The sequence below is a fragment of the Alistipes sp. genome (assembly GCF_020026455.1).
Lineage (GTDB): Bacteria > Bacteroidota > Bacteroidia > Bacteroidales > Rikenellaceae > Alistipes.
The window spans coordinates 115,343-173,013 of sequence record NZ_JAHHQJ010000005.1 but is presented as its reverse complement, the minus strand read 5'-3'; the positions used below and the strand labels follow the sequence as shown (position 1 = coordinate 173,013).

50 protein-coding genes (2 of these 50 running past the window's edge) are annotated in these 57,671 nt (G+C 60.2%); 17 read left to right on the top strand and 33 right to left on the bottom strand.

Annotated elements, in window-relative coordinates; genetic code table 11:
* The 6 genes from murC to QZ460_RS04610 all read left to right on the top strand — a co-directional run.
* Positions 1 to 1,078, top strand: partial view of a UDP-N-acetylmuramate--L-alanine ligase gene (gene murC, locus QZ460_RS04635; RefSeq protein ID WP_290540417.1) — the 3' portion only. It extends 305 nt beyond the left edge of the window; the window shows 1,078 of its 1,383 coding nt (coding positions 306-1,383); its start codon lies off the left edge, out of view; the stop codon is at positions 1,076 to 1,078.
* Positions 1,079 to 1,158: 80 nt separating this feature from the next.
* On the top strand, positions 1,159 to 2,259 hold the full coding sequence (locus tag QZ460_RS04630) for a hypothetical protein (protein ID WP_290540416.1): 1,101 nt from the start codon (positions 1,159 to 1,161) through the stop codon (positions 2,257 to 2,259).
* Positions 2,260 to 2,271: 12 nt separating this feature from the next.
* The gene (gene ftsA, locus QZ460_RS04625; RefSeq protein ID WP_290540415.1) at positions 2,272 to 3,747 is read left to right on the top strand and encodes a cell division protein FtsA; all 1,476 of its coding nucleotides are present in this window, start codon (positions 2,272 to 2,274) and stop codon (positions 3,745 to 3,747) included.
* A 282-nt stretch (positions 3,748 to 4,029) separates the two neighbouring features.
* Entirely contained in the window at positions 4,030 to 5,361 is a 1,332-nt protein-coding gene (ftsZ, locus tag QZ460_RS04620) for a cell division protein FtsZ (RefSeq protein ID WP_290540414.1), read from the top strand.
* A gap of 16 nt (positions 5,362 to 5,377) precedes the next feature.
* Positions 5,378 to 6,658 (top strand): gliding motility-associated protein GldE, encoded by a 1,281-nt coding sequence (gene gldE, locus QZ460_RS04615; RefSeq protein WP_290540413.1) that lies wholly within the window; start codon positions 5,378 to 5,380, stop codon positions 6,656 to 6,658.
* Positions 6,655 to 7,221 carry a 4'-phosphopantetheinyl transferase superfamily protein gene (locus tag QZ460_RS04610; RefSeq protein WP_290540412.1) on the top strand — a complete coding sequence of 189 codons (567 nt, stop codon included), beginning with the start codon at positions 6,655 to 6,657 and terminating at the stop codon, positions 7,219 to 7,221. The genes gldE and QZ460_RS04610 overlap by 4 nt, the downstream gene beginning before the upstream one ends.
* Here the strand turns inward: QZ460_RS04610 and QZ460_RS04605 are convergent.
* The 11 genes from QZ460_RS04605 to QZ460_RS04555 all read right to left on the bottom strand — a co-directional run bounded on the left by QZ460_RS04605 (position 7,218) and on the right by QZ460_RS04555 (position 22,247).
* Positions 7,218 to 8,636, bottom strand: a complete 1,419-nt coding sequence (locus QZ460_RS04605) for a hypothetical protein (protein ID WP_290540411.1) — start codon at positions 8,634 to 8,636, stop codon at positions 7,218 to 7,220. The two genes, QZ460_RS04610 and QZ460_RS04605, sit on opposite strands and share 4 nt — an antisense overlap.
* 760 nt (positions 8,637 to 9,396) lie before the next feature.
* On the bottom strand, positions 9,397 to 10,605 hold the full coding sequence (locus tag QZ460_RS04600; protein WP_290540410.1) for a C1 family peptidase: 1,209 nt from the start codon (positions 10,603 to 10,605) through the stop codon (positions 9,397 to 9,399).
* 173 nt (positions 10,606 to 10,778) lie between these two features.
* Positions 10,779 to 13,076: a type I DNA topoisomerase gene (gene topA, locus QZ460_RS04595; RefSeq protein WP_290540409.1), complete on the bottom strand. Its 2,298-nt coding sequence runs from the start codon at positions 13,074 to 13,076 to the stop codon at positions 10,779 to 10,781.
* Between the two features lie 79 nt (positions 13,077 to 13,155).
* The gene (locus QZ460_RS04590) at positions 13,156 to 14,826 is read right to left on the bottom strand and encodes a DUF4270 family protein (RefSeq protein ID WP_290540408.1); all 1,671 of its coding nucleotides are present in this window, start codon (positions 14,824 to 14,826) and stop codon (positions 13,156 to 13,158) included.
* Entirely contained in the window at positions 14,810 to 15,616 is an 807-nt protein-coding gene (locus tag QZ460_RS04585; RefSeq protein ID WP_290540407.1) for a glycogen/starch synthase, read from the bottom strand. The genes QZ460_RS04590 and QZ460_RS04585 overlap by 17 nt, the downstream gene beginning before the upstream one ends.
* A 39-nt stretch (positions 15,617 to 15,655) precedes the next feature.
* Positions 15,656 to 16,705, bottom strand: a complete 1,050-nt coding sequence (gene queA, locus QZ460_RS04580; protein WP_290540406.1) for a tRNA preQ1(34) S-adenosylmethionine ribosyltransferase-isomerase QueA — start codon at positions 16,703 to 16,705, stop codon at positions 15,656 to 15,658.
* Between the two features lie 140 nt (positions 16,706 to 16,845).
* Entirely contained in the window at positions 16,846 to 17,562 is a 717-nt protein-coding gene (gene truB, locus QZ460_RS04575) for a tRNA pseudouridine(55) synthase TruB (RefSeq protein ID WP_290540405.1), read from the bottom strand.
* Positions 17,562 to 18,353 carry an undecaprenyl-diphosphate phosphatase gene (locus tag QZ460_RS04570; RefSeq protein ID WP_290540404.1) on the bottom strand — a complete coding sequence of 264 codons (792 nt, stop codon included), beginning with the start codon at positions 18,351 to 18,353 and terminating at the stop codon, positions 17,562 to 17,564. Before QZ460_RS04570 ends, truB begins: the two co-directional genes overlap by 1 nt.
* Positions 18,354 to 18,454: 101 nt before the next feature.
* Positions 18,455 to 18,715 (bottom strand): DUF3098 domain-containing protein, encoded by a 261-nt coding sequence (locus QZ460_RS04565; RefSeq protein ID WP_290540403.1) that lies wholly within the window; start codon positions 18,713 to 18,715, stop codon positions 18,455 to 18,457.
* Positions 18,716 to 19,597, bottom strand: coding sequence for a permease-like cell division protein FtsX (locus tag QZ460_RS04560; protein ID WP_290540402.1), 882 nt, complete (start codon positions 19,595 to 19,597; stop codon positions 18,716 to 18,718).
* Positions 19,598 to 19,754: 157 nt separating this feature from the next.
* Entirely contained in the window at positions 19,755 to 22,247 is a 2,493-nt protein-coding gene (locus QZ460_RS04555; protein WP_290540401.1) for a YfhO family protein, read from the bottom strand.
* Between the two features lie 87 nt (positions 22,248 to 22,334).
* On the opposite strand from QZ460_RS04555, the gene QZ460_RS04550 reads away from it, so the two are divergent.
* Together QZ460_RS04550 and QZ460_RS04545 are read left to right on the top strand one after the other, a co-directional pair.
* A complete protein-coding gene (locus QZ460_RS04550) occupies positions 22,335 to 23,324 on the top strand; it encodes a polyprenyl synthetase family protein (RefSeq protein WP_290540400.1) in 990 nt (329 codons plus the stop codon).
* Between the two features lie 38 nt (positions 23,325 to 23,362).
* Positions 23,363 to 24,649, top strand: coding sequence for an MFS transporter (locus QZ460_RS04545; RefSeq protein WP_290540399.1), 1,287 nt, complete (start codon positions 23,363 to 23,365; stop codon positions 24,647 to 24,649).
* 295 nt (positions 24,650 to 24,944) lie between these two features.
* On the opposite strand, the gene rplS is transcribed toward QZ460_RS04545, so the two are convergent.
* Positions 24,945 to 25,325, bottom strand: a complete 381-nt coding sequence (gene rplS, locus QZ460_RS04540; RefSeq protein WP_290540398.1) for a 50S ribosomal protein L19 — start codon at positions 25,323 to 25,325, stop codon at positions 24,945 to 24,947.
* Positions 25,326 to 25,580: 255 nt separating this feature from the next.
* Here rplS and surE point away from each other — a divergent pair, with 255 nt between their 5' ends.
* The 3 genes from surE to QZ460_RS04525 are packed head-to-tail and all read left to right on the top strand — an operon-like array spanning position 25,581 to position 28,009.
* A complete protein-coding gene (gene surE / locus QZ460_RS04535) occupies positions 25,581 to 26,351 on the top strand; it encodes a 5'/3'-nucleotidase SurE (RefSeq protein WP_290540397.1) in 771 nt (256 codons plus the stop codon).
* 42 nt (positions 26,352 to 26,393) lie between these two features.
* The gene (locus QZ460_RS04530; RefSeq protein ID WP_290540396.1) at positions 26,394 to 27,371 is read left to right on the top strand and encodes a sensor histidine kinase; all 978 of its coding nucleotides are present in this window, start codon (positions 26,394 to 26,396) and stop codon (positions 27,369 to 27,371) included.
* Positions 27,371 to 28,009, top strand: a complete 639-nt coding sequence (locus QZ460_RS04525; protein WP_290540395.1) for a response regulator transcription factor — start codon at positions 27,371 to 27,373, stop codon at positions 28,007 to 28,009. The genes QZ460_RS04530 and QZ460_RS04525 overlap by 1 nt, the downstream gene beginning before the upstream one ends.
* Positions 28,010 to 28,208: 199 nt before the next feature.
* Here the strand turns inward: QZ460_RS04525 and cls are convergent, their stop codons facing one another.
* Positions 28,209 to 29,624 carry a cardiolipin synthase gene (gene cls / locus QZ460_RS04520; RefSeq protein ID WP_290540394.1) on the bottom strand — a complete coding sequence of 472 codons (1,416 nt, stop codon included), beginning with the start codon at positions 29,622 to 29,624 and terminating at the stop codon, positions 28,209 to 28,211.
* Between the two features lie 54 nt (positions 29,625 to 29,678).
* Positions 29,679 to 30,683, bottom strand: a complete 1,005-nt coding sequence (locus tag QZ460_RS04515; RefSeq protein ID WP_290540393.1) for a DUF4837 family protein — start codon at positions 30,681 to 30,683, stop codon at positions 29,679 to 29,681.
* Positions 30,684 to 30,802: 119 nt separating this feature from the next.
* On the opposite strand from QZ460_RS04515, the gene QZ460_RS04510 reads away from it, so the two are divergent.
* The gene (locus QZ460_RS04510) at positions 30,803 to 31,375 is read left to right on the top strand and encodes a polysaccharide deacetylase family protein (RefSeq protein ID WP_290540392.1); all 573 of its coding nucleotides are present in this window, start codon (positions 30,803 to 30,805) and stop codon (positions 31,373 to 31,375) included.
* 109 nt (positions 31,376 to 31,484) lie between these two features.
* The gene (gene efp / locus QZ460_RS04505; protein ID WP_290540391.1) at positions 31,485 to 32,072 is read left to right on the top strand and encodes an elongation factor P; all 588 of its coding nucleotides are present in this window, start codon (positions 31,485 to 31,487) and stop codon (positions 32,070 to 32,072) included.
* Between the two features lie 340 nt (positions 32,073 to 32,412).
* Here efp and QZ460_RS04500 read toward each other — a convergent pair whose 3' ends face one another.
* From QZ460_RS04500 to QZ460_RS04455, 10 genes are all read right to left on the bottom strand, one after another.
* Positions 32,413 to 33,282 (bottom strand): hypothetical protein, encoded by an 870-nt coding sequence (locus tag QZ460_RS04500; RefSeq protein WP_290540390.1) that lies wholly within the window; start codon positions 33,280 to 33,282, stop codon positions 32,413 to 32,415.
* 231 nt (positions 33,283 to 33,513) lie between these two features.
* Positions 33,514 to 34,815 (bottom strand): argininosuccinate lyase, encoded by a 1,302-nt coding sequence (gene argH / locus QZ460_RS04495; RefSeq protein ID WP_290540389.1) that lies wholly within the window; start codon positions 34,813 to 34,815, stop codon positions 33,514 to 33,516.
* A complete protein-coding gene (locus QZ460_RS04490; protein WP_290540388.1) occupies positions 34,802 to 35,887 on the bottom strand; it encodes a M20 family metallo-hydrolase in 1,086 nt (361 codons plus the stop codon). Before QZ460_RS04490 ends, argH begins: the two co-directional genes overlap by 14 nt.
* A 7-nt stretch (positions 35,888 to 35,894) precedes the next feature.
* Complete coding sequence (argB, locus tag QZ460_RS04485) at positions 35,895 to 36,668, bottom strand: acetylglutamate kinase (RefSeq protein WP_290540387.1); 774 nt, start codon at positions 36,666 to 36,668, stop codon at positions 35,895 to 35,897.
* A complete protein-coding gene (locus tag QZ460_RS04480) occupies positions 36,668 to 37,624 on the bottom strand; it encodes an acetylornithine carbamoyltransferase (protein WP_290540386.1) in 957 nt (318 codons plus the stop codon). Before QZ460_RS04480 ends, argB begins: the two co-directional genes overlap by 1 nt.
* Positions 37,625 to 37,723: 99 nt before the next feature.
* The gene (locus QZ460_RS04475; protein ID WP_290540385.1) at positions 37,724 to 38,848 is read right to left on the bottom strand and encodes an aminotransferase class III-fold pyridoxal phosphate-dependent enzyme; all 1,125 of its coding nucleotides are present in this window, start codon (positions 38,846 to 38,848) and stop codon (positions 37,724 to 37,726) included.
* A gap of 217 nt (positions 38,849 to 39,065) precedes the next feature.
* Entirely contained in the window at positions 39,066 to 40,028 is a 963-nt protein-coding gene (gene argC / locus QZ460_RS04470; RefSeq protein ID WP_290540384.1) for an N-acetyl-gamma-glutamyl-phosphate reductase, read from the bottom strand.
* Positions 40,025 to 41,230: an argininosuccinate synthase gene (gene argG, locus QZ460_RS04465; RefSeq protein ID WP_290540383.1), complete on the bottom strand. Its 1,206-nt coding sequence runs from the start codon at positions 41,228 to 41,230 to the stop codon at positions 40,025 to 40,027. The genes argC and argG overlap by 4 nt, the downstream gene beginning before the upstream one ends.
* A gap of 197 nt (positions 41,231 to 41,427) precedes the next feature.
* A complete protein-coding gene (locus QZ460_RS04460; protein WP_290540382.1) occupies positions 41,428 to 42,048 on the bottom strand; it encodes a GNAT family N-acetyltransferase in 621 nt (206 codons plus the stop codon).
* Between the two features lie 38 nt (positions 42,049 to 42,086).
* Positions 42,087 to 44,288 (bottom strand): RelA/SpoT family protein, encoded by a 2,202-nt coding sequence (locus QZ460_RS04455; RefSeq protein WP_290540381.1) that lies wholly within the window; start codon positions 44,286 to 44,288, stop codon positions 42,087 to 42,089.
* A gap of 162 nt (positions 44,289 to 44,450) precedes the next feature.
* Here QZ460_RS04455 and QZ460_RS04450 point away from each other — a divergent pair, with 162 nt between their 5' ends.
* Positions 44,451 to 45,107, top strand: a complete 657-nt coding sequence (locus QZ460_RS04450; RefSeq protein ID WP_290540380.1) for a hemolysin III family protein — start codon at positions 44,451 to 44,453, stop codon at positions 45,105 to 45,107.
* Between the two features lie 313 nt (positions 45,108 to 45,420).
* Here the strand turns inward: QZ460_RS04450 and QZ460_RS04445 are convergent, their stop codons facing one another.
* The 9 genes from QZ460_RS04445 to QZ460_RS04405 form a co-directional block, all read right to left on the bottom strand.
* Complete coding sequence (locus QZ460_RS04445; RefSeq protein ID WP_290540379.1) at positions 45,421 to 46,203, bottom strand: class I SAM-dependent methyltransferase; 783 nt, start codon at positions 46,201 to 46,203, stop codon at positions 45,421 to 45,423.
* Position 46,204: 1 nt separating this feature from the next.
* Positions 46,205 to 46,393, bottom strand: a complete 189-nt coding sequence (xseB, locus tag QZ460_RS04440; RefSeq protein ID WP_290540378.1) for an exodeoxyribonuclease VII small subunit — start codon at positions 46,391 to 46,393, stop codon at positions 46,205 to 46,207.
* On the bottom strand, positions 46,375 to 47,634 hold the full coding sequence (gene xseA / locus QZ460_RS04435; protein ID WP_290540377.1) for an exodeoxyribonuclease VII large subunit: 1,260 nt from the start codon (positions 47,632 to 47,634) through the stop codon (positions 46,375 to 46,377). The genes xseB and xseA overlap by 19 nt, the downstream gene beginning before the upstream one ends.
* Positions 47,631 to 48,545, bottom strand: coding sequence for a 1,4-dihydroxy-2-naphthoate octaprenyltransferase (gene menA, locus QZ460_RS04430; protein ID WP_290540376.1), 915 nt, complete (start codon positions 48,543 to 48,545; stop codon positions 47,631 to 47,633). The genes xseA and menA overlap by 4 nt, the downstream gene beginning before the upstream one ends.
* Before the next feature lie 219 nt (positions 48,546 to 48,764).
* Positions 48,765 to 49,313: an energy transducer TonB gene (locus tag QZ460_RS04425; RefSeq protein WP_290540375.1), complete on the bottom strand. Its 549-nt coding sequence runs from the start codon at positions 49,311 to 49,313 to the stop codon at positions 48,765 to 48,767.
* A 53-nt stretch (positions 49,314 to 49,366) separates the two neighbouring features.
* Positions 49,367 to 49,669, bottom strand: a complete 303-nt coding sequence (locus tag QZ460_RS04420) for an MGMT family protein (RefSeq protein ID WP_290540374.1) — start codon at positions 49,667 to 49,669, stop codon at positions 49,367 to 49,369.
* Between the two features lie 198 nt (positions 49,670 to 49,867).
* Complete coding sequence (gene prfA / locus QZ460_RS04415) at positions 49,868 to 50,953, bottom strand: peptide chain release factor 1 (protein WP_290540373.1); 1,086 nt, start codon at positions 50,951 to 50,953, stop codon at positions 49,868 to 49,870.
* Between the two features lie 327 nt (positions 50,954 to 51,280).
* Positions 51,281 to 54,037 (bottom strand): leucine--tRNA ligase, encoded by a 2,757-nt coding sequence (gene leuS / locus QZ460_RS04410; protein ID WP_290540372.1) that lies wholly within the window; start codon positions 54,035 to 54,037, stop codon positions 51,281 to 51,283.
* Positions 54,038 to 54,300: 263 nt separating this feature from the next.
* A complete protein-coding gene (locus QZ460_RS04405) occupies positions 54,301 to 55,011 on the bottom strand; it encodes a hypothetical protein (protein WP_290540371.1) in 711 nt (236 codons plus the stop codon).
* A gap of 332 nt (positions 55,012 to 55,343) precedes the next feature.
* Between QZ460_RS04405 and rpsL the strand changes: the two genes are divergently transcribed.
* The 3 genes in view from rpsL to fusA are tightly spaced (at most 42 nt apart) and all read left to right on the top strand, a layout consistent with a single transcriptional unit that may run on beyond the window.
* Positions 55,344 to 55,724, top strand: a complete 381-nt coding sequence (gene rpsL, locus QZ460_RS04400; RefSeq protein WP_022061192.1) for a 30S ribosomal protein S12 — start codon at positions 55,344 to 55,346, stop codon at positions 55,722 to 55,724.
* 42 nt (positions 55,725 to 55,766) lie between these two features.
* The gene (rpsG, locus tag QZ460_RS04395; protein ID WP_290540370.1) at positions 55,767 to 56,243 is read left to right on the top strand and encodes a 30S ribosomal protein S7; all 477 of its coding nucleotides are present in this window, start codon (positions 55,767 to 55,769) and stop codon (positions 56,241 to 56,243) included.
* 15 nt (positions 56,244 to 56,258) lie between these two features.
* Positions 56,259 to 57,671: the 5' portion of an elongation factor G gene (fusA, locus tag QZ460_RS04390; RefSeq protein ID WP_290540369.1), read on the top strand. It continues 702 nt past the right edge of the window; the window shows 1,413 of its 2,115 coding nt (coding positions 1-1,413); it begins with the start codon at positions 56,259 to 56,261; the stop codon falls past the right edge of the window.

Sequence of the window (57,671 nt, the reverse complement as noted above, 5' to 3'; positions counted from 1 at the left end):
GGGCCATCTTGCGGAGGGTAAATACGTGATGGCCGTGGCGGGCACACACGGCAAGACCACCACTTCGACAATGGTGGCCTGGCTCAACCGTGCCCTCACGGGCGGCGGCTCGGCTTTTCTGGGGGGCATTTCGAAGAATTTCGGCGGCAACCTAGTTCTGGGCGACGGTCGGAGGCTGGCTGTCGAGGCCGACGAGTTCGACCGGTCGTTCCTGCAGTTGTATCCCGATGTGGCGGTGGTCACCTCGGCCGATGCCGACCACCTCGATATCTATGGGACGCACGAGGCGGTGAAGGAGGCCTTCTCGCAGTTCGTGCGGCAGATCCGGCCGGGCGGCTCGCTGATTGTCAAACAGGGGGTCGACATCGTGATCGACAACCCTGAGATCAGCCTCTGGCGCTATTCGTTCGACGAGCCGTGCGATTTCTACGCCCGCAACGTGCAGCTGCTCGAAGGGGGTCATTACCGCTACGACCTGGTGACCCCCTCGGGTACGTTCGAGGGGTGTACGCTGGGCATTCCGGGGTGGGTCAACATCGAAAATGCGGTCGCGGCCGTCGCTTCGGTGTGGTGCGCGGCCCGGGCCGAGGGTGGCAGCCTTGACGGCGACAGCCTGCGCGGGGCGCTGGCCTCGTTTTCGGGGGTGAAACGGCGCTTCGAGTTCTACATCAACACCCCGAAGCAGGTCTATATGGACGACTATGCCCACCATCCGCGCGAGCTGGCCGCGACGCTCACCTCCGTGCGGAAGATGTTCCCCGGGCGGCGGATCACGGCGCTCTTCCAGCCCCACCTCTATACCCGTACGCGCGACCTCCATGCGGAGTTCGCCGAGGCGCTTTCGCTTGCCGACGAAGTGGTGCTGCTGCCGATCTACCCGGCCCGCGAGGAGCCGATTCCGGGTGTCACCTCGGAGATCATCGCCCGACGGGTCGCCGTGCCGTGCCGCATCGTCGACCGCGACCGGCTTGCCGACGAAGTGGCCGCAATGGACTCCGAGGTGGTGATCAGCTTCGGCGCAGGCAATATCGACGCCTGCTGCGGGGCGATCGCCGAGAGGCTCCGGGCAAAAAGCTGACGCTCCGGCGGCTGCCGGGCATCCGGACGCCGCCCGGCGCCGCTGCATGAATTCGCTGAAATGACTGATACCCCGATTCGTTGAACAAATACCTCCGATACACGCTTCTGTCCCTGCTGTGGGGTTCCGTGGCCGCATACATCGTCTTTGCGGCCTCGGCGGTGCGGCGTGTGCGCAATGCGGGCACGGTCGGAAGGGTGGAGATCGAGGTTGTGGACAGCTCTTCGCAGGGGCACCTGGTCTCGGCGGCGATGGTCCGCCAGTGGATTTCGCATGCCGGAATCAAGACTCTCGGCACGGCTGTTGATGCGGTGGACCTGACGGGCATCGAACAACTGATCGCCCGCAACGGATTTGTGGATGAAACCGCCGCCTATGTCTCCTACGGGGGGACGCTGCACATTGAGATCAGTCAGCGCAAGCCTCTGGTGCGCCTGCTGACCGACGGCATGAACGGCTACGTGACGGCCGAAGGCTATGTCTTCGCCGCGCCGCGAGCCTCGTCGCTCTACGTGCCGGTGGTCACCGGCTCGTACCGCCCGCCCTTTCCCGCATCGTACGTGGGGAGCGTGCGCGAGCATATCGACCTGCGCCTCCGGGAGATCGACGGCCGCATCGCCGAACTCGAGCGCGAGAAATACCCTCTCTACCGGCGTGAGCTGGAGAACGACCGCAACATCCTGGCCCTGCGCCGCATGCGCATCAAGCGGCAGTGGTGGCGCCTGGAGGGCTCCGGGGAGTTCGATGCGCGGGTCGACGCGCTGCGGGAGAAGAAGGCCGGACTGCGCCGCACCTACCGCTACCGTGCGGGTGTGATCCGCGCGGAGATCGAGCGTATCACCGAGCTGCAGGAGGCCGAGCGTCGGAAGCAAAAAAAGTTGGAGAAAAGCTACGAAGATTTCATGAAACTCCTTACCTTTGTAGAAACTGTCGAAGACGATGATTTCTGGAGGTCGGAAGTGGTGCAGATCACCGCGAAAACGCCCCCCAGCGGAGCATTGGAGGTCGAACTTACGCCTCGCAGCGGCCGTTTCACCGTGCTTTTCGGCCGGCTGGACGACGTGGAGCGCAAGTTCGACAAACTGTTGCGGTTCTACCGCAGCGGGCTTTCGTCGATCGGTTGGAGCGAATACCGTACTATTGACATCAGATATAACGACCAGGTGGTCTGCAAGAAGTAAAAGGATTATACCGTGGAAAAAAAGAATTATACCGTTGCCGTCGATTTGGGATGTTCGTCGGTCGTGGTGGCCGTTGGAGAGAAGATGCCCGAAGGCCTGCTTGACGTGGCGTGTGTCGTCACGAAGCCCGTCGAGGGAGTCAATGCGGGCCGGATCGAGAATATCGAACTGGTGAGCTGCGCCATCCGCGAGGCCGTGGCGGAGGCCGAGCAGCAGCTCGGAATCCGCATCACGGAGGCGTATGCCGGTATCTCGGGCGATTTCGTGCGCTGTGCGCGCCATACCGACCATGTCTTCGTCTACGATCCCCAGAACGGCGTCAACCAGAAGGACGTCGATGCGCTGTTCGACCGCATGCGCAACGTGCAGGCCCCCGACGACGAGACCATCATGGAGCGAGTGCCCCAGAACTACATGGTCGACGACAGCCAGGAGGTGCGCAATCCCGTGGGTTCGTTCGGCAAGAAACTTTCGTCGACGTTCAACTTCATCCTTTGCCTCAAAACGCCGATGCAGCGGCTCGATATGGCCTTGAAACGCCTCGGCATCAGGATGCTGGGCGTCATGTCCGACGCGCTGGCGACGGCTGAAGCGGTGCTGCTGCCCGATGAGAAGGAGGAGGGTGTGGCCGTGGTCGACGTCGGCGGCGGCGTTACCGACGTGACGGTCTATTACCGCAATGTGGTGCGTTACGTGGCTTCGATCCCGATGGGAGCTTCGGCCATCAACCGCGACATCCGCACGATGAGCGTTCCCGAGAAACACGTCGAGAGCCTCAAGCAGAAATACGGTTCGGCAGTGGCCGAACTGGCCCCCGAGGACAAACTGATCCGCGTCAACGGCCGTACGGCCCGCGAGGCGAAGGATATTTTGCTGCGCAACCTGGCCACGGTGATCGAGGCCCGCGCCACGGACATTGCGGAGTTCGTGCAGCAGGAGATCAAGGATTCGGGATACGCCGGAAAACTGGCCTACGGCATTGTGCTGACGGGCGGTTCGTCCAAACTCAAGGACCTCGACGAGTTGTTCCGCCGCGTGACGGGCATGGACGTGCGTGTCGCCCTCCCCGAGGCGGGAATCACCGAAGAGGCGAAGGAGAAGGTTGCCGATGCCGCTTTCTCGACCGCCGTGGGCATCCTGCTCAAGGGGGCCGAACTGGGCGGCTGCGCAGTCATCGAGCGTTCGACGACTCCGCGTCCCGAGATGCACCGTCCTTTCACGCCGACGCAGCCTGCAGCCGGCGGGTTCAAGGCTCCGCAGCCGCGTGCAGCCCGGCCCTATACGCCTCCCGTCGCGGCTCCGGAACCCGATCCCGGGGTGCAGTCCGGGGCCGAAGCGGCCGAAGCGGCCGGTCAACCGACCGAAGAGCGTGTCGACGAAACTCTGGTGAGCGAGCCCAAGCGCAGCCGCAACTGGGGTGCGATCTTCCAGAAGACCTTCGACAAGATCAACAAGAGTTTCTCGGCCGCCGAGGACGAAGAGATTTAGCCCCGGTCGCCTTGTCGGCCTTCCGGCCGTAACCCCTCCCGGGCGCCGGTTGTGTCGCGACAAAGCGGCTTCGGAACGAGACGGAGGTTTCGGGACGAGACGGAGGCTTCGGAACGAGGAAGCCTTGGAACGAAGGGTCCTGGAAAGAGAAGGGTCCTGGAAAGAGAAGGGGAACTTCTGGAAAAGGTCGGATCCGTCAATGCGGCGGAGAGCCGCGAAAGTACCGCTCTCCCGCGGGAAAAGAGTAATTTTGAGTTGTTTGGATAATTAGGAAATAACGATATGACAGACGAATTGATGTCGGAAATCAAAGTCCCGCGCACGAACGGTTCGATCATCACGGTGGTCGGCGTCGGCGGCGCAGGAGGCAATGCCGTAAACCACATGTGGAACCTCGGGATCAGGGGAGTTACGTTCATGGTCTGCAACACCGACCAGCAGGCGCTCGACAAGAGCCCCGTGGAGCGGAAGATCCGCCTTGGCTCCGAGGGGCTCGGTGCCGGGAACGATCCGGAGAATGGCCGCCGTGCGGCTGTCGAGTCGCTGCCCGAAATCCGCCAGGTGCTCGAGGAGGCCGGCACGAAGATGCTCTTCATCACCGCCGGCATGGGCGGCGGAACCGGCACGGGCGCATCGCCCGTCATTGCCAAGCTGGCCAAGGAGATGGGGCTGCTGACCGTGGCCATCGTCACCTCGCCGCTGGCCGTCGAGGGCAAGATCCGCTACGAACAGGCATTCCGCGGTATCGAGGAGCTGCGGCAGAATACCGATTCGCTGCTGATCATCAACAACGAAAACATCCTGGAGATCTACGGCCGGCTCTCGCTGAAACAGGCTTTCGGCAAGGCCGACGACATCCTGGCCTCCGCGGCCAAGGGCATCGCGGAGATCATCACCGTGGAGAGCGACCTGGTGAACGTCGACTTCGCCGATGTCTCGAAGGTGATGCGCAACAGCGGCCGGGCACATATGGCCGTGGCTACGGCTGACGGCGACAAGCGTGCCGAGGCGGTTGCCGAAGCATCGCTGCGCTCCCCGCTGCTGGACCACAACCTGATTTCGGGAGCCAAGAACATCCTGCTGAATATTTCGGTGTCGGACGCCGATGCCCTGATGTACGAGGAGGTGGTGCAGATTCTGGAGTATATTCAGTCCCACGCCAGCGTGCAGGACGAAAACGGGGTGATCCACAACGCCAACATCATCTGGGGTACGAGCGAGAAGCCGCAGTTGGGCAATTTCATCGAACTGGTGGTCGTTGCCACGGGCTTCGAAGGCGACGTGCAGCAGCCCGGCGCGATGAAGCAGGTCGTCTCCCCGGCCCGCAGTGCCGAGCCGGCCGTCAAGGAGAGCCCCGCCGCAGCTCCCGTGCTGGAGCCGATCAAGCCTCTGCCCCCCAAACCCGCCCAGCGCCAGCCCGAACTGGTGATGCTCGGGGCCAAGCCGACCCGTTACAGCAACATCGACAGCCTGTTGGCCAAACCCGCCTACCAGTCGCGTAACTCGAAGTTCATCGTGCGCGTCCCCGGGAGCCGCAAGGAGGTGCTGAAGGACGATGCGCCCGAAGTTCAGGGGCAGAAGGAGGAGTCGCAGAGCGGCTCGCTATTCGATTAACTAACCGATTTTCAATTTGGAAGACGTCTATTCCTGGATCGCTTTCAACGGGTTTTCTCCGCATATCGCCGTGCTTTGTGCGGTGACGCTTTGCCTGTTGTGTGTTTCGGCGCTCGTTTCGGGGGCCGAGACTTCTTTTTTCTCCCTTTCGCACAACGACATCCGCCAGCTGCAGAGCAGCAGAAGCTCGTCGGCTGCCGCCATGCTGCGGCTGCTGGCCGATGTCGATCTGCTGCTGGCCACGATTCTGGTAATCAACAATCTGGTGAATATCTGCATCGTCATCCTCACGGCCGGGATTATCGACTCGCTCTTCACGTTCCTGCGCTTCGAGTTCCTGTTCAAGACCGTGCTGGTGACTTTCCTGCTGCTGCTTTTCGGTGAGATCCTGCCCAAAGTGCTTGCGCAGACCATCCCCCTGCGCTTCGCCTCGATGGTGGCCCGTCCGCTGCTGGTGCTGCGGTGGGTTTTCTATCCGCTCTCCTACGCACTGGTCCGCACAAGCAGTCGCATCAGCGAAAAGGCCGCACACAAGAGCGAGATTTCGCTCGACGAACTGGCCGATGCCGTCGACATGACACAGGGCTCCAGCCCCGAGGAGCACGTGATGCTTTCGGGGATTGTCAACTTCGTCAATACCGAGGTGCAGGAGATCATGAAGCCCCGTGTGGACATTACGGCGCTCTCCATGACGGCCGGTTACGAGACGGTCAAGAGGACGATCATCGAATCGGGCTTCTCGCGCATCCCGGTCTACGAGGAGGATGTGGACAATATCCGCGGAACGCTCTATGTCAAGGACCTGCTGCCCTACATCAACAACGGCGGTGATTTCGCCTGGCAGCAGCTGATCCGCAAACCCTATTTCGTCCCCGAGCACAAAAAGATCAACGACCTGCTGGCTGACTTCCAGTCGAACAAGGTCCACATGGCCATCGTCGTCGACGAATACGGGTCGACCCTGGGTCTGGTGTCGCTCGAAGACATCATCGAAGAGATCGTCGGCGAGATTTCCGACGAGAGCGACAACGACGAGTGCTTCTACACGCGTCTCGACGCCAAGAGCTATATTTTCGAGGGTAAGACCCACCTCGGGGATTTCGAGCGCATCCTCGACATCGGCGAGGAGGTTTTCGCCGATGTCCGGGGCGAGGCCGAAACCCTTGGCGGGCTGATGCTCGAACTCAAGCGCGACTTCCCGCGCAAAGGGGATGTCTTCACGTCGCACGACCTGCGCTTCACGGTGCAGGAGATGGATGGCCACCGGGTCGATAAAATCCGCGTCGACCTCCAATGATTCCGGCCCTGTGGACATCGCCGCTGCTCCCGGCCGAGGAGTCGGACCGGTGGACGACTCCCGCGGAACGTGCCGTGGCCGCCGGGTTTGCTTCGGAACGCCGCCGGGCCGAGTTCCTCACCTGGCGGGCCGTGGTGCGCCGTGAATTGGGTGCCGACGTCGCAATCGCCTACGATCCGCTGGGCGCTCCGGTGCTGACGAACCGCGCCGTCCATATCTCCGTCTCCCATTGTGCCGGCCGTGTCGCGGTCTGCGCCTCCGCGGAGCGCTGCGCCGTGGACATCGAACCCGCTGCGCGCGACTTCAGACGCACCGCGGACCGCTTCCTGACACCTGACGAGGCGTCCCTTTCCGACGATCCGCTTCTGCCGGGGATCGTCTGGTGTGCCAAGGAGGCTCTCTACAAGTATGCCGGGCGCCGGGGGCTGAATTTCCGGAGGGATCTGCGCGTCGTGCGGCTCGATCTTGCCGCCGGGACGCTCGCGGGGCAGATCGAAAACGGAGAGCCGATCGGGCTCTCCGTATCTTTGGACGACGGTTTTATCCTTGTCTCGATCCTTTAGAATGCTTCCGAAGCAGTGAACAGGAATGCCGAGGATCGTTTGCGGTCCCACGGCAGGTTCCGGTTGCCGAACGCTCCCCAGCCGTAGTCGAGGCGGATGTTCATGCGGTTCTTGAATTCGAAGCGGTAGCCGCAGCCAAAACTGCAGAGCGTGTTTCCCCAGCGGAATTTATCCGTTCCCCAGACCTGTCCGCCGCCGATCCATCCCACGATTCCGTGGCGGCGGTAGATTTTCTGCCGCAGTTCGATCTGTGTTTCGATCAGTTTTTCATCCCGATAACGTCCCTCGTAGTAGCCGCGCATGCGTTCCATGCCGCCCATTTTGGCGTACATGTGCCACGAAGGGGTTCCGGCCGTGGCATCGGCATAGAGGTCGTAGGCCAGCACGGCTCCTTTCCAGAGCTTCTGGTAGAAGTCGAAGGTCAGCGTGAAGCGTCCGAACGTGCGGCGCGTGTTGCCCAGCCATTTGGGATACCACTTGGCCTCGGCCTTGATGAAGATGCCTTTCGAGGCGTTGAACGTCACGTCGCGCGTGTCGTATTGGGCGAAGAGCCCGACGTTGGCGTTGAACGGGTTGGGCTTGTCGCCCGTCAAGGCGATGTAGTTTGAGAAGGGATCCTGTTTTTCGGGATCGTAGCGGTTGCCGTCCTTCCACAGGTCGTACAACTCGCCGATCTGTCCTTCGGGTTTTTCTATCTCGCCCCGGTCGATGCGGTTCATGTAGTCGACCATTCCCGTGCTTTTGTATCTGGCTCCCGTGTAGTCTATGCCACCGCTTACACCGATGTAGAAGCGGCCGATGAGCGATGTGCAGTAGGAGATGCGGAAGAGTCCCATCGTGGTGGTCAGATCCTGTGCATATCCCTCCTTTCCGGCGTTGTAACCCACGCCGTAGAAGGCTCCCGGGAAATAGACGAATGCCCCCGAGTAGCTCAGACGCTGTTTGTTGTGGTTGTAGATATTGTCGCCCGAGAAGCGCAGAAGCACGAATTTCTCGGTCGTGAAGTTGCCGTAAATCGAAATGTTCGACGGTGCGGTTACCGAGTCGGTGCGGTCGAGCCGGTAGAGGCCCGCCAGCAGGAATCCGATGCCGAAGCCTACGTCCGAGGAGTAGTTGGGTCCCGGGGCGATGCTCCAGTCGATTTTCTTTTCGAAGGTGCGGTCCACGTTCGAGCGGCTGTAATAGTCGATGATGCGGCGGATCAGCCCCGGACGTTTCACCGGGGCGGTGAGGGCCGAAGTGTCGGCCATCCGGACGTGCTTGGCGTTCGGATGCGCTTCGGCGTCTCTGATTTGCGAAAGCGTAGCTTCAGTCGATGGAAAATTCTCCTTCGAGGTATCCGTGTTCTGGGCCGACGTGCGCAGTGCGGCCATCGTCAGCAGAGCGGTGAGGAGAAGATAACAGGTCTTTTTCATGTATTTGGAGCTCGGATTCGTCAGCAAAGATAACCAATATTTCCGGTTGCACAAAATGAACAATTCCAACCTCCGGAAGTGGCAACAAAACGGGTACAAAATTCTACTTTTGCGGCAATTCGGACAATTGCCTCGCGTTAAGCCCGTAGCGCCGCAACGACGTTCCCCGAGTGCGGGCCTGCCTGGATGCGTTTTTTCGCCCCATGCTGCCCGGCGGCGGCCCATCTCTACCGGGTCTGTTGTTTCTGCCGGAGCGGACGGGGCAGGCTGGTGTGGGCGTTTGGACCCTGACCGGATTCCCCACCACACGTTTTTGCAGACTTTTTACCGTCGGTTCGGATCTTTGCCCCGTCTGTCCTCGCAAAATCGCCCTGTATGAATTTAATGTGTGTAAATTAATATGTTGTATGCTGTTTGAGCCCTCCTTCAGCCGGGCGGGAAGAGCGAAATTTCAGATGTTATTCAAAAAATTTACATATTTTGTAAAAAATCTTAATAAAATATTTGGAAGTTTGGTTTTCGCGTACTACTTTTGTCACGTCTTAAATGATAAAATATTTTAAGAATTATTTAAAATTATTTAGTATGAAAGCAAGGATTAACGAGTGGTTCCGTACCGCCCTGATCATGTTGGGAGAGAGCATCAAACTGCGCGAGATGTAAAATCTCCCTTTCGGTAGACTTAAAAACTTAAACTTCGATAAACGGACAGCCCGGCTTGCAAAAGCCGGGCTGTCTTGTCGTTGAGGGGGTCGTGCCCCTATTTGACGTCGATTTTTCGGAGAATCTCCTTGGGTACGGCGTTTCTGTTGACCAGCACGGTCATCGTCTTGTAGGCGACGAACGGGCGCGAGAAATACCAGTATCCCTCATAGGGGCCCGAGGTATTCCACGAATTCTTGACTTTGTAGTAGGGCGTTCCGTTCTGGTCGGTCGCCGTGCCCACGATTTGCATGCCGTGGTCGTCGGTGGTCTCGTAGTTGTCGTATCCCTCCTGGCGGAGCTCCTGCGTGATGGTGCGCTCCTTGCCGGGTTTGTCGAACTTGTAGAGCGCCTCGTCCTTCTCCTTCTGGGTGAGTTTGCCCCACTTCTCGGCTTCGGTTCCTTGCATGCCTTCGAGGTTGGCCTCAGGGATGATGCCCAGACCTTTGGTGCGGCTGAATCCCTTCTCGCTCACGTCGGTTCCCCACGAAACCGTGTATCCCTCCTTCAGCGAGTTGTCGATGATCTGCATGAACTCGTCCAGAGGCACGTTCCAGACCTTGTCCCAATTCCAGTTGTCGGGGACCTCCATGGCGAACTTCGTGTAGAAGGGGTGGTGTGTGAACGACGAGAACTCGATGTATTCGTCGAGGTCGATCTGCAGCGACGCGGCGAACGACGCCGGGGTGTATTCCTTGCCCTGATAGGTGAACTTTTCGGGTCTCGGGCCGAAGTAGGCGTCGAGGATGCCGTTCAACCCGGCCTGCCAGGCCGTTGTAAGGCGGCTTTCGCTGCGCTTCTGGCCGGCCTGGATCACCGCGTCGGCATAGGACTTGATCACCGCGTCGATCTCGTCGAAATTGGGCTTGTCATAGCCGTAGTTCAGTCCCGGATAGGCCTCCTCGGGGACAATGCCGTAGGCCTCGATGCCGTGCAGCACGTCGTGGGCCTGTCCGCCGACGGCGAGGTTCAGAAATCCGTGCAGACGGACGTATTTCACGGCCTTCTCAAAGTAGATGTTGCGCACGATCCACATCTCCGAAAGGTCCAGTTCGGGACCTCCGGCGCGGAGGATTTCGCTTTCGAGGAACGAGAGGGTCGAGTAGCACCAGCAGGTTCCGCTGCGGCTCTGATCCTTGACCGGGGTGACGGGCAGGATATTGACATCGGTGAAACGGTAGCCTTCGCGGGCTGCCGTGTCGGGCGTTTGTGCCGCGGCTCCGAATGCGTAGCAGAGCGCGAATGCGGCGAGAATCATTTTCTTCATCAATTGTTTGGTTTTAGGTGTTTGCTTTTTTCTGCGGGCCGTTTGGCTGTCCCGGAGTGTTTTCCCGTTTTGCCGTCAGACCCTTGTATCTCGGGACGGACTCCCGTCCCTTTGTTTCGGGGTGCCCTCCTCCGTTTGTTTTGCAACGGACCCTCCCCGGCTGTCCGGGGCGGTTACTTCTTCGATCCCGCGACGATCTTCAGACACTCGTCGAGGGTGAGCTCCTCGGGCTTCGCCCCCTTCGGCAGACGGTAGTTCTTGCCCTTGTAGGCGATGTAGGGCCCGTAGCGGCCGTTCTTGACGAGCATGTCGACATCCTCGGGGAAGCTTTTCAGCGGCGTGTTGGCTGCAACTGCAGCTGCCTGATGTGCGCGGACGATCTCCACGGCGCGGTCGTAACCGATCGTGTAGGGGTCGTCGGTCTTGGCCAGCGACGCGAACGACTTTCCGTAGCGCACGTAGGGGCCGTATTTGCCGATGCCGACGGTCAGTATGTCTCCGTCCAGCTGTCCCAGATCGCGGGGTAGGGCAAAAAGCTCCAGAGCCTCTTCGAGCGTGATCGACTCGATCAGCTGTCCCTTCTTGAGCGACGCGAAGCGTCCCTTCTCGCCTTCGTTCCCTTCGATCTCAACCATCGGGCCGTAACGGCCGATGCGCGCCTTCACGATGTGCCCTGTCTTGGGGTCGTTGCCCAGAATGCGGACTTCGCGAGTTTTGGCGGTCTGTGTCGTGATGGCCGAATCGACCATCTTGTGGAAGGGGCCGTAGAACTCGTCGATCATCTTGTCCCAGGTGATGTCACCCTCGGCGATGCGGTCGAACTCCTTCTCCACGCTGGCCGTGAAGTTGTAGTCGATGATCGGTCCGAACTGCTCCTCCAGGTAGTCGTTGACCACCATGCCGATGTCGGTCGGCGAAAGGCGGTTTTTCTCCTTGCCGTAGTTTTCCGAGAGACTCTTCGAGGCGATTTTTTCGCCCGTGAGCGTCAGTTGTGTGTAGTTGCGTTTCTGCCCGTCCCTGTTCTGCTTGACGACATAGCCGCGGTTGATGATCGTGGTGATCGTCGGGGCATAGGTCGAAGGACGGCCGATGCCCAGCTCCTCGAGGCGTTTGACGAGCGAGGCCTCGTTATAGCGTGCCGGAGCCGATGTGAAGCGCTCCGTGGCGGTGATCTGCGACGGGAGGACCTGATCGCCTGCCGTGAGTTTGGGCAGCAGTCCCTCGCCGCTCTCGGTGGCCTGGTCGTCGTCCGTGGATTCGGAGTAGAGGCGCAGGAATCCGTCGAACCGGACTACTTCGCCCTGTGCGACGAACTGGTTCGAACTTCCCGACATGTCGATGGTGATGGTCGTGCGGTCCAATTCGGCGCAGACCATCTGCGAGGCGACCGTGCGTTTCCAGATCAGGTCGTAGAGCTTTTTCTCGGCGGGCGTGCCTTCGATCTCCTGGCGCTCAATGTACGACGGACGGATGGCCTCGTGAGCCTCCTGTGCGCCTTTGGTCTTGGTCTTGTAGTTGAACCAGCGCGAATATTTCTCGCCGTAGAGTTTCGTGATCTCCTCCTTGCACTGGGCCAGCGCCTGCTGCGAGAGGTTCACCGAGTCGGTACGCATGTAGGTGATCAGACCCTGCTCGTAGAGGTGCTGCGCGACGGACATCGTCTGCGATACGGACATGCCCAGCTTGCGGCCGGCCTCCTGCTGGAGCGTCGAGGTTGTGAACGGCGGTGCGGGGTAGCGCTGTGCGGGTTTCTCCTCGGCCTTGGCCACCGTGAATGTGGCGCCGATGCAGCTTTGCAGGAAGTTTTCCGCCTGCGCCCGGGTCTCGAAGCGCGACGAGAGTTCGGCCTTGAAGAGCGTCTTCTCCGGATCTCCGGCGGCGTAGAACTGTGCCACGACGCGGAAATAGGCTGCCGAGCGGAAGGCGATGATCTCGCGCTCGCGCTCCACGATCAGTCGTACGGCGACCGACTGCACGCGGCCAGCCGACAGCGCCGGACGTACCTTCTTCCACAGTACCGGCGACAGCTCGAAGCCGACCAGCCGGTCGAGGATGCGTCGTGCCTGCTGTGCATTGACCAGATCCATGTTCACCGTGCGCGGCTTCTCGATGGCTTCCAGAATCGCCCGCTTGGTGATTTCGTGGAAGACGATGCGCTTGGTCTGGTCGACGGGGAGACCCAACACTTCGGTCAGGTGCCATGCGATGGCTTCTCCTTCGCGGTCCTCATCGGATGCGAGCCATACGGTTTTCGACTTGGCCAGCTTGGTGAGTTCGTCGACCACTTTCTTCTTGTCGCTCGGGATTTCGTATACGGGCTTGTAGCCTTCGCCGATATTGATGCCGAGATCCTTCTTGGCAAGGTCGCGGATGTGTCCGAAGCTTGATTTTACGATAAAGTCCTTGCCGAGAAACTTCTCTATGGTCTTGGCCTTGGCGGGGGACTCTACGATCACTAAATTTTCCTGCATAGCTGTTTTTGATGGCTTTTTCAGAAAAGCGAAAACCTAAGCATTACACTTAGGTTCCGCAAGAGGTTTTATCTGTTGTTTACTTGATCAGGTTGTATGCCATACTGAAGCGTATCGGGGCGTTGTTCTGTTCGTCCGCCCCGGGCTCTGTCGACATGCCCTGCAACACGCCGAACGAGGTCGTGTAGAGGCTGTATGCTTCGGGACCGATGTATATCGAGCGGTTTTCGACTTTGTCCCAGTCGATCTTGGCAACCTCTCCGCCCGCATCCGCCTTGGCTTCCATATAACTGTTCCAGAGCTGCTGCATGTATCCCGTGATGTCCATTACGTAGCAGCCGCGGCTGCGGTTGATCCGGCCGTTGTAGGCGAGCGTCATCGAAGAGCCGTAGTTCTGCTCGTAGGTATAGGCGTAATCCGAAATCGGGGTCAGCATCTTGTAGTTGGTGTACATACCCAGCCGGCTCGGTGCGGCGCTCATCTCCACGGTCAGCCTCTTGATGTCCTCGATGCTTCCGTCCGCCACGTTTTCCCATTTATAGTCACTGCCGTTGAAGTAGATCGACATGCGAACTTGGCTGAAGGCAAGGGTTTTGAAGTCCTTGTTGTCGGCATTTCCCTTGGCGATCTCTTCCTCCAGTGCCGCGAAGAACTCCGGGCTGAAGGTCATCTCGGTCACCACGCCGCCCATACCCTCGACATAGACGAAGGGATTTTCGGGTCTGTTCTCGGCCGTCTCGCGGGCTTCGTCAATGTTTATCTTCCTGGCGCTCGTAGCCTCCTCGTAGTTGTGCTTGATGCAGTTCACCGAGACATTGCCGAATGCCGCACGCTCCTCGTAGAAGTAGTAGATCATGCGGATCGTATCCTTGATCAGCGAGGGATCTTCCTTCACGCGGGTGCGTCCGTAGACCGACAGGCCCGAATAGGTGAGGTCCGTTGCGAAGATCGTCCCGTTATCGGACTTGGCGAGTGGCTTCTGGGGGTTCGGGGCGATGTAGAGACCCCGGAACTCCTCGACCCAGGATTCCAGCTTTTCGGCGCTGTAGATCGAATAGTCGCCGGCATACTTGCCCTCCTGAAGCATCAGGCGGCGGATGTATTTCTTGCCCGCTTCGGTCGGCTCCAGCGTCACGGCCGGTGTGGTCGAGGGATATTTCCCATCGCCGCCGAGCGTAAAGGTGAAGAGCGGCTCGTCGGGATTGTAAACACCTGCCGCCACGGGGTCGAAATTGAGGTAGAAAGTCGAGTCGCGCTGCGATTTTTTGGGCGCTATGGGCTTCTCGGTGAGGTATTTGTTGCTGATGACCTCGTAGACCGCGAAGGATTGGGGGGTAAGCGTGTCGCGGCCGAAACTGGTCACCTTGAGCAGGATCTGCGCCGAGTCGAAGATCGGCTTGTCGGCGAAATACCCCTCGTCGACCTTGTAGTAGCTGATCATCTGCGACAGGAATCCCGCGGAGCGGCGTCCCAGCGTGTCGTTGAACATCGAACCCATGTAGCCGTAGGAGATGTTCGAACTGATGATCGAATCGGTCTGAAACAGCCGGGTTTCGACATATTTCCTGGGGTTGAGTTCTCCGTCCCGGGGGAGCTGAACGTATCCTGCCCTCATCTGCTGGTTGTCGGGGACGAGGTTTCCGCCCAGCGTGTCGTCCACCTTGGTACAACCCCCGAGGGTCAGTCCTGTCGTGGCGGCCAGGGCTGCAACGGGGAGCAGCATGCGGCGGAAATTATTGAATCGCTTCATAGAATCGGTTGTAATTATCGAAAAAGTCCTCAGCCTCGGGCGATTGGTATTCGAGCATCCGCTTTCCGCTTGCGCGGGCGATGTCCAACACTTTGGGGTCGACGTCCGGGGAAGCCGCAACCACTCCGTCGGCATATTCCATAACGAACCGGCAGAGGTTTTCGTATGACGGAGCGTCGAGAATCGCAAGATTTTTGTCCTTGACGCCTTCGCCGGCGATCTTGGCGCCGAATCCGGGGTCGAGTTCCCCGGAGAATCCGTCGCCGTAGAGCGACACGACGACCTTCACGTCGCGGAAGATCGGGTCGTCGGCGAATACCCGTTTCAGGTATACGGGGATCACGGCCGTGAACCAGCCGTGGCAGTGGACGATCGTCGGGGTCCAGCGCAGTTTCTTGACCGTTTCCAATACGCCCCGGGCGAAAAATATGGCCCGTTCGTCGTTGTCCTGGAAGTAGTTGTCCGCGCCGTCGGTCAGCACCGCCTTGCGCGAGAAGTAGTCGTCGTTGTCGATGAAATAAATCTGTACGCGTGCTGCGGGTATCGATGCCACCTTGATGATCAGCTGGTGGTCGTTGTCGTCGATGATGAGGTTCATGCCCGAGAGTCGGATCACCTCATGCAACTGGTGCCTGCGCTCGTTGATACAGCCGTAGCGGGGCATGAACGTACGGATCTCGTTCCCGCGTTCCTGCATTGCCTGCGTCAGTGCACGGCAAAGCCGGGAACCCTCCGTTTCTGGAAGATAGGGGGTGATCTCCTGACACACGTACAGAATCTTGCTTGCCATGGTTTTGAGGGTTTATGTCTGCAAAGGTAGTGAAAAAAATTAAAGAATGAGCATCGCGTCTCCGTAAGTACCGAACCGATACCCCTCTTCCCGGGCCACCTTGTAGGCGTTCATCACGGTTTCGTAACCGCCGAAGGCGGCCACCATCATCAGCTGCGTCGAGTAGGGCAGATGGAGGTTGGTGACCATGGCGTTGGCCACTGTGAACTCGTAGGGGGCGAAAATGAACTTGTTGGTCCAGCCCTCCATGGGTTTGATCATTCCGTTGGTCGAAACGGCGGTTTCGATCGTGCGCATCACGGTCGTACCGATGGCCACGACCTTGTGTCCCTGCCGCTTGGCGTTGTTGACCGCTTCGGCGGCCGTTTCCTCGACGAAGAACTGCTCGGAGTCCATCTTGTGCTTCGAGAGATCCTCGACATCCACCGTGCGGAAATTACCCAGTCCGACGTGCAGCGTCACGAACGCCTTGTCGATGCCCTTGATCTCCATGCGCTTCATCAGGTGCTTCGAGAAGTGCATGCCGGCCGTCGGGGCCGCCACAGCCCCCTCCTTCTCGGCGAAGATGGTCTGGTAGCGCTCGGCATCCTCGGGCTCGACCTTCTCGCGCACCCACTTCGGCAGGGGCGTTTCGCCCAGCGAGAAGAGAGCCTGCTTGAACTCCTCGTAGGATCCGTCGAACAGGAAGCGCAGCGTTCGTCCGCGCGAGGTGGTGTTGTCGATGACCTCGGCCACCAGCAGGTCGTCGTCTCCGAAGTAGAGTTTGTTGCCGATCCGGATTTTGCGGGCCGGATCCACCAGCACGTCCCACAGCCGCAGTTCGCGGTTGAGTTCCCGCAGCAGGAAGATTTCGATTTCGGCGCCGGTTTTCTCCTTGTTGCCGTAGAGTCGTGCCGGGAAGACCTTCGTGTCGTTGAAGACGAACAGGTCCTTTTCGTCGAAATACTCGATGATGTCCTTGAAGATCCGGTGCTCGATCGTGCCTTTGGCGCGGTTGATGACCATCAGACGCGACTCGTCGCGATTGTCGGCCGGGTATTTGGCCAGCATTTCGGGAGAAAACTCATACCCGTACTGCGATAATTTCATAGATGAACGCTCTTTTTTACCTGTATGTGGTTCGACATTTACTGCGTCCGGCGGGGCCTGAAACGCGGTTTTGCCTCTGTCCCGCCTGCCGGGAAGGTCCCGGAAAACAAAGACAGATTATTTTTTATACGCAAAAAGGCCTATTTTGTTTCAAGTTTTTGTAGATTTTCAAGAAATTCGTCCAATTCGCAGGATTTTTCGAGTGTGAATCCGCCGCTGCGCGTGCGGCGCAGCGAGGTGAGGTGCGCCCCGCTGTGAAGTGCCTGCCCGATCTCGTGGGCCAGCGAACGGATGTAGGTTCCCTTGCTGCAGCGCACGCGGATCCGCACCCGCGGCAGGTCGTATTCCACGATCTCCATTTCGTAGATGTTGATCAGCGCCTGGCGCACGGCCACCTGTTCGCCGGCGCGGGCCAGCTCGTAGGCCCGAGTGCCGTCGATCTTCTTGGCCGAGTAGACGGGCGGGGTTTGCAGCCGCTCTCCGGTGAGCGAGGCGAGGGCTTCGGCGACCGCTTCCCGCGTGATGTGCTTCCACGGATAGGTTTGGTCGATTTCGTGTTCCAGGTCATGGCTCGGGGTCGTGGCACCCAGCATCACGTCGGCCACATACTCCTTCTCCTCGGCCTGCAGGGAGTCGACGAGTTTAGTGGCGCGGCCGATGCAGACCAGCAGGATGCCTGTGGCCAGCGGGTCGAGCGTCCCGGCATGTCCGACCTTGATTTTGCGATAGCCCAGCTTGCGGAGCGTGAATTTGATTTTGCGCACCACGTCGGTCGAGGTCCAGCGCAGGGGCTTGTCCAGAACGGCGATGTATCCGTCCTCGAAATTCAGGCCGCGGAGGTCCAGCGTCTCTTTCATCAGCAGAAATAGCTTATGATCGAGACTGTTCCCGCAACGGTGCAGTAGACGGCGAACCAGATGAGTTTGCCCCGCTTCACGACTTCGATCATGAATTTGCAGGCCAGACAACCCGTGATGAACGAAGCGAGGAATCCGGCGATGAGCGGACCTGTGGCAATTCCGGCCGTCAGATCGCCGCTTGTTGCCTGGAGCAGGGTCTCGCCCAGAATCGGGGCCAGCACCATCAGGAACGAGAACTGTGCCACGGCGGCTTTTTTGTTGCCCAGCAGCAGTCCCGTGGCGATGGTCGATCCCGAGCGGGAGAGTCCCGGCATGGCGGCGCATGCCTGCGCCAGTCCGATGATCAGGGCGTCGCGGTAGGAGATGGTCTCCTTCTGCCGCGGCTTGGCATAGTAGGCGAAGGCCAGCAGTGCGGCCGTCAGGAGGAGCATTGCGCCCACGACGACCAGAATGTAGGGGGCATTGAGCAGGTCGTTGATCCGGTCCTTGAGCAGGAGCCCGACGATGCCGATGGGGATCATCGAGAGGACGAGTTTCAGAACATAGGCCTGTTCGTCGTTGAACCGGCGCGAGAATACTCCCTTCAGGAGGCGCCATATTTCGCTCCACAGCACGACGATCGTGCTCAGTACCGTGGCGGCATGGAGGGCCACGTCGAACGTGAGGTTTTCTTCGAGCTGTACGCCCAGCACTTCCTTGGCGATCTGGAGATGCCCGCTGCTTGATACGGGCAGAAATTCGGTGATTCCCTGCACGATACCGAGCAGGATGGCTTGCAGTGTGTCCATTTATTTTTTAGAAAGGGTCTTGAGTTTTCGGACGTTCCGGTTCGCCGGCCGTTGTCGGGCGGATTGTTCCTCCGGGGCGGCGTTCCGCAACGGGCCGGGAATTACTTGTAACGTTTCATGATCGCATAGATCTCGATGACGAAGCCTCCGATCACGAGAATCGGGGCCAGCGTGATGCGCCTCCACGAGAACATCGCGTAGTTGAATTCGTTGGGCGAGTCGCTGCCTCCGCCGGCCATCAGTACGAAGCCCAGGATGACGACCGCGAAGCCGATCGCCAGCAGGACGTAGTTGCGTCGTGTGAGGGGCATGCGGGGATCTTCCGGCGTGGAGGCCTGCGTGTTCTTCTGTTCGTTTTTCATTTAATAAAGGTGTATGTTGTTCGACTTCATGTTGATGAATTTGTTGAGGGCCGCGAAGGTGAAAAAAACCGAGATGATGATGCCGCCCGCAATCATTGCGCCGAGGATGATGGCTATTTTGCCGATTTCGGCAATGGTCATCAGTTCGGGGACCGCCTCGTTGAGCCCGTATACGGCCAGTCCGAACAGCGCCGAGGCGGCCATACCGGCCAGGATCCCCTGTGTGATGCTGCTTCCGAGGAAGGGTTTCATGATGAACCACTTGGTGGCCCCGACCAGCTTCATCGTGTTGATCAGGTATCTTTTCGAAAAGATCGCCAGCCGGATGGTGTTGCTCAGCAGGATCAGCGAGATGACCAGCAGTGCCCCGCCGAAGAGCAGCAGCACGAGGCGTATCTTGTTCACCGTGGCGTGCAGCCGTTCGGCCATCAGTGCCGGATACGACACGCGGTCGACGCCTTCGATGCGCCCGACGGCGGCGATGAACGAGTCGAGCAACTCCTTGTCGGAGGATGCCGCCGAGAGTGTGAGTTCGAACGAATCCAGCAGCGGGTTCTCCGGCAGGATCTCCTCGAACGAACTGCCGAACATCTTGCGGAACTCCTCCTCCTCGATCTTCTCCTCCTTGGCCGAGTAGGCGATCGTCGCGACCATGTCTTCGGCGGTCAGGCGTTTGTTGATGGCCTCCTTCTGCTGATCCGAAAGCCCGTTCTTCAACTCCACGGTGACGGCGATGCTCTCCTGGAGCGTGTCGGCGACCTTCAGCGCCGCGACCATCAGATAGCCCACCGATCCCAGCAGGAACAACACGAGCGTGATGCTCACCGTCGATACGATGTAGGAGTTGCGTACCTTACGCTTTAATCGTTTGTCGTCCTTCATTTTCGCATTTCTGTTTTTCGTTTTGGGAGGGGCTGCCGATCCGGAAACGAACCGGACGGACCTCCCGCTCAATCATCCTTGGATCAGGGACGGCTTCGAGGATCGGTCACCTCCCGTCCGACCGCCTGATTTGCGCGGTGCTCCCCCTGCTTCCTTTCTATTCCTCTCTTTTCTCTCCTTTCCTGAACCAATAGACCAGAGCGGCGAGGGCTCCCAGCAGGATTGCGAGCGACGCCGCGAGCGTCACACCCTCGGCAGCCGTCCATCCCGGTGCGCGGAACCTCCATTCGACGGTGTGCGTGCCGGCGGGCAGCACCATCGCCCGCAGGACGTAGTCGGCCCGGAAGTAGGGGCTCTCCTTGCCGTCGATCCAGGCCTTCCAGCCCTGGTCGTAAAAAATCTCCGAGAACACCGCCACTGCTTCTTCGGGGAGGGTGTATTCGTATTTGAGGTAATTCGGACGGTACTCCGTGAGTTCGATCCGGTCGGATGCGGGGTTGTCGAGAGAGATGCCCCGCGGTGCGATCTTCACGGGATTCTGCTCCGCGACCACCGCTGTCGTGCGGAGGTTCGTCTCTCCCAGCAGGTCGATTTCGGCCTGCGCCGAGGGGGCGTAGACGATGCTGTCGACGAACCACGCCGCGCCGAAGGCCGTCGTGCGTCGTTGTGCTTCGGGCTGCCCCTCCTTGCTCGGAACGATCAGATAGCGTGTGTTGAGCATGTCGAGCACTCCGTCGTCGACGTTGGAAAGGTAGCGGTCGATCAGATCCTGATAGCGGGCCAGCTTCGCCCCGTGATACCCGCCCACCGACCTGTGGAAGTAGGAGGTCGTGGCGTCGTTGAAGGGGCTTACCGTGAGGTTCAGCACCCGGTATCCCGAGTCCTTGTCCTGCATGATCGCCCTGTCGGCCGCTGAGGCCGTCACCTGTTTGTGGCGCGGCGATACGAAATCCTCCGACGAGAGGAAGCGCAGGTTGACCGGCACGAGGTCCAGCAGCATCACGCCTGCGAGCAGTCCCGTCAGGACGTATCGGTTGATCCGGCGCAGGGCGAAGAGCGCCACGCCGCCCGCCGCCAGCAGAATCATCGCGAACGAACGCCATGCGTCGGCCTGCATCATCTCCGCGCGGTCGGCGGCCATCGCTCCGGCCGTCGCTTCGGCCCATTCGATGTCCATTCCGCGGTCGATGTACGACTGCATGTTGTTGCTTTCGAAGAGGTGACGGAACGTATCGGTCATGTAGTCCGTGCTTTCTGCGCGCCCGAAGTCGAAGAGCGAACTCCCGGCAACGGCCAGCAGCAGACAGGCTCCCCCGGTGATTCCCGCGGCCCATGCCAGGGCCCGCAGCAGCTGCTTGCGGGGAATCTCCCCCTTCCAGAGTCGCATCAGGGCCAACGCTCCCAGCAGAGGCACGGCCCACTGCACGACGACGAGCGTCATCGATACGGTGCGGAATTTGTTGTATCCGGGCAGGTATTTGAAAGCAAATTCGGTGAATCCCATCAGGTTGCGTCCCCAGGCCAGCAGAATCATCACGACACATGCGGCGATGATCCACCATTTGTTGCGTCCCCGGACCAGCGCGATGCCCAGCGCTGCGAGGAACACCGCCGCAGCCCCCAGATAGGTCGGTCCGCCCGTGTAGGGCTGCGTGCCCCAGTAGGCCGAGAGCTGCTGCGCCGCGCCGCGCAGTCCGTAGTCGTTCAGCACGGCGGCCGTCTGCCCGTCGGCCGGGAAGGTCGTGCCCGATTCGCGGCCCATGAAGTCGGGGACGAGCAGGTTGAGGGTCTCGGCCTTGCCGTAGCTCCACGCCGTCGCATAGTCGAGTGCGAGGCCGTTTTTCGAGGCTTCGACCGTTGCTGCAAGCTCCGAACCGCCGCGGATGGTCTCCTTCGAATGGCGGGCCGTGTACCACAGGGGCGAGAAGTTCGACCCCACGGCCAGAATGCCCGCCGCGAGGAGCGCCGCGGTGCGCAGGGAGAAATCGCGCAGACGCCCCTCCCTGAACGAGCGGATTCCTTCGCTGATCCAGAAGGCGCCCATCGCCACGAGGAAATAATAGGTGATCTGCGGATGGTTGGCGCCGATTTCGAGCGATGCGGCAAGGGCCGTGAGCGCTGCGCCGCACCAGACATTGCCCCGGAGCGTCATCCAGCCTCCGCCCATCATCAGCGGGGCGTAGACCAGCGCCCACATTTTCGTGACATGCCCCGCGCCAATGATCAGCAGGAAGTAGGTCGAAAGTCCGTAGGCCAGCGCCGCGACGATGCCCACCCACGGGTTGATTCCGACGATCAGCAGCATGAGCCACATCGAAACCATGGCGAAAAACAAGAATCCGGCCGGGGTGTCGATGCTCTTCACGACCTGCCCGACGGTTCGCTTCACCAGCTGGGCCGGATAGGCCACGTTGATCAGGTAGGCCGGCATGCCGCCGAACATGCCGCCCGTCCACTGCGGGTCTTCGCCCGTTTCGGCGCGCATGTTGCTGATATCCTTGGCCATACCCTCGTATTGGATGACGTCGTGCTGGGGCAGGGCTTCGCCTCGGAACTGCGGGGCGAAATAGGCGGCGCTCACCACGAAAAAGAGCGCGAAAGCCGCCAGAGCCGGCAGCAGTTTTGATCTCATAGTGTTCGAAAAATCCATTCCAGCGTATCTTATCCGATTGCCAAAGGTACGAAAAAACATTGACAGTCCGTGTCTTCATTGCGAAAAATGACTATCTTTGCGGATATGATTACACTCGATGACATCCGCAAACCCGTGACTGCGGAACTGGAGGCCCTTGACGAATTTGTCGACCGTCAGTTCACGGCCGAGGGGGAGCTGCTCTCCGATATGTTGCGTTATGCCCTTTCGGCCCGCGGCAAAGGTATCCGTCCCATGCTTGTCATGCTTTCGGCAGCGATGAACGCTCCGATGAAAGGAGTCGCCGCAGGGCGCCGGTCCTGCCTGGCCGCCATGCTGGTCGAAATGATCCATGTCGCATCGCTGATCCACGACGACGTGATCGACGAGGCGGACATGCGCCGCGGCAAACCCTCGGCCAATGCCCGCTGGCAGTCGCACAAAGCCGTGATTCTGGGCGATTACATCCTCGCCAGGAACATGAGCATCGGCTTGCAGAGCGGGCAGTTCGACCTCGTCACGCACGTCTGCGGGGCGATGGCCGCGCTGTGCGAGGGCGAGGTCCTGCAGGACGAATGTGCCGCCAACAGCACGATGACCCGTCAGGGCTACCTCGACATCATCTATAAGAAGACCGCGAGCCTCCTGGGAGTCAGCGCGTCGGCCGGGGCGCTGGCCGTGGGCGCCACGCACGACCGTGTGGCCACGATGCGCCGCTTCGGCGAAGCCGTGGGCATGGCCTTCCAGATCCAGGACGACATTCTCGACTATACCCCGACGGCCCATACGGGCAAATCCGCCAACAACGACCTGCGCGAAGGGAAAATCACCCTTCCGCTGCTGTTCGTGCTCGACCGTGCTTCGGAGGCGCGCCGCAAGGAGCTGCTCGAGCGGCTCTCCCGCTGCCGCGAGAGCGACGAAGAGGTCGAATACCTGCGTTTCACGGTCGAGAACGAGGGCGGGCTCGCTTCCGCCGCCGAGGTGATGCAGGGCTACATCACGCGTGCCGTGGAGATGCTCGCCGACTATCCCGATTCCGAATACCGCTCGGCGCTGGTCAACCTCTGCGCCTACATCGCCGAACGGGACCGATGACTTACCCCGAACTTTTAACCTAAACAGTGATAAATTTTATGGAACAAAAGAAAAATTACACCTTGCCCATTGTCATGATGTTCTTGCTCTTTGCAATGATCTCCTTCGTGACGGGACTTTCGAATCCGCTGGGCGTCATCGTGAAGAATCAGTTCGCCGTGGCGAACTGGATGTCCCAGCTGGGCAACTTCGCCAATTTCATCGCCTATGCCGTGATGGGTATTCCGGCGGGCATGATGCTCAAGCGCATCGGCTATAAGAAGACGGCGCTTGCCGCCGTTGCCGTGGGTTTCGTCGGCGTGGGCATCCAGTATCTTTCGGGCGTTGCGGGTAGTTTCCCGATCTATCTGGTCGGCGCTTTTGTTTCGGGCTTCTCGATGTGTATGCTGAACACGGTCGTAAACCCGATGCTCAACACGCTGGGCGGCGGCGGCAAGAAGGGCAACCAGCTGATCCAGTTCGGCGGTTCGCTCAACTCGATTTCGGCCACCATCGTTCCGATCCTCGTGGGCTACCTGATGGGTAATGCCGCCAATGCGACGATCAGCGATGCGGCTCCCGCACTGTGGATCGCCATGGGTATCTTCGCCGTGGTCTTCTTTGTGCTTGCGGCGGTCCGCATTCCCGAACCCTTTGCGATCCAAAACGCCAAGAGCGAGAAGCAGGACAAGCACAGCGCCATGTCGTTCCGTCACTTCGTGCTGGGTACGGTGGCCATCTTTATCTATGTAGGTGTCGAGGTGGGCATCCCCAACTTCATGAATCTGTTCCTGACCTCCGCACCCGACGCGTCGACCCCCGGTATCGGCATGGCAGCCGCTGCTGCCGGCTCGCTTGTGGGTACTTACTGGTTCCTGATGATGTGCGGCCGTCTGATCGGCGGTGTTGTCGGCGGCAAGGTCTCGAGCAAGGTGCAGCTGACGACGGTTTCCATCGCGGCATTGGTCTTCGTGCTGCTGGGTATCTTTGCTCCGATCGGCACGATGGGGCGCATGCCGGTGTTCACGGGTACGGGCTTTGCCATGATCGAGGTTCCCATCGGTGTCATGTTCCTCACGCTGTGCGGTCTCTGCACGTCGGTGATGTGGGGCGGCATCTTCAACCTGGCCGTTGAGGGTCTCGGCAAATATACCTCCATGGGTTCGGGTATCTTCATGGTGATGGTTTGCGGCGGCGGTATCCTTCCGCTGATCCAGGGCTATGTGGCCGACGTCTCCAACTACCTGTCGAGCTACTGGGTGATCATCGCCGGTCTGGCTTACATGCTCTTCTATGCGCTGGTAGGCTCGAAGAATGTCAACAAGGATATTCCCGTAGAGGATTAATTTCCGCTTTGGGAGGGTGTTTTTGCCCTTGTCTCGTGCGGCGCGAATGGGACGTACTTCGGTACTTCCCGTCCGCGCCGCACTTGTTCAAATCCCCGCCGGCCTCGTCCTCCAACTTCCCGGTCGGTTCCCAGCCCTGTCCCGACCCGGTGGCCTCGTCCTCCGACGCCCCTGTCGGTTCCCTATGCCGCCCCGACCCGCCGGTGGCATTGCCGACGAGTCGGCCGGCCCCCCCCCGGATACAAAAAAACAGGATGCCTGAAAAGGCATCCTGTTTTTCTTTCCGACCGCGGGATTATTTCTTCTCCGTGCGGGTCATGCGCTTCTCCTTGATGCGGGCCTTCTTGCCGGTCAGGTCGCGCAGGTAGTAGATGCGCGCACGGCGTACGACACCGATCTTGTTGACCTCGATCTTGTCGATGTGAGGCGAGTAGAGGGGGAAGATACGCTCCACGCCCACGCCGTTCGAAATCTTGCGGATCGTGAACATCTTGGTCTTGCCCGAGCCCTTGATCTGGATAACCACACCGCGGAAGCTCTGCACGCGCTCCTTGTTTCCCTCGATGATCTTGTAGGAGACGGTGATCGTGTCACCTGCCTTGAACGACGGCACGTCGACGTCCGTCTTGGGCCACATCTGCTCGTTGACGAGCTTGATGATTGCGTCTTTGTTCATTGTTGCAACAATTTTTGTGTTTCGCATTCGACATTCCCGCTGCGCCGAGGCTACCATACGGGTCCTTTGCCCGTAATCCCGCAGACGAGGTTTCCGTTGCCGTCCGCCGTCCGCATCCGCCGTAGCGCCCAATGAAAGAGGTTGATATACGCCCGAAAGGGACTGCAAAGATAGGAAGAATTTTCCGAACCGTGCAACTATTGCATGAAAAAAGCGCGATATTATTCGTATCTTTGCGGGAAAACGATTTGAACGATGAATGAAAGACTGATACTCGTAACCAACGACGACGGATACGATTCGAAGGGTCTGGAGGCGGCCATAGAGGTCGCGCGGGCCTTCGGGCGGGTGGTTGTTGTGGCCCCCGAGACGACACAGAGCGGCATGAGCCAGGCCATCACGATGTACAACCCGCTTTACTTGCGCCGCATCCGCGAGGAGGAGGACCTTGCGGTTTACGCTTTCTCGGGAACTCCGGTCGACTGCGTCAAAATGGCCTTCGACTACCTGTTGCGCGACGAGCGTGTGGATCTGGTGATCTCGGGCGTGAACCACGGCTCCAACTCGGCCGTCAACATCCTCTATTCCGGGACAATGGGCGCCGCCATCGAGGGCAGTTTCTACGGCTGCCCGGCCGTCGGGCTGTCGCTCGACGACCACGACGCCGACGCCGACTTCTCGGCCGCAGTGGCCTATGGCCGGCGGATCGTCGGCGACCTCCTTGCCGCGCCGGTCGAACTGCCGCTGTGCCTGAACGTGAACATTCCGGTCGGCAGCGTCGGGGAGCTCAAGGGGATCAAACTCTGCCGTCAGAACCGCGGCTTCTGGCGCGAGGAGTTCTTCCGCCACGAGGATCCCCGGGGCCGGGAGTATTTCTGGCTCACGGGCGCCTTCGTCAACAGCGAGCCCGACGCCGTCGACACCGACGAATGGGCCCTGGCCAACAAGTACGTGGCGGTGGTCCCCGTGCAGGTCGATCTGACGGATTACGGCCAGTTGAAAAAGCTTGGCAAAGTGCTGAAATAATCGTATCTTTGTAATAGATAACCTCCGCAAATCCCGGCGCCTATGCTGATCAAGAGTCTGTTAGTCATTGCCATCGTCATCCAGTGCGTTGCCACGGGCTATGCCCTCCGGCTGGTGCGCACCACCAAGTACAATTCGGTGTGGATTCTTTTCATCGTGGGTTTTTCGCTGCTGTCGGTCGAGCGTCTGATCCAGCTGCTTGTCGTCTCGGGCTTCGAGATCATTCCCCGCTGGTGGTTCGGCTATCTGGGGATCGTGATTTCGGTCTGCCTGTCGATCGGCGTGATGTACGCCCACAAGCTGTTCAAATACATCAACCGCCTGAACCGCCAGCGGTCGCTGCTCAACAAACGCATCCTTACGGCCGTGCTCCGTACCGAGGAGAAGGCCCGGTCTCGTTTCTCGAAGGAACTGCACGACGGTCTCGGGCCGTTGCTCTCTTCGGCCAAAATGTCGCTCACGGCCCTTGCGCGTGAGGAGCGCGATGCCGAGCAGCGCGAGATCATCGACAATACGACCTATGTGATCGACGAGGCGATCCGCTCGCTGCGCGAGATTTCGAATAACCTTTCGCCCCACGTGCTCAACGACTTCGGACTGGCGCGGGGTGTCCAGAACTTCATCGACAAGAGCGCTGCGATGCACGACGTGAAGATCCGCTTCACGACAAACCTCCGTTCGGAGCGTTACGACACCGACATCGAGGTGATTCTCTACCGTGTGATCTGCGAGCTGATCAATAACTCGCTCAAGCATGCCGCCTGTTCCGAGATCAACCTTTCGCTGTCGCAGAACGGCTCGGAACTGACGCTCGACTACACCGACAACGGCCGCGGGTTCAATCCGCATGCGATGATGGACTGCGGCATGGGGCTTTCGAACATCGCGTCGCGCATCAACTCGCTGGGTGGCACGTTCGACATCGCCTCGGCCAAGGGCAAGGGCATGCGCGCCGCCATCCGCGTCAATACCCAGGAGGCGCCTGCTCCGTTGAACCGTAACAGCAAACGCCGCCGATGATGGAACCGCACAAGATTGTTCTGGTCGACGACCATTCGCTCTTCCGCGACGGTCTGCGGGGATTGCTCGAACGTTGCGCCGCATGCCGCGTGGTCGGCGAGGCCGCCAGCGGCGAGGAGTTTCTGGCGATGCTCGGCGGCCTCGATGCTGATATCGTGTTCATGGATTTCGCCATGCCGGGGCTGGACGGAGCGCACACTACCGAGCGGGCACTGGCCCAGCGTCCCGATCTCAAAATCATCACGCTCTCGATGTTCGGCGAGGAGAGTTACTATTCGCGCATGGTCGAGGCCGGTGCGCGGGGTTTCCTGCTGAAGGATTCCGACATCGGGGATGTGATCGAGGCTGTCGAGACGGTGACGGCGGGCGGCAGTTATTTTTCGCCGCAGCTGCTTTCGTCGCTCACGGGACGCATGCGTACACGGGAAGATGCCGCGGACGAACAACTCTCGTCGCGCGAACGTGAAATCCTGGTTGCCGTCTGCCGGGGGCTGTCGAATCAGGAGATCGCCGACGAACTTTTCATTTCGAAGCGCACGGTCGACAAGCACCGGGCCAACATTCTCGAAAAAACCGGCTGCAAGAACACCGCCTCGCTGGTGGTCTATGCCATCCGCAACGGCATCGTCGACATTTAGACCCTGCTTTTCCCGGTCGTTCCCCCGAATGACCCCTTATTGCTCCGGCCCCGGAACAATCCGCTCCGGCCTGTGTCCCTCCCTCCGATCCGTTCCGTGAGGGCCGAACCCTGTTTTGCGCAATCCGCCCGCCCCGATCCGTTCTGCGAGGGCCGCATCCTGTTTCGCACAATCCGCCCGCCCTGCCTTTCGGTCGGGATTACAGCAGCGGCGAGAATACCCGCATCAGCGACTCCGCCCAGCGGCGCGGCCGCGGCCGGTTGAACCACTCTCCGGGTGTCAGGCTGTGGCAGCGCGAGGCGTCGTCCTCGAATACTCCGCTCATGCGGGCCGTGAGTTCTCGGTCGTAAACAAAGGCGTTGATCTCGAAATTGTGTTCGAAACTGCGGAAATCCATGTTCGCCGATCCGATGACGGTCAGTGCGTCGTCGATGATCAGCAGTTTGGAGTGGAGGAAGCCGGGTTTGTAGAATAGAATCTTCGCCCCGGCCTTCATCATGTCGTCGAGATAGGAGTGCGAGGCCAGGTCCACGACCTTCGAGTCGGAGCGCGCCGGGAGCATCAGCCTTACGTCGATGCCGGCCAGCGCCGCCACTTGCAGGGCCGAGTTCAGCACGTCGGACGGGAGGTAGTAGGGGGTCTGTATCCAGATCCGCTTCCGGGCGTTCGAGACGGCGTAGCTGTCGGCCTGCAGCAGGGTTCTCCACTTGCCGAAGGGACCGCTTGGCACGATCTGCAGCATGCCCTCCGTGTGGCGCTCCGCCGCGGGGTAGTACTCCGAGCCCGCGATGTGGCGCTTGGTGGTTGCCGACCAGTCGCTCAGGAACGAGGCCTGCAACCCGGCGGCTCCGCTGCCTTCGATCCGGAAGTGGGTGTCGCGCCACGACCCCCACTGTGTGCCGCAGACGTAGCGGTCGGCGATGTTCATGCCGCCGATGAAGCCGATGGAGCCGTCGATGACGGCTATTTTGCGGTGGTTTCGGTAGTTGACCTTGCTGGTGAAGAGCGGGAACTTGACGTGCAGGAATGCGAAGACCTCGATTCCCTCGCGGCGCATCCCCTCGAAAAAGGCCTTTTTCACGCGGCTGCACCCCACATCGTCGTAGAGGATGCGCACCTCGACCCCTTCCCGGGCCTTTGCGACCAGCGCGTCGCGCAGGCGGCAGCCCGTCTCATCGTCGCTGAAGATGTAATACTGGATGTGTATGTGGTGCTTCGCCCGGGCTATTTCGGCCAGCAGGGCCTCCATCTTCGACTTTCCGTCGGTGTAGGGTGTGATGCGGCTTCCGTAGAGCGGCACGGAGTGTATTGTCGTGGCGAGCAGCCGGGCCAGCGGGAGGTGCTCGTCGGGAATGCCGGGACCTTCGTCGTCGTGAACCTCTTCGAGCTGCATGGTGATGCGTTTGCGCGTGCGTCGCGAGATGATGCGCCGCTTGGAGAGGTTCTGGCCGAAGAAAAAGTAGAAGACCAGCCCCACGACCGGAGCGAATACCAGCACAATGATCCAAGGCAGGGTTTTCAGCGGGTTCCGGTTGTCGGTGATGACGACCAGAACGATGCCGAGGACCGTGACCGTGTAGATTACAAGAAAGGCATATGTCAGTATCTGCTGCATGTCGGTCGGTTTCTACTCATCGCGCGGGCGGGAGTTCCGCGGCGGCACCGGGGGCTACTGCCCGGGGAAACGCACCGAGTAGAGCAGGTGTTCGAGGCCCCGCATGTAGTTGCGCTTGTGGGGTTTGTTCAGATCGGGGGCGTAGACGTAGCAGTCGAGCGTGAGGACGCGGTTGGTGGCCGTGTCCACGGTCGTATAGCTGACGAACGGGCCGCCCATGAAGTCGCCCTTCACGTCCCAGAATCCGCGGAGTTCGCACCACAGACGTCCCTCCATGCGGAACATGCGGTAGTGCGGGTCGAATGCGTCCGCAGTGGTCATGTACGAATCCTCCGACGGGCCGGGAATCATCGCTGCGAACTTGTTGCGGGCTGCTGTCAGCGCCTCTTCCGAGAGCGACTGCTTGCCTTCGTAGGGGTAGGAGTAGAGGAAGAATCCCTGGCTGGCGGTCGGATACTCGTTGCGGGCCCAGATGAAGTCGGGCTTCTCTGCGGCCAGCGTGTAGCCCTTCGGCACCTTCATCTCCACGCCGAAGGTTTTGCGGATGGCCGCCTCGATGCCGGGATTGCCAAATTTTTCGTTGGCCTTCACGGTGCGGTCGCGCTCGGCCTTTTCGAGAGCCTGAACGAGGTTCTCGCGGTTCTCCGAGAGGTATTTTAGCAGTGCTTCGTCGCTGGGTCCCTGCAGCGTCATCACGATTTGCGGATCGGACGTCACGTCATACTGCACGGCGGTCGAAGTCTCCTTCAGTTCCGGATCGACCAGTACCTTGAGGATATTGCGGTGGTCGGCGACCATGCCCGTGAATCCGCGTTCGGTGACGCGCAACACGTCGAAGATCGGCTCTGTCTGATTCAGATAGGGTACCGGGGCTGTGAAGATCGCGCGCAGCGAATCTCCGACTTCGCCCGTCCATTCCGCCTGGGGACATACCACGATCAGCTCGTAGGGTTTTCCCTGAGCGCTTTTTTTGGGATTGTTCAGGGTCCTGAAGGCGTCGCAACCTGCTGCCGTAGCGACAATCAGCATTGCAATTGCTGTCCGGTAAAATGTTTTCATAGTCGTCAGGTTTGGATTGTCTTTCTCACAAATATACGTATATTTTTCCAAATGGCGCGGAATTTCACTATTTTTGTCCCATTATGCGTTTGAAACCGCCAAAAATAATCCGGCGCCTGATGCCGGACCTGATCTGGGAGATCGACGATGCGGACGGCGTGTTCCTGACCTTCGACGACGGTCCCACGCCGGGCGTCACGGAGTGGATCCTTTCGACGCTGGACAAGTACGATGCCAAGGCGACGTTCTTCGTGCTGGGTAAAAACGTCGAGATGTACCCCGACCTCTACCGGCGCATTCTCGACGCCGGGCACAAGGTGGGCAACCACACCTATTCGCACCAGAAGGGGTGGTGCATGAGCCTTGAACGCTATACGGAGGACGTCGATTTTGCCAACGATCTGATCCATAGCGAGCTGTTCCGTCCTCCCTATGCGCGCATCACTCCGGCCCAGGCGCGTTTTCTGGGCCAGCGCTACAAACTGGTGATGTGGGACATCATCTCGCGCGACTACAACCGCCGCCTGTCGCCCCGCACCTGTCTGAAGAACGTCACGAAATACCTCGCTCCGGGAGCCATCGTGGTGTTCCACGACAGCGAAAAAGCCTTCCGCAACATGCGTTACGCGCTTCCCCGGACCCTGGAGAAGATCCGTCAGATGGGCCTCAAATGCAAGTCGATAGAGCTTTGAGAACCAACTGCGTGCGTTTGCCTGGGGGCGAGTCTCCGGGAATAGGAAGTTCCGGATTTTTTTCGTAACTTCGCGCCGCTGAAAAACAACAATTATAAACCATATTCCTATGACAATTACAGCAGCTGACATCAAGATCGGCATGTGTATCGAAATGGACGGCAAGACGTTCCTTGTGGTCGATTTCCAGCACTGCAAACCGGGCAAGGGCCCTGCCTTCGTCCGTTCGAAACTCAAGAATCTGGAAAACGGGCGTGTGCTTGAAAACACCTTCTCGTCGGTAAGCCAGAAGATCGAGCAGGTGCGCGTTGAGCGCCGTCCCTACCAGTTCACCTATGAGGATGACCTGGGAGCCCACTTCATGCACACCGAGACTTTCGAGGAGATCAACATCGACCGGAACCTGATCAGCAACTACGACCTGATCACCGACGGTCAGATCGTCGAGGTGATGTTCCACACCGAGAAGGAGGCCGTTCTTTCGGCCGAGCTTCCTCCGATCGTCGATATGGAGGTGATCTACACCGAGCCGGGTATCAAGGGCGACACGGCGTCGACCAACTCGCTGAAACCCGCGACGGTGAACTCCGCAACGGCGAAGGACGGCGCCACGATCCGTGTGCCGCTGTTCATCAATACGGGCGACCGGATCCGTGTCGACACCCGTACCCGTGAGTACTACGAGCGCATCAAATAATCGGGAATCCGCAGCTTCGGGCAGACGCCGCACGCAAGCGCGGCGTTGCTCCGGCCCTTTCCAAAGGGCCGACTTCGGGTCGAGGATCTTCCCGGCGGTGGAAGTCGCTCCATCCGGAGGGTGCACCGGCAAGACAACATGCAGCATCCGGACTGCTGCCGGTAATATCCCGGATCGGCAAAAGAATAGCGGCTGTAACTACGAATCGAATAGTTGCAGCCGCTATTTTTGTGTCCGAAGGACTGGCCCCTGATGTGTTTGCCGAAATACCTCCCAAAAACGAAGCCATGCGGAATCTCCGCATGGCTTCGTTTCTTCGGTTTGTGAATCGTCTCGATCCCTATTTCTTCTGCAGGAGGAGCTTCATTTTCAACTCGCTCACATTGTTGAAGATGAGATCTATCGTGTCCTTCAGATTGATCATATTCATTATCGGGGGAACGTTGGCAACAGCAGCCTTGATCAGCGGCAGGTAGGGCTTGATCATCCCGAGATCGATGTAGAGGGTTAGCGCACCTTTGCTCTCGACCGTGTATTTCAAGGGGATGGCGAAGTACTTTTCGGTCGACTGAATATCCAGCGAGGACGATGCAATGACGCCCTCGATCAGCTCTACCAGGTTGGTCGGCTGCTCCATCTTCTCTCCGACCATCTTCAGGAAATCCTTGCTGATGGTGAAGTAGAACTTGTCGGCGTTATCATCGGTGTAGTAGCCCAAAGCGGCTGCAGGGATAACGGCCTCGGTTTCTAACGAGGGGAACACTTTCACGGTTTCTTCGAACTTGGGCTCCAGAAGAGCACCCATGATCGCCGACATATCCGCATTTTCGGGCAGGATCAGACTCTTGTATTTGGCCGAGAACGAACCGTTGTTCTTCAGGTCGAGTTCTACGAAACCACCCATAATGATGTTCGATACCAGACCCTGCATGATACCTAAAACCTGGGGCATGGGCAGGAATCCACCGACCATCAGCGTTTCGGGTTTAACACCCTCCTTCCAGGTGGGCTCTATGATAAAGTAGTAGTCCTGGGCAGACTCAGCCATCGGAAGCTGGTAGTTGATGAAGGTGGGGGTGTAGGTACCGATGAGCTCCGACTTGAACTGGGGGGCGGGAGGAGGGGTATCGTCATCGTCACACGAAACAAACGATGCAGCCATCAGCGGCATCGTCAGGAAGAGGGCTGCTTTAAAGAAAAAGTTTTTCATACGAAGTTATAATTAATTGTTTCCTTTTTTCGGCGACAAATTTAGGGCTTGACGACACAAGACCCAAATAAATTCATTCGAGCGGGGGGTATTAATCACGAACACCCGCTTTTTCATTACGAACGCTTTTTGAAAAGCCGGGAAATCCCACGAATTACCTGCAAAAATAGCGCCTGCAACCATCCGATTTCTGGTTGCAGACGCTGTTCTTTCTCCCTGAGGGCTCCCCGCCTATTCGAATTCCTGCATCACCTGCTCCATCTTGCGGCGGATTTCCTCCGTGCAGAGGTTGCCGATGCTGCCTTCGTGCGTGTGGTTCACCTCGCGGGTGGGGGTGTATTGGCCCTTCTGGACGGCGATCCCCACCTGTTTGTAGGCCTCGCGGAAGGGCGTACCCGCCAGCACCATCCGGTTGACGTCCTCCACCGTGAACAGATAGTCGTATTTTTTGTCGTCGAGGATGTGCTCGTTGACGCGGATGTGCGCCAGCATGAAGTCGCACATCGCGAGCGAGCGTTTGATCTCCGTCGTCGCCGGGAAGAGGATGTCCTTCAGCAGCTGCAGGTCGCGGTGATAGCCCACCGGCAGGTTCGTCGTCAGCAGGGCGATCTCGTTGGGTACCGCCTGCAGCCGGTTGCAGCGCCCGCGCATGATTTCGAAGACGTCGGGATTCTTCTTGTGGGGCATGATGCTCGATCCGGTTGTCAGCTCGTCGGGCAGCGAGACGAATCCGAAGTTCTGGCTCATGAACAGACATACGTCCATCGCCAGCCGGCCGATCGTTGCGGCCACGGCGGCGATGGCGGCCGCTGCGGCGCGTTCACTCTTGCCGCGGCTCATCTGTGCCGCCACGACGTTATAGTGCAGCGTCTCGAATCCCATGAGTCGGGTGGTCATCGTGCGGTCGAGCGGGAACGACGAGCCGTATCCGGCGGCCGATCCCAGCGGGTTCTGGTTGGCTATGTGCCATGCGGCGGCCACCAGACGCATGTCGTCCACGAGTGTCTCGGCATAAGCCCCGAACCACAGCCCGAACGACGACGGCATGGCGATCTGGAGGTGGGTGTATCCCGGCATCAGCACCTCCCTGTATTGCTCGCTCAGCTTCTGCAGCCGGTCGAAGAGGGTTTTCACGGCGTCGGCCACCTGCTTCAGTTCGTCGCGCAGGAACAGTTTGAGGTCCACGAGCACCTGATCGTTGCGCGATCGTCCCGAGTGTATCTTCTTGCCGGCGTCGCCCAGCCGGCGGGTGAGCATCAGCTCGACCTGCGAATGAACGTCCTCCGTGCCGGGTTCGATTGCGAAGCGTCCGGCTTCGATCTCCGCGGCGATTTCGCGGAGTCCCGCGGTGAGTTTTTCGAGCTCTTCGGCCGTCAGTAGCCCGATTGTTTCGAGCATGGCGATATGCGCCAGCGACCCTTCGACATCGTAGCGCGCCAGGCGCATGTCCAGTTCGCGGTCGTCGCCCACGGTGTATTCCTCGATCATTTTGTCCGGCTCGTAGCCTTTGTCCCAAAGTTTAGTGCTGCTCATATTCCTGTGCCAGTTTTTCGATGTAGGTTTCATAGATGGCTATTCCCTCGGCAATCTCCCCGAGGAGGACGAATTCGTCGGCCGTGTGCGACCGCGACGACTCCCCGGGGCCCATCTTGAGCGCCGGGAACGGCATCAGCGTGCGGTCCGAGGTGGTCGGCGAGACATAGGTTCTGCGCCCTGCGGCGATGGCCGCCCTCACCAGCGGATGTTCTTCGCCGACCGCTGCGGCGCGGATGTGCGTTGACCGGGGCACGACGTCTGAGCGGAGGGCCGCCCGCAGGATTTCGACCGTCTCCTCGTTCGAGTAGGCGTCCGTCGTGCGGACGTCCACGACGAAACGGCACGTGTCGGGCACGACGTTGTGCTGCGTGCCCGCTTCGATCTGCGTCACCGCAATTCCGATCGGGCCGAGCAGTTCCGATTCCCTCCCGAAGCGCAGGGAGCGCAGCCGCGCGATGTCGTCCAGCGCGATGTAGAGGGCGTTTTCCCCCTCGCTGCGTGCCGCATGCCCGCTTTTTCCGTGCGCCGTGCAGTCCACCACGACCAGCCCCCGTTCGCCCAGCGCGGCCTGCATGCCTGTCGGTTCGCCCACGAGGGCCATGTCCACACGCCCCAGAGCGGGCAGCAGGGCGCGGATGCCGTTGGGCCCCATGCACTCCTCCTCGGCCGAGATCCCCAGCACGAGGTTGAAGGGCAGCGGCCGAGTGCGGAACCTTAGGAAGGTCTCGACGAGACTCACGACCGAAGCCCCCGCGTCGTTGCTCCCCAGGCCGTAGAGCCTTCCGTCCTCGATTGCAGGCGTGTAGGGATCCCGCGTGTACGATGCTGCCGGGCGCACCGTGTCGTGGTGCGAGTTCAGCAGCAGTGTCGGACGTGCGGGGGCGAAGTGCTCTGCCCGGGCCCAGACGTTGTTCGCAAGGCGTTCGGGAGCCGCTCCGCGTTGTGCGAGAAATGCGTGGAGCAGGTCTGCCGTGCGCGCCTCGTCGCGCGATCGGGAGGGTGTCGCGATCAGCGCTTTCAAGAGCTCGACGGCCTCTGTAACCGATTTGTCCAATTCCGAATGGTTCATTTTCGAATCATGAATTCCGGATCAGTGTTCCTGTGTCGTTCCGTAAATTGTCCGAATGTTTGATGGTAACGCTCCGCACCCCTTTCGCGACGGCTTTCAGGGCGTTTTCGATCTTGGGGATCATCCCTTTGCTCACCACACCGTCGGCCTTGAGCTGCGGATAGGTTGCGTCCGTGATCTGGCGGATCAGCGACGTCTCGTCGTCCGGGTCGCGCAGAACCCCGGTCTTCTCGAAGCAGAAAACCAGATCCGTCGGGGCTATTTCCGCCGCGCCCAGCGCTACGGCCGAAGCCACGCTGTCGGCATTGCAGTTCAGCAGGGTCCCTTTTCCGTCGTGCATGATGGCCGAGAATACGGGCACCATGCCGCCTTCGAGCAGCCGGCGCAGCAACGCGGCGTCCACCCGCTCGATGTCGCCCACAAATCCGTAGTCAATCGGCTGGGGGGCGCGACGCCGGGCCGTGACGGCGTTTCCGTCGGCTCCCGAGAGCCCGATGGCATTGCAGCCTTCGGCCTGGAGCCCGGCCACTACCTGCTTGTTGATCAGCCCGGCATAAACCATCGTCACCACGTCGAGCGTTCCCTTGTCGGTGATGCGGCGTCCGTCGATCATCTGCACCTTCAGCTCCAGCCGCTCGGCCAGACGTGTGGCGAGTTTTCCTCCTCCGTGCACGAGGATCCTGGGCCCTTCCAGCGCGGCAAACTCCTTCAGGAAGCGCTTCAGCGCCGCGGGGTTGTCGATGACGTTGCCGCCGATTTTTACGACTGTGATCCGTTCCATCAGTTCAGCCCCTCCAGCAGTCGTTTGAGCACCACCTGTGCCGCGATTTCGCGGTTTGCGGCCTCGGGGATCACCAGCGAGCGGGGCGACTCGATCACTTCGTCCGAGACGATCATGTTGCGCCTCACGGGCAGACAGTGCATGAAACGGGCGTTGTTCGTGAGCGACATCTTCTCCGCATCGACCGTCCACGCGCGGTCGCGTGAGAGCACCTTGCCGTAATTGGGGTCCGCATAGGCGGCCCAGTTCTTGGCGTAGACGAAGTCGGCGCCTTCGAGGGCCTTGTGCTGGTCGTATTCGACGCGCGCCGAGCCCACGAACTTCGGGTCGAGCTCGTAACCTTCGGGATGGGTGATCACGAAATCGTAGTCCGCGGCGTTCATCCACTCGGCAAACGAGTTGGGCACGGCCTGCGGCAGGGCGTTGGGATGCGGTGCCCAGGTCATCACGACCTTCGGACGCTCCACGGTCTTGTGCTCTTCGATGGTGATCAGATCGGCGAAGCTCTGCAGCGGATGGCGCGTCGCGGCCTCCATCGAGAATACCGGGCGGCCCGAGTAGCGGATGAACTGCTCCAGCACGCGCTCCTCGTAATCTTCGGCCTTGTCCTGAAAGCGTGCGAACGAGCGCACGCCGATCACGTCGCAGTAGGATCCCATGACCGGGATGGCCTCCAGCAGGTGCTCGGCCTTGTCGCCGTCCATCACCACACCCCGCTGGGTTTCGAGTTTCCATGCCCCCTGGTTGACGTCGAGGACCATGACGTTCATTCCGAGGTTCATGGCGGCCTTCTGGGTCGAAAGCCGCGTGCGGAGGCTTGAGTTGAAGAAGAGCATCAGCAGCGTCCGGTTGCGTCCCAGCCCCGTGAACTGGAAGCGGTCGCGCTTGATCTCCAATGCTTCGGCGACAGCCTGACGAAGGTCGCCGATGTCTTGTACGCAGGTGAATTTATCCATGAATTTGTTGCTTTTTCGTTTCTTGTTGCTTGATCCGGAACCCGCTCCGGCGGGGCGTTGCCGCCTGCGGCCCTGCTGCCGAAATGCGGAGGGGCTTCTCTACCCGTTCACCTCGTCGAATGCCGCGAGGAAGCGGTCCGCCATTTCGTGCGTGAGACACATCGCCGGGAGCAGCCTGACGGTCGAAACTCCGGCCCCGCCCGTGAATATGTGCTTTTCGAAGAGCAGTTTCTTGCGCAGTTCCGAACCCGATCCGTCGATCTCCATGCCGATCATCAGACCGCGTCCGCGCACCTCTTTCAGGGAGCTCATGCGGCGCAGCCCGGCCAGGAGGTAGTCGCCGACCGTGGCGGCGTTTTCCATCAGAGCTTCGCGCTCGATCACCTCCAGCACGGCGATTGCCGCCGCGCAGGCCAGATGATTGCCGCCGAAGGTGGTTCCCAACAGTCCCGGACGCGCCTCGAAGTGGGGGGCTATGAGCACGCCGCCGATCGGGAATCCGTTGCCCATGCCTTTGGCCATGGTGATCAGGTCGGGCCGGATGCCGGCTGCCTGGTGGGCGAAGAAGCGGCCCGTGCGGCCGTATCCCGACTGGATTTCGTCAAGCACCAGCTGCGTTCCGGTCTCGGTCGCCGCGGCCTGCACGGCGCGCAGAAATTCGTCCGTCGGGGCGTGAATGCCCGCGACGCCCTGAATGCCCTCGACGATCACCGCCGCGAATTGGCGCGTCGCGAGTTTCCCGCGCATCGCCTCGATGTCGTTCAGAGGGGTGAACTCCACGTTCGGCGTGCGGTTGAAGGGCGCTTGGATCGCCGGGTTGTCCGTCACGGCGACGGCCCCCGACGTGCGGCCGTGAAAGGCCTTCGAGACGGCCAGCACCTTCGACCGTCCCGTGTGGAACGAAGCCAGCTTCAGGGCGTTCTCGTTGGCTTCGGCCCCCGAGTTGCAGAGAAAGAGGCGGTAGTCGTCATACCCCGAAACGCGGCCCAGCCGCTCCGCCAACTGCTTCTGGAGCGAATTTTCGACCGAGTTGGAGTAGAATCCGAGACGAGAGACCTGCTCCTGCACGGCCCGCACGTAGTCGGGCTGCGCATGCCCGATCGAGATCACGGCATGGCCGCCGTAGAGGTCGAGGTACTCGGTTCCCGCCGCGTCGTAAACGTAGCAGCCCCGCCCCCGGACGGGTTCGATCGGATAAAGCGAATATACGTTGAATAATTCCATATTTTACTCTTTTTTTCTTGCCGCTTTTGGTGGTAAAGGCGGCGTAAAACCTCCCGCATGCCCTTCCCTGCGGAGCCTCTTCGCCGGATGCGTTCACCCGGACGCCTGAAGCGTACTTGCAACCGCCTCCGGCCCCGTTGCCAAGGCTCCGCCCGAGCTGCTTCCTTCCCGCTCCGGACGGAACTGCGGGAGGCTCCTGCCGCTCTGCGGCGATTTCTCAGAATGCCGCGGCCTTTAACCGCAGCCCCTCCTTTTCGTCGAGTCCGAACATCAGGTTCATGTTCTGCACGGCCTGTCCCGATGCCCCTTTCAGCAGGTTGTCGATGACCGATACGATGTGCAGTTTCCCGCCGTGCTTGGCCGTGTGGAGCAGTGCCTTGTTGGTGTTGACCACCTGCTTGAGGTCCACGTTGCGCTCCGTGACGCGGGTGAATGCCGCCGTGGCGTAGAAGTCGGCGTAGCACTTCGATGCCGCTTCGTCGTCGAGCGGACAGGCGGTGTAGACGCTCGCCAGAATGCCCCGCGTGAAGTCGCCGCGCATCGGCACGAAGTTCACTTCGCTGTCGAACGACGGCTCCAGCCGCCGCAGGTTGCGCCCGATCTCCAGGAGATGCTGGTGGGTGAAGGCCTTGTACACCGAGATGTTGTCCGACCTCCAGCTGAAATGGGTCGTGGCCGAGGGCTTCACGCCCGCCCCCGTCGATCCCGTCACCGCCGTCACATGTACCTCGTCCTGCAGCAGTCCCGCAGCGGCCAGCGGCAGCAGCGCCAGCTGGATCGCCGTGGCGAAACAGCCCGGGTTGGCCACACGCTCCGCCCGGCGGATGCGCTCGCGGTTCAGCTCCGGCAGTCCGTAGACGAATCCGCACGACTCGTCGCGGAAATCCTGCGCCAGGTCGATGATTTTCACGTTTGCGGGGATCGGGTTCTCTTCCATCCATACCCGGCTCTGGCCGTGTGCCGAACAGAGGAAGACCACATCGGCCTCCGCGAGGTCGTACGTGTCGCAGAACCGCATGCTGCTGTCGCCCTCCAGCCCGCCGTGGACCTCTGCGAGGCGGTTTCCCGCATTCGAGGAGCTGTGGATGAAGGCGATCTCGGCCTGCGGATGGTTCACCAGCAGGCGGATCAGTTCGCCGGCGGTGTAGCCGGCGCCTCCGATGATGCCGACGCGGATCATTTCTTGTTGCGTTTCTGTACGTTGTGGTAAATCTTGATCTGGTTGCCGAGGATCTTCGTGAATCCCTTCACGTCGTCCGCCGACCATGCCTTGTTGACCTCGCCATACTCGCCGAAGTCGGTCTTCATCAGGTCGAACGTCGAGTCGACGCCCACAAGCGTATAGTTGCGCGGTCTCAGGATCAGCTCCACGGTCCCCGTCACGTTGCGCTGCGAGGAGAGGAGCATCGCCTCGATGTCGCGCATCACCGGTTCGAGGTACTGCGCTTCGTGGAGGAACATGCCGTACCAGGTCGCCACCTGGTCCTTCCAGTAGATCTGCCATTTGGTCTGCGTGTGTTTTTCGAGCATCTTGTGCGCGGCGATGATCAGGATCGGCGCGGCGGCCTCGAATCCCACGCGTCCCTTGATGCCGATGATCGTGTCGCCGATGTGCATGTCGCGTCCGATGCCGTATTTCGAGCCGATGGCCTCCACGGCGCGGATGGCCTCGACCTTGTCCGTATAGGGGGTGCCGTTGACCGCCGCCAATTCGCCCTGCTCGAAGGTGAGCTTGAGGCGCTCCTCGCCCTCGGCCGTGATCTGGCTGGGGTAAGCCTCCTCGGGGAGGGTCTGCTCCGAGTGGAGGGTCTCCTTGCCGCCGATCGAGGTTCCCCACAGCCCCTTGTTGATCGAGTACTCCATCTTCTTGTAGTCGGCCGTGATTCCGTGTCTGCGCAGGTAGTCGATTTCGTATTCGCGCGTCAGGGTCATGTCGCGTGTCGGGGTGATGATCTCGATTTCGGGGGCGAGGATCTGAAACGTCAGGTCGAAGCGCACCTGGTCGTTGCCCGCACCTGTCGACCCGTGGGCCACGGCGTCGGCGCCGATCCGTTTGGCATATTCGATGATGGCGATGGCCTGGAAAATGCGCTCCGAACTTACCGAAATGGGATAGGTCCCGTTGCGCAGGATATTGCCGAAGACCATGTAGCGGATGCTTTTCTCGTAGTATTCCTGCTCAATGTCGAGCGTTGCGTGGGCTGCGGCACCCAGTTTCATGGCGCGCTTTTCGATCTTCTCGAGTTCGGGTTTCGAGAAGCCGCCCGTGTTGGCGATTGCCGTGTAAACGTCGTAACCCTTCTCTTCGGAGAGGTATTTTACACAAAACGAGGTGTCCAGACCGCCGCTGAACGCCAAAACCACTTTCTTCTTGGTTTCCATGATATTGTCTTTGTTGTTATTTGCTTTGTTTTGCCGGGGTTTCGATCCTCGCCCCGGCCGTTGGCGCGGCCTGCGGCCGCATTTTCGGATCCGACCCGGTTCCGGCCCCTTCTGCTTAAGGTGTCTGGCGCAGCCCTCCCCCGGACCAGCTCCGGGAATGGGCGCATGCCGATCGGCTGGCTCCTGTATCGGATTCGTTACTTCAGATGAAACAGTTTTTTCAGTTTGTTCCGCAAAAACATCCGGTAGGGAGCCAGCCGCGACTGCCTGGCGGGCGGTTCCTTGGTCGGATCGTAGAGCATGCCCGTGCAGAGGCACATGCGTCGGTTGTTGCGCTGCAGGATGTCGTAGTTGCAGCAGCCTTCGCAGCCGCGCCAGAACTCCTCGTCCTCGGTCAGTTCCGAGAAGGTTACGGGGGTGTATCCCATCCGCGAGTTGAGCTTCATGACCGGCAGCGACGTCGTGATACTGAATAACTTGGCATACGGGAATCGTCGTCGGGCCAGCTCGAATGTTCGTCGTTTGATTTGCTCCGCGAGTCCCATATGGCGGTACTCGGGATCGACGATCAGTCCTGAGGTGGCGACGAAGTCGCCGTGACCCCAGCACTCGATATAGCTGAACCCGACCAGTTTTTCACCGTCCAGCGCCACGACGGCCTTGCCACCGGTCATTTTTGCGGCGATGTATTCGGGCGACCGCTTTGCGATGCCCGTACCCCGCTGCAGGGCCGACTCATAGATCAGGTCACAGATACGCTCTGCGTAGTGTGCGTGCGATGGGTCGGCGAAAACGACGCTGATTGTGTTGTTATTCATTTATCGTTTGTGTGGGTAAAAAAAAGAAGTTTGCGGAATTAGTTGATGCGGAAGGCTCGCTGCACACCCTTGATGCGCATGATCTGGTGAATGAGCGTGTCCACGACAGCCGCTCCGGGGACCTCGACGGCCACTTCTCCCGCCACGCAGCCGTTCCCTGCGGGCGCGAAGTTCATCGAGCGAATCCCCAGTTTGAGATCGCGTACGATGACCTCGGTGATGTGGTTGGCCATTCCCGTGGTGTCGGCCGCCACGATGCGGATCGTGACGCGGAACGCCCCTTCGGCCGACTGCCGCCAGCGGGCGTCGATCACGCGGTAGGGGTAATTTTCGCGCATGCGCTTGGCATTGGGGCAGTCGCAGCGGTGGATGGTGATCCCCGCGTTGATCGTCACGAATCCGAACACCTCGTCGCCTTTGATCGGGTTGCAGCATTTGGCCAGCTTGTACTGGATTTTCGAGATGTCGTCGTCGATCACCAGCGCGTCCTGCGGGGCGGTCTTCTCCTGTGCGCCGTGTTGTGCGGCCTTTTGGCGTTCGATTTCGGCGGCTGCGGCGCGTCGCTCCTCCTCCGCCTCGCCCGAGAGGTGGCGGGAGAGGATCTCCTTGATCGATCCGAAGTCGAGTTTCTGGGTGGCGATCAGGGCGTAAACCTCCGTTCCGAGCCTCAGTTTGAAGTATTTGGCCAGATAGGCCACCGCCTCGTCGATCGTGATGCCCAATTTCCAGTTCTTGAGTTTGCGTTCCAGCTCCTCGCGCCCCATGCGCGTATGCTTGGCCTGCTCCTCGCGCAGGAAGGACTTGATTTTGTTGCGGGCCTTCGAGGTCACCACCAGCGACAGCCAGTCCGACTTGGGTGTCTGGTTCTTCTGGGTGTTGATCTCCACGATGTCGCCGTTGCGCAGTTGTTCGCGGATCGGCACGGCGCGGCCGTTGACCTTTCCGCCCACGCACGTCGATCCGAGCGAGGTGTGAATGTCGAAGGCGAAGTCGAGGAGCGTGGCCCCCTCGGGGAGCTTCCTCAGATCGCCGTTGGGCGTGAATACGAATATTTCGCCCGAGGCGGGCTTGGCGTCGAAACGCTGTGCTAGCGAGTGGGTCGTGTCCTCGATCAGTTCGCGCAGATGACCCAGCCACATTTCGCTGGTCTGCGCCCCCTGGTTGACTCCCTTGTAGCGCCAGTGTGCGGCGATGCCCCGCTCGGCCACGGCATCCATGCGTTCGGTGCGGATCTGCACCTCGACCCATCGGCCTTCGGCCGACACGGTGGTGTGCAGCGACTCGTAGCCGTTCGACTTGGGGATCGAGATCCAGTCGCGCATGCGCTTGGGATTGGGCGTGTAGAAATCCGTCACCACCGAATAGGCCGTCCAGCAGAGCTGTTTCTCGGCCTCCTGCGGACAGTCGATGATGATGCGGATGGCGAAGATGTCGTAGACGCCCTCAAAGGGGACGTGCTGCTTGTGCATCTTGTTCCAGATCGAGAAGATCGACTTGGTGCGGCTTTTGATGTGGTATTTGATGCCGAGGAGGTTCAGCCGCTGCTCGATCGGCACGAGGAACCGCCCGATGAAGGCCTTGCGTTCCTCGGCGCTCTCTTCGAGTTTCGTGACGATGTGCTCGTAATCCTTCGGCTCGAGGTATTTCAGGGCGATGTCCTCCAGTTCGCTCTTGATCGAGTAGAGACCCAGTTTGTGGGCGATCTGTGCGTAGAGGTTCATCGACTCCCAACTCTTCTTGCGCCACTTTTCGCGGGGGAACATCCCCAGCGAACGCATCACTTCGAGCCGGTCGGCGAGTTTGATCAGGATGACGCGCGGATCCTCCGAGTAGCTCACGATCAGGTCCCGGAAATTGTCGGCCTGCTCCTTGGCCACCTTGAGTCTCAGCTCCGAGATGTTGGCCAGCCCGAGGGTGATGCCCACGACCTGGTCGCCGAAGCGGCTGCGGATGTCGGCGCTCAGGGCCAGGAACTCCTCGGCGGGGAGCTGCTTGTGGGCCAGGCGCACGACGTCGTGGAGAATTGACGCGATGGACGAGTTGCGTCCGAGTCCCACCTCCGAGATTACGATCGCGGCCACCGCGGCGGCATGCTCCAAGAGGGGCGAGCCGTCGTAGCGCACCAATCCGGCGAGTTTCCCGTCGGCATACTCCAGCGCCTCGTCGACGAGTGCGCGGGTCTGTTCCGAGAAATTCGTACGCACGAGCGTGCGGAGTTTTTCGTAACGCGAGAAGTCCATTTTTAACCTAACCTGAAGCCTTGACGGCAAAGACGGAGCACGTCGGAGCAGAGGGGCTTTCGCGACTATGCCGGGAGAGACAGTCCGTCCAAGCGAAAAGGACTTTCGCAAAGATATGAAATTTTTTCATAAATTTGGCAAGTACAATTGAACTGTTGCGTTATGGAAAAGAAAAAGTCTGTTTATCAGCCGACTGTCGGCGAGGAGATCGGCAACGCCGTGTCTCACGGCGTGATGTCGTTGCTGACGCTGCTGTCGCTTCCCTTTGCCGCCGTGTGGGCCTATGTGCATGATCCCGGAGGGATGCTGGCCTCGGCTTCGGTCTCGGTTTTCGTCATTTCGATCTTCCTGATGTTCCTCGCCTCGACGCTCTATCACTCGATGAACCCGCAGTCGAGGCACAAGGAGGTTTTCCACATCCTCGACCATATTTTCATCTACGTGGCCATTGCGGGCAGCTATACGCCCATCGCGCTGTTGGTCATCGGCGGCTGGCAAGGGGTGTTCATCACCGCCCTGCAATGGGCGATGGTGATTTTCGGGGTGTTCTATAAGTCGCTCTCCCGGAAGTCGATACCGGCCGTCAGCCTGACCATCTACCTGGTCATGGGCTGGACGATCGTCTTCTTCCTGCCGCTGTTCCTCCGCCACGCCTCGACACCCCTCGTGGTGCTGATCGCGCTGGGCGGTGTTCTCTATACGCTGGGAGCGTGGTTCTATGCCCGCAAGGGCTTCCGCTACCACCACATGGTGTGGCATCTGCTGATCAACCTTGCCGTTGCGGCACACTTTACCGGGATCGTGTTCTACCTTTACTGACAAACCCCGTCCCGGAATCTTGCCAGCCGGAACTTCGTCAGCTGGAATTTCTCCAGCCGGAACCTTGACTGCCGGAATTTCGTCGGCCTCCTCCCGCTCGCGCTCGACTGCTTCAGCTCCTGCCTGTTTCGGCCCGGCCGGCTCGCTGTTCCTACTCCGGCCGGCTCGCTGTTCCTACTCCGGCCCGCCCCGGCTTACTCCTGCTCGCGCCTTGGTCTGCCCCTGCCCGCTCCCGCTCCTGCCCGGTCAAAAACCCTGTTTTCCCGAATCCGAGGTGCGGATTTTTGCAAAGCCGCGGATGCTCCCTCGGCAATCAGACTTTGTAAACCACATAGATGTGGTCGGCCGGCAGGGCATATAGGCTGCGTTCGGCCTCGGAGAACGAGGCTGCATAGTCGATGTCCGCGACCTCGAACCCCGCCTGACGCAGGCGGTCGGCATAGTCGGCGCCGTAGATGCGCCGGTGGTCATACTGCCCGAAGATGCGCGTGCGCTCGTCGGGGTCGGTGATCAGGTCGTCCTCGTAGGTCTGTTCGTAGTCCGCATCCACCGGGGATAGGATGATGCCCCAGCCGCCGGGCTTGAGGACCCGGTACAGCTCGCCCATCGCCTTCCGATCGTCGGCTACGTGCTCCATGATGTGGTTGCAGATCACCACCCCCACCGAATCGTCGGCCAGCGGGATCTGCTGCACGTCGAAATGCAGGTCCGCCAGCGGACTTTCGAGGTCAGCCGTGACATACTGCCCCGGATGCGACTTGAAGTGGGGCTTGAGGTGACGCATGATACAGACCTCGGGCGCAACGTGCAACGTGCGCGGAAACGCCGTCAGCAGATCGGTTTCGTGCGTCAGATAGAGCCACAGCAGACGGTGTCGCTCCAGCGACAGACACTTGGGACAGAGTGCGTTGGGGCGTGCCTGCACATAGCCGTAAGGCATGAACTTCCGGTATTTTGCGCCGCACAGGGGGCATTCGACCCCTTCCCCGCGCCCAAACTTGTAGAACACTCCCGCCACGGGCACGGCCCACCCCGCGATGCGCTGCAGCACGGGGCGCGGAATGTGGTTCAGCATCCAGCGGATCAGTCTTTTCATTCTATTCCAGCACTTTGTTTACCTCCTCCTCGGCCTTGCGCAGGCGCTTCTTGCACGAGGCGATCAGCTCCGTGGCGCGCTTCACCTCGGCGGCGAGGCTGTCGACATCCATCTCTTCGTTGCGCAGGCGCGCCAGTATCTTTTCGATTTCACCCATCGCCTCGGCGTAGGTCACTTCTTCTTTTGCCATATTTTTCCGGAATTTACGGTTGCATTTATCTTGCCGTCGGAGACCTCGATTTCGACCTGCTCGCCCTCCGCGACGCTCCCGGCCGAGGTCACGGCACGGCCTCCGGCGCGCAGGACGGCGAATCCCAGCCGGAGGATGCGTTCGGGCGAACGTCCGGCGATCAGTTCCGCGGCGTTGTCTAGGCGCACGCCCTGCCGTGCGAGGAAGTCGCGTGCGGCATCGGGCAGCAGCCCCGCAAAATGCTCCAGACGCAGCGCCTGCCGCGTGAGGAGCTCACCGCTCAGCCGCCTCACTTCGCCCGAGAGGCGTTCGATGGAGACCTCCGAGGCGTGTATCGCGGCCTTTGTCATGTCGTGCAGTTGCAGGGCGGCGTAGTCGAGCCACCCGTCGGTTTCGGCCATCCGTTCGACCAGCCATCCGGCTACCGCCGTCGGGGTCTTGAGTGCCGTGTGGGCCACCATGTCGGCCACACTGGTGTCCTTGTCGTGTCCGATGCCCGTCACCACCGGCAGCGGGAACTGCGCCACGTGGGCACAGAGGCGGTAGGCGTTGAAACAGTTCAGGTCGCTCCGCGAGCCGCCTCCGCGGATCAGCACCACGGCGTCGAATTGTTCGGCCCGGGCCGCGACGGCGCACAGGGCTTCGATGATGGATTCCTCGGCCGCCTCGCCCTGCATGAAGGCGTTGAACAGCGTCAGTTCGAAACGGTAGGGACTTCGCCCCAGCTCCTTGCAGAAATCCTGATAGCCGGCGGCGTTGGCGCTCGACACGATGGCCACGCGTTGCACGGGGGTGGGCATCGGCTCCCCGCGGTTCATGTCCCAGACGCCGTCCTGTTGCAGCTGAACGATGGTCTGCTGCCGTTGCCGCTCCATGTCGCCCAGCGTGTAGGCGGGGTCGATGTCGGTGATCTGGAGCGAGAAGCCGTAGAGTTCGTGGTAGGTGACCAGCACCTTGGCCAGAATCCTGATGCCCGCCGCGAGCCGTTGGCCCGTTTCGGCCTCGAAGTAACCCGCAATGCGGGGGTAGTTCGAGCGCCACACGACGGCCCGGGCCTGCGCTGTCGGCACTCCGTTGTCGCCGCCCTTCTCCACAAGCTCCAGGTAGCAGTGCCCCGAATAGTTGACCTTGATTTCCGAAATCTCGGCACTCACCCAGAGCGGCAGCGCAAACTGACCTTCGAGCGCCGACTTCACGCGGTGCTGCAATTCACGCAGGGTAATATGCTGTGATTCAGTCATCTGCCCAGTAGTATCCCGAGGGTGAGCAAGCCTCCGAACAGCAGGATGTTGCGCGCGGTCTCCCCGAGGCAGACGTTCAGTACGTCGCCGTGGTCGAGGCGTATCATCTTGCGCCATGTGGAGATATGCACGGCGAGGTAGGGCAGGGGCAGCAGGGCAGCCCATGTGTGTCCCGTGAAGAGCAGCGTGAGACACAGGGTTGCGGCTGCGGTTCCGAGGGCGAGGTAGCCCCAGCGGCCGACACCTGCGCCGAGGCAGACGACGATCGTGCGTTTGTTGCAGCGCGCGTCCTCCTCGCGGTCGCGGAAGTTGTTGATCATGAGCATCGTGTCGATCACAAGCCCGCAAGCCAGGGCGGCGATGAGGACCTCCGGGGTCCATGTGCCGGTCTGGATATAATAGGTGAATCCCACGGGGACCAGTCCGAAGAAGAGGATGACCGCCACGTCGCCCAGACCGTGGTAGGCCAGCGGGTAGGGGCCGGCGGTGTAGAAGTAGGCCGCGACGATGCAGGCGATGCCTGCGGCGACGAGTTCCCAGCCTCCGTAGCGGAGCATGTCTGCACGAAGGGCCCAGACGAGCAGCGCGACGCCTGCGGCAGCGGCTGCGAGAGTGAATCCCGCAATGCCCGCCTTCATGGCCCGGAGGGTGATGTATCCCTTGGCGAAGGCGCGGTCGGGGCCCAGTCGGTCGGGCTGGTCGGCGCCCTTCATGAAGTCCCAGAGGTCGTTCACCAGGTTGGCCGTACACTGCATCAGCAGGGCGAACACGAGGCACAGCACGGCCGGGAGCCAATGGAATCCGTGATCGGCCCAGGCCAGTGCGGAGCCGATCAGGACGAGAATGACGGAGTTGCCGAGGCTGTATGGCCTGACGGCCAGAATCCATGCGGAGAGAGAGTTGGTTTTCATGTTTTGTATTTTTCCGGGACCTTTTTCGGTATTTTTCGAAGTTTTCGGTATTTTTCCGGGGCTTCGCGGGTTTTCGGGTTTTCGGGACTTCGCGGCTTTCGGGTTCTCCGGGACTTTGCGGGTTTCGGGATTCGGGGAGGCCTGCGAGGTTTTTCGGTTTTGTTGTTTTTTGCGTCTTTCGGGGGTTTTACGGTGGCGGGCTGTTCGAGGCGGGCGGCGTCAGCGGATCACCAGCTCGGCCTGTCGTGGCATGCGTCTCCCCTCGGGAAGCTGGATGTGCAACACGCCTTCGCTTTCGACCGGTGCGCCGTTCTTCTGCGCCGGATGCCAGCGCGGGGCTTCCGCCACGGCTTTCAGCACGCGCCGCCTGAGGCGGCTGTCGGTCGATTCGAGTTCCTGCAGGACGATGGTCTCGCCGGCGGGTGTGATCTTGTAGCGCAGCACCACGCGCGCCGTGGGTTCGTTCTCGTCCCAGCGCACCTGGCGGGCGATGTAGCTGCTGAAGGTGGAGTCGGCGGGGAAGGAGGCCTCCCGGTCGTAGCGCAGTGTGATGAGCATCACACCGTGGGCGGCCTGCTGGCCATAGCGGGCGATGGTCTCCTCGTCGGCGGGGAGCATCTCGACATGCTCGATGTCCTCGGGAGGGATGGAGCGGATCTCGGTCGTCGCCTGGCCGTTGACGATGTACAGGGGCTTCGGCCCGGGCGTCGCGGCGCGGAGGGCGGCGGCGAGAAACAGTACATGGAGGAGCAGTGCGTATCTTTTCATACCGTAATCTTTTTTTGCAAAACGGACGGCAGGGCCGGGATATTGCCCGCGGGCTATTCGATCTCCTCCCAGCCCGAGGCCGCGAGGTCCACGCAGCCGTTGGCCCGGAAACGGACGCCTTCGGCGGCGAGCAGCTCCCGCTGGCGGGTCCATCCGGGGGCTGTTCGGCCCTGGCTGTTGACGACCCGGTGGCAGGGGAGTCCCTGCGGAGCCCGGGCCAGGGACTGTCCCGCGCGGCGGGCCTGACCGGGCATGCCGATCAGGCGGGCCAGTTGTCCGTAGGTCGCGACCCGCCCTGCGGGGATTTCTGCGACGACACTCCAGATCTCGGAGTCGAAATCGGCGGGAATCTTCATCGCTTGTTTCGTTTGTCCGAAGCAGCCGGGGCGGATTCAGCGGGCGGATTCGTTGGGCGGGGTTCGGTTGGATTGGACCTTTGTCCCGGGGAGCCGTTGTCGTCGGCTCCGGGGCCCGGCGGGTTTCGGTCGTGGCCCGTGTGCCCCCTTCCTCTGCCGCTTTCCTCTGCCTCCCTCCTCTGCCGGCTTTCCGGGCGGCTAAAGTTCGCTCTCCTTGAGGCGCTCGGCGTTCTCGGCCACGATCAGGTGGTCGATGCAGTCTTGGATGTCGCCGTCCATGAAGGCCGCGAGGTTATAGATCGTATAGTTGATGCGATGGTCGGTGATGCGCCCCTGCGGGTAGTTGTAGGTGCGGATCTTGGCCGAGCGGTCGCCCGTTGAGACCATCGTTTTGCGCTTCGAGGCGATTTCGTCGAGGTATTTCGAATATTCGAGGTTGAAGACGCGCGTGCGCAACTCTTCGAAAGCCTTGTCGAAGTTCTTCAACTGCGATTTCTGATCCTGGCACTGCACGACGATGCCCGTGGGGATGTGGGTCAGGCGGATGGCCGAATAGGTCGTGTTGACCGACTGTCCGCCGGGACCGCTCGCACAGAAGATGTCCTTGCGGATGTCGTTCATCGAGATTTCGATGTCGAACTCCTCGGCTTCGGGGAGCACGGCGACCGATGCGGCCGAGGTGTGCACGCGGCCCTGCGTCTCGGTCTGGGGCACGCGCTGCACGCGGTGCACTCCCGACTCGTATTTGAGCGTCCCGTAGACGTTCTGGCCCGATACCTTCAGCACAACCTCCTTGAAGCCGCCGGCGGCTCCGTCCGACGAGGAGGTGATTTCGTAGCGCCAGCCTTTCGACTCGATGTACTTGGTGTACATGCGCAGCAGGTCGCCGGCGAAGATCGCCGCCTCGTCGCCGCCCGTGCCGCCGCGGATCTCCACGATGGCGTTTTTCGAGTCCTGAGGGTCCTTGGGGATCAGCAGCAGCTTGATCTCCTCTTCCATCCGTACGAGCTGAGGCTCCAGCTCGGCGATCATTTCGCGGGCCATTTCGCGCATCTCCTCGTCCTTGTCCGTGGCCAGCGTATCCTTGGCCTCGGCCAGGTTGGCGAGGGCCGTGCGATAGCGTTCCGAGGTCTCGATGATCGGCTCCAGCTCCTTGTACTCCTTGGTCAGTTGGATGAACTGCTTGACGTCGGCGATCACTTCGGGGTCGGTGAGCTTCTGCCCCGTCTCCTCGTATTTGAGTTTCAGACCGTCCAGACGGTTCAATATGGTGTTGTCTGCCATAAGTATTTCGTTTTGGCCGGCAAAGACAGCGCTGGCCGCGTGCTGGTCGCGGACTTGTCCGCGGGTTTGCCGGGGCTCCGTCTGTCTGAGCGGAAATTTATTTCCGCAAAGATAGGCAATAATCGGCAAACGGCAATGCGCGGGCTGAAAAAACCGACGGAGGGAACCCCTGGTGTGGGATTCCCTCCGGTGTGCGGTTCGGGCGCGGTTTGTGTCCCGGTGTGTTGTGCCCCGGTGTGTTGTGTCGGGCGGGGTTTGTGCCCCGCGGGCGGAGCCAGGCGGCGGGATGCGTCTCTTGGACCGGGGTTGCAGCTGCGGCGGGGTGGGTCAGATCACGATGTTGATGATTTTGCCCGGCACGACGATGATCTTTTTCGGGGTTTTGCCTTCGAGCCATTTCTGCGCCTCGGGGGCCGTGACGACGTCGGCCTGGATCTCGGCGGGCGTCATCGAAGCGGCGTATTCCTTCCGGAAGCGGAGCTTGCCGTTGACCGACACGGGGTATTCGAACGAGTTCCGCACGAGGTGAGTCTCGTCGCAGACCGGATAGGTGGCCGTGCAGACCGATTCGCTGTGGCCGAGTGCGGCCCACAGCTCCTCGGCGATGTGCGGGGCGAAGGGGGCGAGCAGGACGGTCAGCGGTTCGAGCACTTCGCGCTTCGAACATTCGCCCAGCTCGTTGAGGCAGATCATGAAGGCCGCAACGGAGGTGTTGAACGAGAAGTTCTCGATATCCTCGGAGACCTTCTTGATGGTCTTGTGGAGCGTGCGGAGCTCCTGCTCGGTGGCCTTCTCGTCCGTGACGCACAGCGCGCCGTCGCGGTCGAAGAACAGGCGCCAGAAGCGCCGCAGGAACTTGTGCACCCCGTCGATGCCGTTCGTGTCCCAGGGTTTCGACTGCTCCAGCGGCCCGAGGAACATCTCGTACATGCGCAGCGTGTCCGCTCCGTAGTTGTCGACGATGTAGTCGGGGTTCACGACGTTGTAGAACGACTTCGACATTTTCTCGATGGCCCAGCCGCAGACGTATTTGCCGTCCTCGAGGATGAATTCGGCATCCCGGTATTCGGGCATCCAGGCGCGGAAGGCATCGAGGTCGAGGAGGTCGTTGCGGACGATGTTCACGTCGACGTAGAGCGCCTGCGTCTCGTACTGGTCCTTGAGGCCCAGCGACACGAACCGGTTGGTCCCCACGATGCGGTAGACGAAGTTCGAGCGCCCCTGGATCATGCCCTGGTTGACGAGCTTGCGGAACGGTTCCGGCTCGCAGACGCAGCCCAGGTCGTAGAGGAACATGTTCCAGAAGCGCGAGTACATCAGATGGCCCGTGGCGTGCTCGATGCCGCCCACGTAGAGGTCGACGTTGCGCCAGTAGCCGTTCGCCTCTTTGCCGACGAGCGCCTCGGTGTTGTGCGGGTCCATGTAGCGCAGGTAGTAGGCCGACGATCCGGCAAAGCCGGGCATTGTCGACAGCTCGTAGGGCCAGCCTTCCGGCGTTGCCCATCCCTTGACGCGGGCCAGAGGCGGTTCGCCCTGCTCCGTGGGACCGAAATTCTCGATCGGAGGCAGCTCCAGCGGCAGCTTGTCCTCCGCCAGCGGGTAGGCCGTGTCGTCCTTGTAGTAGATCGGGAACGGCTCGCCCCAATAGCGCTGGCGGGAGAAAATGGCATCGCGCAGGCGGTAGTTGACGAGCTTCTTGCCCAGTCCGCGCTTCTTGACTTCGGCGAACATCACCCGGATTGCCTCCGTCACATCCATGCCGTTGAGGAAATCCGAGTTGATTACTTTACCCGTTTTGGCATCGTACGACTCTTTCTCGATGTCGCCGCCCTCGACCACCGGGACGATCTCTAGCCCGAAGTGGCGGGCAAAGGCCCAGTCGCGCGAGTCGTGGGCCGGGACGGCCATGATGGCCCCCGTGCCGTAGCCCGCCAGCACGTAGTCGGAAACGTAGATCGGAATGGCTTTGTTCGTGAAGGGATTTATGGCGTAGGAGCCTGTCGCGACGCCGCTTACGCGCTTCGTGTCGGCGATGCGGTCGCGCTCCGAGCGTTTCTTGGTCTGGCGGATGTACTCCTCGACGGCGCCCTTGTTTTCGGGCGTCGTCAGTTCGTCGACCTTCTCGTGCTCGGGGGCGATGACCATGAAGGTCACGCCGAAGATCGTGTCGGGGCGGGTGGTGAAGATCTCCAGCTTCTCCGCCGAATCCCGGATGTCGAAGAAGACCTGCGCTCCCTCCGAGCGGCCGATCCAGTTGCGCTGGATCTCCTTCAGCGAGTCACTCCATTCGAGCTTGTCCAGTCCGTCGAGCATGCGCTGGGCATAGGCGGTCACGCGCAGAAGCCATTGTTTCATGCGCTTCTGCTCGACCGGATAGCCGCCGCGGACCGAAAGTCCGTCGTGGACTTCGTCGTTGGCCAGCACGGTCCCCAACTTCGGGCACCAGTTGACCTGGGTGTCGGCGCGGAAGGCGAGGCGGTAGTTCTGGAGGATCTGCTCCCGCTCCTGTTCGCTCCTGGCATTCCATTCGGCGGCCGTGAAGTGCATCTCGGTCGTGCAGGCGGCATTCAGGCCCTCGGTGCCGCACTTTTCGAAGGCGGCGACCAGCTCCGAGATGGGGCGCGCCTGCTGTTTGGTGCGGTCGTACCAGTGGGAGAACATTTCGAGAAACGCCCACTGCGTCCACTTGTAGTAGGCGGGGTCGCATGTGCGCACCTCGCGGTCCCAGTCGAACGAGAACCCGATCTTGTCCAGCTGTTCGCGGTAGTGGGCGACGTTCTGCTCGGTGGTCACGGCCGGGTGCTGCCCGGTCTGGATCGCGTACTGCTCGGCGGGAAGGCCGAAGGCGTCGTAACCCATCGGGTGGAGGACGTTGAAGCCCTTGAGACGCTTGTAGCGCGCGTAGATGTCCGAGGCGATGTAGCCCAGCGGATGGCCGACGTGCAGGCCCGCCCCCGAGGGGTAGGGGAACATGTCCAGCACGTAGAATTTGGGTCGTGAGGGGTCCGGCTCCACCTTGTAGGTTTTGTCCTCCCTCCAGCGACTTTGCCATTTGGCCTCGATCTCCTTGAAATTGTATTCCATATCTTTGTGTCGTTTCGTGTTGTTCGTATCCCGTCCCGGCGTCGGTGCGGCGTTCCGGCGGTCGGTGCTCTGAACAGAGCATTTCCCGGCAAAAATAGCAAAAGTTTTCCGATTTGTCATCCTCTGGGTGCGGAATGGTACATAAAAAGGACACGACCCCGGAAGGTCGTGTCCCTGTTTGCTTTTGCCGCATCGGTTGTGGAATGGCGGATGGCCTCGCTGCGGCCGGGGTGTGTCTGGTTGGACAGGCTCCGGAACAGCCCCTATTCGTAGATGATTTGGGTGGTTTCGGGGACGTCCATCAGGATATTCGCGTCGTCGTGTGCCCGGAGCATGCGGAGCTCTTTGAGCGATGTCATGCCGGTGGCGTAGAGCTGCTTGAGGTTCGGGCAGTTCGTGACGTCGAGTTTTTCGATGAGGTTGGACTTGAAGCTCATTATGCTGACGTAGAGCTGCTCCAGCAACGGGTTTTTGCTGACGTCGAGTTGCGTCAGCTTGTTGCCCTGTACGTACAGATGTTTGAGTTTGGGACTCTTCGAAAGGTCGAGTGTCGTCAGGGAGTTGGTGTTGCAATTGAGGGTTTCCAGTTCGGGAAGGGAGCTGACGTCGAGGCTGGTGAGTTTACCGTACATCAGCGCCAGTTTGTTTAGGTTCTTGTTGCGGCTCAGGTCCACCGACGTGAATTCGCACTTGGCGCAGTGGAGTTCTTGCAACTCCGTGAAGTGTTCGATTCCGCTGAGCGATTTGAGCCCGACCAGCGACTCGTTCTTGCTGGCATCGAGCGTAAGTGTCGTGACCCGCTTGATTTCCTTGCCGGTGACAGTGCCGTCGCCGTCGCTGTCGAATTGTTCGAGACAGTAGGTTTCGAATGTCGGGTCGTCAAAGGTTACGGGTAAGGAGTCTCCCCCCCCCTCGTTGTCGCTGCAGCCGGCCAGCAGGGCGAGACATGCGGTCCAAAAAAGAATTTTGTTCATGGGTTTGATTTTTTTTGATGGGTTATTTTATGTCATTCAAGGGTTTGTCCCCGGAATGCATTTGCAAAGATAATTATTTTTCCGAAAAATTCATACGTTCCGGGGATGCGGTTTAAGAGATTGAAAAGGAGTCGGTTGACAGTTTGATGATAGGCGAAATGGTATAGTATTTGAAAAACCATAAGTAAAAAGAATGAAAAGCGGCGTAAAATCCTGAAAAAAGGCGAAAAAAGACATGCTTATATATTGTATTTCCGAAAAAATGCGTACCTTTGCAGTCCATTTTGGACAATGGAGATAGATTTTTTAACAATTAAAGGACAGTTTTAGAAATGCCAACTATTCAACAGTTAGTGAGAAACGGCCGTGTGAAGATGGAGGACAAGTCGAAGTCTCCCGCACTGGCTGCGTGTCCCCAGCGCCGAGGCGTATGTACGCGTGTGTACACGACGACCCCGAAGAAGCCGAACTCGGCAATGCGTAAGGTAGCGCGTGTAAGATTGACCAACGGCAAGGAGGTCAACGCCTACATCCCCGGAGAAGGCCACAACTTGCAGGAGCACTCCATCGTGCTCGTCCGCGGCGGTCGTGTGAAGGACCTCCCCGGTGTACGTTATCACCTGGTGCGCGGTGCACTCGACTCGGCCGGTGTCGACGGACGTCGTCAGCGTCGCTCGAAGTACGGTGCAAAACGACCCAAGGCAGGCAAGTAGTCAACATCAAGAGAATTTTTAACAGATCATTTTTAAATAGCAATGAGAAAAGCTAAGCCAAGAAAGCGAATTCTACTTCCGGATCCGAAGTTCGGAGACGTGGCGGTGACCCGTTTCGTGAACAACCTTATGCTGGATGGTAAGAAGAGTATTGCCTATACGATTTTCTACGACTCGCTCGAAATCGTCGGCAAGAAGATGAAGGATGCTGATAAATCTCCGCTGGAAATCTGGAAACAGGCCCTGGAGAACATCACACCCCAAGTCGAAGTGAAATCGAAGCGTATCGGTGGTGCGACGTTCCAGGTTCCTATGGAGGTTCGTCCGGAGCGCAAGATTTCTATTTCCATGAAAAACCTTGTCCTCTATTCCCGCAAGCGCGCCGGCAAGACGATGGCAGACAAGCTTTCTGCAGAAATACTGGATGCCTACAACCAGCAGGGTGCCGCCTTCAAGCGTAAGGAGGAGATGCACCGCATGGCTGAGGCCAACAAGGCATTCGCACATTTCAGATTCTAAAAGAAAACCGAACAGATGGCAACCAGAGATTTAAAATATACTCGCAATATCGGTATCATGGCGCACATCGATGCCGGTAAAACCACCACGTCGGAGCGAATCCTTTTCTACACGGGTAAAACCCACAAGATCGGCGAAACGCACGAAGGTGCTGCCGTAATGGACTGGATGGTCCAAGAGCAGGAGCGCGGCATCACGATCACATCGGCTGCAACTACCGCGTTCTGGAACTACAAGGGCAACCAGTATCAGATCAACCTGATCGACACCCCGGGACACGTCGACTTCACGGTCGAGGTGGAGCGTTCGCTGCGCGTGCTGGACGGCGCTGTCGCCACGTTCTGCGCCGTAGGTGGCGTGGAGCCTCAGTCCGAGACCGTATGGCGTCAGGCCGACAAGTACAATGTGCCCCGTATGGGTTACGTCAACAAGATGGACCGCACGGGCGCCGACTTCCTGTCGGTGTGCGCACAGATCAAGGAACACTTCGGTGCTACGGCCCTCCCGGTCGTGCTGCCCATCGGTGCCGAAGACAAGTTCGAAGGTCTGGTAGACCTTATATATAATAACGCGATCTATTATTACGACGACAAGACCGTCCGCGACAACTTCGAGTTGAAGGAGATTCCCGAGTCGATGAAGGCCGAGGCCGCTGAGTGGCGTGGCAAACTCATCGAGGAGGTGGCTTCTACCGACGATGCGCTGATGGAGAAGTATTTCGAGGATCCCGATTCGATTACCCCCGACGAGCTGCTCGCCGCAATCCGCAAGGCGACCATCTCGATGCAGATCGTGCCGATGCTCTGCGGTTCGTCGTTCCACAACAAGGGCGTGCAGAAGCTGCTCGACTACGTGATGGCTTTCCTGCCCTCGCCGCTCGATCTGCCCCCCGTTACGGGTATGAACCCCAAAACCGAGCAGGAAGAGATCCGTCACGCTTCGGAGGACGATCCGTTCTGCGGTCTGGCGTTCAAGATCGCTACCGACCCCTTCGTAGGCCGTCTGGCTTTCGTGCGTGTATATTCGGGTAAACTCGATGCAGGTTCCTATATCCTGGATACCCGCAGCGGCAAGCGCGAGCGTATCAGCCGTATCTACCAGATGCACGCCAACAAGCAGAACCCGATGGAGACCGTCGGTGCCGGCGACATCTGCGCTGCCGTAGGTTTCAAGGAGATCCGCACGGGCGACACGCTCTGCGCCGAGAATGCACCCATCATGCTGGAGCAGATGACTTTCCCCGAGCCGGTGATCGGTCTGGCCGTAGAGCCGAAGACCCAGAAGGACCTCGACAAGCTCGGCATCGCCCTGGGCAAGCTGGCTGAAGAGGACCCCACCTTCACGGTACACACCGACGAGGATTCGGGTCAGACGGTGATCAGCGGTATGGGTGAGCTGCATCTCGACATCATCGTGGACCGTCTGCGT

Coding starts and splice junctions, on each gene's coding strand:
- QZ460_RS04610 (WP_290540412.1), top strand. CDS start 6,655: ATGATTCCGGCCCTGTGGACATCGCCGCTGCTCCCGGCCGAGGAGTCG.
- QZ460_RS04605 (WP_290540411.1), bottom strand. CDS start 8,636: ATGAAAAAGACCTGTTATCTTCTCCTCACCGCTCTGCTGACGATGGCC.
- QZ460_RS04445 (WP_290540379.1), bottom strand. CDS start 46,203: ATGAAAAGACTGATCCGCTGGATGCTGAACCACATTCCGCGCCCCGTG.
- argH (WP_290540389.1), bottom strand. CDS start 34,815: ATGAGCAGCACTAAACTTTGGGACAAAGGCTACGAGCCGGACAAAATG.
- QZ460_RS04560 (WP_290540402.1), bottom strand. CDS start 19,597: ATGAAGGACGACAAACGATTAAAGCGTAAGGTACGCAACTCCTACATC.
- QZ460_RS04475 (WP_290540385.1), bottom strand. CDS start 38,848: ATGGAATTATTCAACGTATATTCGCTTTATCCGATCGAACCCGTCCGG.
- ftsZ (WP_290540414.1), top strand. CDS start 4,030: ATGACAGACGAATTGATGTCGGAAATCAAAGTCCCGCGCACGAACGGT.
- rplS (WP_290540398.1), bottom strand. CDS start 25,325: ATGAACAAAGACGCAATCATCAAGCTCGTCAACGAGCAGATGTGGCCC.
- menA (WP_290540376.1), bottom strand. CDS start 48,545: ATGAAAACCAACTCTCTCTCCGCATGGATTCTGGCCGTCAGGCCATAC.
- QZ460_RS04600 (WP_290540410.1), bottom strand. CDS start 10,605: ATGAAGAAAATGATTCTCGCCGCATTCGCGCTCTGCTACGCATTCGGA.
- QZ460_RS04420 (WP_290540374.1), bottom strand. CDS start 49,669: ATGAAGATTCCCGCCGATTTCGACTCCGAGATCTGGAGTGTCGTCGCA.
- QZ460_RS04480 (WP_290540386.1), bottom strand. CDS start 37,624: ATGGATAAATTCACCTGCGTACAAGACATCGGCGACCTTCGTCAGGCT.
- QZ460_RS04555 (WP_290540401.1), bottom strand. CDS start 22,247: ATGGATTTTTCGAACACTATGAGATCAAAACTGCTGCCGGCTCTGGCG.
- QZ460_RS04515 (WP_290540393.1), bottom strand. CDS start 30,683: ATGAAAACATTTTACCGGACAGCAATTGCAATGCTGATTGTCGCTACG.
- argG (WP_290540383.1), bottom strand. CDS start 41,230: ATGGAAACCAAGAAGAAAGTGGTTTTGGCGTTCAGCGGCGGTCTGGAC.
- truB (WP_290540405.1), bottom strand. CDS start 17,562: ATGAAAGAGACGCTGGACCTCCGCGGCCTGAATTTCGAGGACGGATAC.
- xseA (WP_290540377.1), bottom strand. CDS start 47,634: ATGACTGAATCACAGCATATTACCCTGCGTGAATTGCAGCACCGCGTG.
- QZ460_RS04550 (WP_290540400.1), top strand. CDS start 22,335: ATGATTACACTCGATGACATCCGCAAACCCGTGACTGCGGAACTGGAG.
- surE (WP_290540397.1), top strand. CDS start 25,581: ATGAATGAAAGACTGATACTCGTAACCAACGACGACGGATACGATTCG.
- QZ460_RS04545 (WP_290540399.1), top strand. CDS start 23,363: ATGGAACAAAAGAAAAATTACACCTTGCCCATTGTCATGATGTTCTTG.
- QZ460_RS04525 (WP_290540395.1), top strand. CDS start 27,371: ATGGAACCGCACAAGATTGTTCTGGTCGACGACCATTCGCTCTTCCGC.
- topA (WP_290540409.1), bottom strand. CDS start 13,076: ATGCAGGAAAATTTAGTGATCGTAGAGTCCCCCGCCAAGGCCAAGACC.
- QZ460_RS04490 (WP_290540388.1), bottom strand. CDS start 35,887: ATGAACCATTCGGAATTGGACAAATCGGTTACAGAGGCCGTCGAGCTC.
- argC (WP_290540384.1), bottom strand. CDS start 40,028: ATGATCCGCGTCGGCATCATCGGAGGCGCCGGCTACACCGCCGGCGAA.
- QZ460_RS04585 (WP_290540407.1), bottom strand. CDS start 15,616: ATGGCAAGCAAGATTCTGTACGTGTGTCAGGAGATCACCCCCTATCTT.
- QZ460_RS04510 (WP_290540392.1), top strand. CDS start 30,803: ATGCCGGACCTGATCTGGGAGATCGACGATGCGGACGGCGTGTTCCTG.
- prfA (WP_290540373.1), bottom strand. CDS start 50,953: ATGGCAGACAACACCATATTGAACCGTCTGGACGGTCTGAAACTCAAA.
- queA (WP_290540406.1), bottom strand. CDS start 16,705: ATGAAATTATCGCAGTACGGGTATGAGTTTTCTCCCGAAATGCTGGCC.
- QZ460_RS04590 (WP_290540408.1), bottom strand. CDS start 14,826: ATGAAGCGATTCAATAATTTCCGCCGCATGCTGCTCCCCGTTGCAGCC.
- QZ460_RS04450 (WP_290540380.1), top strand. CDS start 44,451: ATGGAAAAGAAAAAGTCTGTTTATCAGCCGACTGTCGGCGAGGAGATC.
- xseB (WP_290540378.1), bottom strand. CDS start 46,393: ATGGCAAAAGAAGAAGTGACCTACGCCGAGGCGATGGGTGAAATCGAA.
- QZ460_RS04455 (WP_290540381.1), bottom strand. CDS start 44,288: ATGGACTTCTCGCGTTACGAAAAACTCCGCACGCTCGTGCGTACGAAT.
- QZ460_RS04530 (WP_290540396.1), top strand. CDS start 26,394: ATGCTGATCAAGAGTCTGTTAGTCATTGCCATCGTCATCCAGTGCGTT.
- QZ460_RS04460 (WP_290540382.1), bottom strand. CDS start 42,048: ATGAATAACAACACAATCAGCGTCGTTTTCGCCGACCCATCGCACGCA.
- QZ460_RS04500 (WP_290540390.1), bottom strand. CDS start 33,282: ATGAAAAACTTTTTCTTTAAAGCAGCCCTCTTCCTGACGATGCCGCTG.
- rpsL (WP_022061192.1), top strand. CDS start 55,344: ATGCCAACTATTCAACAGTTAGTGAGAAACGGCCGTGTGAAGATGGAG.
- leuS (WP_290540372.1), bottom strand. CDS start 54,037: ATGGAATACAATTTCAAGGAGATCGAGGCCAAATGGCAAAGTCGCTGG.
- argB (WP_290540387.1), bottom strand. CDS start 36,668: ATGGAACGGATCACAGTCGTAAAAATCGGCGGCAACGTCATCGACAAC.
- efp (WP_290540391.1), top strand. CDS start 31,485: ATGACAATTACAGCAGCTGACATCAAGATCGGCATGTGTATCGAAATG.
- QZ460_RS04425 (WP_290540375.1), bottom strand. CDS start 49,313: ATGAAAAGATACGCACTGCTCCTCCATGTACTGTTTCTCGCCGCCGCC.
- QZ460_RS04570 (WP_290540404.1), bottom strand. CDS start 18,353: ATGGACACACTGCAAGCCATCCTGCTCGGTATCGTGCAGGGAATCACC.
- QZ460_RS04565 (WP_290540403.1), bottom strand. CDS start 18,715: ATGAAAAACGAACAGAAGAACACGCAGGCCTCCACGCCGGAAGATCCC.
- rpsG (WP_290540370.1), top strand. CDS start 55,767: ATGAGAAAAGCTAAGCCAAGAAAGCGAATTCTACTTCCGGATCCGAAG.
- QZ460_RS04405 (WP_290540371.1), bottom strand. CDS start 55,011: ATGAACAAAATTCTTTTTTGGACCGCATGTCTCGCCCTGCTGGCCGGC.
- cls (WP_290540394.1), bottom strand. CDS start 29,624: ATGCAGCAGATACTGACATATGCCTTTCTTGTAATCTACACGGTCACG.